The sequence below is a fragment of the Crystallibacter degradans genome (assembly GCF_012952295.1).
Classification (GTDB): domain Bacteria; phylum Actinomycetota; class Actinomycetes; order Actinomycetales; family Micrococcaceae; genus Crystallibacter; species Crystallibacter degradans.
Window position 1 is genome coordinate 57,672 of sequence record NZ_JABBCH010000005.1, and the last position, 57,671, is coordinate 115,342.

General features: G+C 63.4%; 50 protein-coding genes (2 of these 50 cut by a window edge). 32 read left to right on the plus strand and 18 right to left on the minus strand.

Annotated elements, in window-relative coordinates:
• The 17 genes from HGO92_RS10505 to dnaE form a co-directional block, all read left to right on the plus strand.
• Positions 1–214 carry the final stretch of a UDP-N-acetylmuramoyl-L-alanyl-D-glutamate--2,6-diaminopimelate ligase gene (locus HGO92_RS10505; protein ID WP_169994537.1) on the plus strand. The gene continues 1,433 nt to the left of window position 1, outside the view, so 214 of the gene's 1,647 nt are visible here — the last part of the coding sequence; its start codon lies off the left edge, out of view; it ends in the stop codon at positions 212–214.
• A 6-nt stretch (positions 215–220) separates the two neighbouring features.
• A complete protein-coding gene (locus tag HGO92_RS10510) occupies positions 221–1,747 on the plus strand; it encodes a UDP-N-acetylmuramoyl-tripeptide--D-alanyl-D-alanine ligase (protein ID WP_169994539.1) in 1,527 nt (508 codons plus the stop codon).
• A complete protein-coding gene (mraY, locus tag HGO92_RS10515; protein WP_169994541.1) occupies positions 1,744–2,853 on the plus strand; it encodes a phospho-N-acetylmuramoyl-pentapeptide-transferase in 1,110 nt (369 codons plus the stop codon). Before HGO92_RS10510 ends, mraY begins: the two co-directional genes overlap by 4 nt.
• 2 nt (positions 2,854–2,855) lie before the next feature.
• On the plus strand, positions 2,856–4,379 hold the full coding sequence (gene murD, locus HGO92_RS10520; protein WP_240974559.1) for a UDP-N-acetylmuramoyl-L-alanine--D-glutamate ligase: 1,524 nt from the start codon (positions 2,856–2,858) through the stop codon (positions 4,377–4,379).
• 18 nt (positions 4,380–4,397) lie between these two features.
• Positions 4,398–5,753: a putative lipid II flippase FtsW gene (ftsW, locus tag HGO92_RS10525; protein ID WP_169994545.1), complete on the plus strand. Its 1,356-nt coding sequence runs from the start codon at positions 4,398–4,400 to the stop codon at positions 5,751–5,753.
• A 29-nt stretch (positions 5,754–5,782) separates the two neighbouring features.
• Entirely contained in the window at positions 5,783–6,889 is a 1,107-nt protein-coding gene (gene murG / locus HGO92_RS10530; protein ID WP_169994860.1) for an undecaprenyldiphospho-muramoylpentapeptide beta-N-acetylglucosaminyltransferase, read from the plus strand.
• Complete coding sequence (murC, locus tag HGO92_RS10535; RefSeq protein ID WP_169994547.1) at positions 6,886–8,316, plus strand: UDP-N-acetylmuramate--L-alanine ligase; 1,431 nt, start codon at positions 6,886–6,888, stop codon at positions 8,314–8,316. Before murG ends, murC begins: the two co-directional genes overlap by 4 nt.
• A 413-nt stretch (positions 8,317–8,729) precedes the next feature.
• Positions 8,730–9,368, plus strand: a complete 639-nt coding sequence (locus tag HGO92_RS10540; protein ID WP_169994549.1) for a cell division protein FtsQ/DivIB — start codon at positions 8,730–8,732, stop codon at positions 9,366–9,368.
• Between the two features lie 206 nt (positions 9,369–9,574).
• Positions 9,575–10,780: a cell division protein FtsZ gene (gene ftsZ, locus HGO92_RS10545; RefSeq protein WP_169994551.1), complete on the plus strand. Its 1,206-nt coding sequence runs from the start codon at positions 9,575–9,577 to the stop codon at positions 10,778–10,780.
• A 35-nt stretch (positions 10,781–10,815) separates the two neighbouring features.
• Complete coding sequence (locus HGO92_RS10550; protein ID WP_169994553.1) at positions 10,816–11,526, plus strand: laccase domain-containing protein; 711 nt, start codon at positions 10,816–10,818, stop codon at positions 11,524–11,526.
• Positions 11,523–12,293 carry a YggS family pyridoxal phosphate-dependent enzyme gene (locus HGO92_RS10555; protein ID WP_169994555.1) on the plus strand — a complete coding sequence of 257 codons (771 nt, stop codon included), beginning with the start codon at positions 11,523–11,525 and terminating at the stop codon, positions 12,291–12,293. Before HGO92_RS10550 ends, HGO92_RS10555 begins: the two co-directional genes overlap by 4 nt.
• 44 nt (positions 12,294–12,337) lie before the next feature.
• Positions 12,338–12,871 (plus strand): cell division protein SepF, encoded by a 534-nt coding sequence (locus HGO92_RS10560; RefSeq protein WP_169994557.1) that lies wholly within the window; start codon positions 12,338–12,340, stop codon positions 12,869–12,871.
• A 71-nt stretch (positions 12,872–12,942) separates the two neighbouring features.
• Positions 12,943–13,230, plus strand: coding sequence for a YggT family protein (locus HGO92_RS10565; protein ID WP_074702604.1), 288 nt, complete (start codon positions 12,943–12,945; stop codon positions 13,228–13,230).
• Between the two features lie 164 nt (positions 13,231–13,394).
• Entirely contained in the window at positions 13,395–14,087 is a 693-nt protein-coding gene (locus HGO92_RS10570; protein ID WP_169994559.1) for a DivIVA domain-containing protein, read from the plus strand.
• A gap of 132 nt (positions 14,088–14,219) precedes the next feature.
• Positions 14,220–14,828, plus strand: coding sequence for a signal peptidase II (lspA, locus tag HGO92_RS10575; RefSeq protein ID WP_169994561.1), 609 nt, complete (start codon positions 14,220–14,222; stop codon positions 14,826–14,828).
• Positions 14,821–15,756: an RluA family pseudouridine synthase gene (locus HGO92_RS10580; RefSeq protein ID WP_169994563.1), complete on the plus strand. Its 936-nt coding sequence runs from the start codon at positions 14,821–14,823 to the stop codon at positions 15,754–15,756. The genes lspA and HGO92_RS10580 overlap by 8 nt, the downstream gene beginning before the upstream one ends.
• Before the next feature lie 62 nt (positions 15,757–15,818).
• Positions 15,819–19,361 carry a DNA polymerase III subunit alpha gene (gene dnaE, locus HGO92_RS10585; RefSeq protein ID WP_169994862.1) on the plus strand — a complete coding sequence of 1,181 codons (3,543 nt, stop codon included), beginning with the start codon at positions 15,819–15,821 and terminating at the stop codon, positions 19,359–19,361.
• Positions 19,362–19,373: 12 nt separating this feature from the next.
• Here the strand turns inward: dnaE and HGO92_RS10590 are convergent, their stop codons facing one another.
• Entirely contained in the window at positions 19,374–19,904 is a 531-nt protein-coding gene (locus HGO92_RS10590; protein ID WP_346768919.1) for a flavin reductase family protein, read from the minus strand.
• Positions 19,905–20,084: 180 nt separating this feature from the next.
• Between HGO92_RS10590 and hisD the strand changes: the two genes are divergently transcribed.
• Positions 20,085–21,437: a histidinol dehydrogenase gene (gene hisD, locus HGO92_RS10595; RefSeq protein WP_346768920.1), complete on the plus strand. Its 1,353-nt coding sequence runs from the start codon at positions 20,085–20,087 to the stop codon at positions 21,435–21,437.
• Positions 21,438–21,554: 117 nt separating this feature from the next.
• Complete coding sequence (gene nrdR / locus HGO92_RS10600) at positions 21,555–22,055, plus strand: transcriptional regulator NrdR (protein ID WP_169994565.1); 501 nt, start codon at positions 21,555–21,557, stop codon at positions 22,053–22,055.
• 58 nt (positions 22,056–22,113) lie between these two features.
• Here nrdR and ppgK read toward each other — a convergent pair whose 3' ends face one another.
• Positions 22,114–22,926 carry a polyphosphate--glucose phosphotransferase gene (gene ppgK, locus HGO92_RS10605; RefSeq protein ID WP_169994567.1) on the minus strand — a complete coding sequence of 271 codons (813 nt, stop codon included), beginning with the start codon at positions 22,924–22,926 and terminating at the stop codon, positions 22,114–22,116.
• A gap of 52 nt (positions 22,927–22,978) precedes the next feature.
• Positions 22,979–23,857, minus strand: a complete 879-nt coding sequence (map, locus tag HGO92_RS10610; protein WP_169994569.1) for a type I methionyl aminopeptidase — start codon at positions 23,855–23,857, stop codon at positions 22,979–22,981.
• An 80-nt stretch (positions 23,858–23,937) separates the two neighbouring features.
• On the opposite strand from map, the gene HGO92_RS10615 reads away from it, so the two are divergent.
• On the plus strand, positions 23,938–24,102 hold the full coding sequence (locus tag HGO92_RS10615) for an SPOR domain-containing protein (protein WP_169994571.1): 165 nt from the start codon (positions 23,938–23,940) through the stop codon (positions 24,100–24,102).
• A 35-nt stretch (positions 24,103–24,137) separates the two neighbouring features.
• Here the strand turns inward: HGO92_RS10615 and panB are convergent, their stop codons facing one another.
• A complete protein-coding gene (gene panB / locus HGO92_RS10620) occupies positions 24,138–25,019 on the minus strand; it encodes a 3-methyl-2-oxobutanoate hydroxymethyltransferase (RefSeq protein WP_169994573.1) in 882 nt (293 codons plus the stop codon).
• 147 nt (positions 25,020–25,166) lie between these two features.
• Between panB and glnA (HGO92_RS10625) the strand changes: the two genes are divergently transcribed.
• The 3 genes from glnA (HGO92_RS10625) (at position 25,167) to HGO92_RS10635 (ending at position 29,944) form a co-directional block, all read left to right on the plus strand.
• Positions 25,167–26,507, plus strand: a complete 1,341-nt coding sequence (glnA, locus tag HGO92_RS10625; RefSeq protein ID WP_169994575.1) for a type I glutamate--ammonia ligase — start codon at positions 25,167–25,169, stop codon at positions 26,505–26,507.
• A 9-nt stretch (positions 26,508–26,516) separates the two neighbouring features.
• A complete protein-coding gene (locus HGO92_RS10630; RefSeq protein WP_169994577.1) occupies positions 26,517–29,534 on the plus strand; it encodes a bifunctional [glutamine synthetase] adenylyltransferase/[glutamine synthetase]-adenylyl-L-tyrosine phosphorylase in 3,018 nt (1,005 codons plus the stop codon).
• 62 nt (positions 29,535–29,596) lie between these two features.
• Positions 29,597–29,944, plus strand: coding sequence for a cupin domain-containing protein (locus HGO92_RS10635; protein WP_169994579.1), 348 nt, complete (start codon positions 29,597–29,599; stop codon positions 29,942–29,944).
• Positions 29,945–30,015: 71 nt separating this feature from the next.
• Here the strand turns inward: HGO92_RS10635 and HGO92_RS10640 are convergent, their stop codons facing one another.
• Positions 30,016–30,177: a DUF7455 domain-containing protein gene (locus HGO92_RS10640; protein ID WP_169994581.1), complete on the minus strand. Its 162-nt coding sequence runs from the start codon at positions 30,175–30,177 to the stop codon at positions 30,016–30,018.
• A 181-nt stretch (positions 30,178–30,358) separates the two neighbouring features.
• Entirely contained in the window at positions 30,359–31,783 is a 1,425-nt protein-coding gene (gene glnA / locus HGO92_RS10645) for a type I glutamate--ammonia ligase (RefSeq protein ID WP_169994583.1), read from the minus strand.
• Between the two features lie 243 nt (positions 31,784–32,026).
• On the opposite strand from glnA (HGO92_RS10645), the gene HGO92_RS10650 reads away from it, so the two are divergent.
• A complete protein-coding gene (locus HGO92_RS10650) occupies positions 32,027–32,464 on the plus strand; it encodes an RDD family protein (protein ID WP_169994584.1) in 438 nt (145 codons plus the stop codon).
• A gap of 78 nt (positions 32,465–32,542) precedes the next feature.
• Here the strand turns inward: HGO92_RS10650 and HGO92_RS10655 are convergent, their stop codons facing one another.
• From HGO92_RS10655 to lipB, 3 genes are all read right to left on the minus strand, one after another.
• Positions 32,543–33,301 carry a DUF4191 domain-containing protein gene (locus HGO92_RS10655; RefSeq protein ID WP_169994586.1) on the minus strand — a complete coding sequence of 253 codons (759 nt, stop codon included), beginning with the start codon at positions 33,299–33,301 and terminating at the stop codon, positions 32,543–32,545.
• A 118-nt stretch (positions 33,302–33,419) separates the two neighbouring features.
• Positions 33,420–34,433, minus strand: coding sequence for a lipoyl synthase (lipA, locus tag HGO92_RS10660; protein WP_169994588.1), 1,014 nt, complete (start codon positions 34,431–34,433; stop codon positions 33,420–33,422).
• Positions 34,430–35,143, minus strand: coding sequence for a lipoyl(octanoyl) transferase LipB (gene lipB, locus HGO92_RS10665; RefSeq protein WP_169994590.1), 714 nt, complete (start codon positions 35,141–35,143; stop codon positions 34,430–34,432). The genes lipA and lipB overlap by 4 nt, the downstream gene beginning before the upstream one ends.
• Before the next feature lie 104 nt (positions 35,144–35,247).
• Between lipB and HGO92_RS10670 the strand changes: the two genes are divergently transcribed.
• Entirely contained in the window at positions 35,248–36,861 is a 1,614-nt protein-coding gene (locus HGO92_RS10670) for a protein kinase domain-containing protein (RefSeq protein ID WP_169994592.1), read from the plus strand.
• Positions 36,862–36,881: 20 nt separating this feature from the next.
• On the opposite strand, the gene HGO92_RS10675 is transcribed toward HGO92_RS10670, so the two are convergent.
• Positions 36,882–37,784: a TIGR01777 family oxidoreductase gene (locus tag HGO92_RS10675; RefSeq protein WP_169994594.1), complete on the minus strand. Its 903-nt coding sequence runs from the start codon at positions 37,782–37,784 to the stop codon at positions 36,882–36,884.
• Positions 37,785–37,875: 91 nt separating this feature from the next.
• On the opposite strand from HGO92_RS10675, the gene HGO92_RS10680 reads away from it, so the two are divergent.
• Entirely contained in the window at positions 37,876–41,334 is a 3,459-nt protein-coding gene (locus HGO92_RS10680; RefSeq protein WP_169994595.1) for a S41 family peptidase, read from the plus strand.
• Positions 41,335–41,428: 94 nt separating this feature from the next.
• Here the strand turns inward: HGO92_RS10680 and HGO92_RS10685 are convergent, their stop codons facing one another.
• The 5 genes from HGO92_RS10685 to HGO92_RS10705 form a co-directional block, all read right to left on the minus strand.
• Entirely contained in the window at positions 41,429–41,860 is a 432-nt protein-coding gene (locus HGO92_RS10685) for an OsmC family peroxiredoxin (protein WP_169994597.1), read from the minus strand.
• 217 nt (positions 41,861–42,077) lie between these two features.
• Positions 42,078–42,437, minus strand: a complete 360-nt coding sequence (locus HGO92_RS10690) for a hypothetical protein (protein ID WP_169994598.1) — start codon at positions 42,435–42,437, stop codon at positions 42,078–42,080.
• Between the two features lie 173 nt (positions 42,438–42,610).
• Positions 42,611–44,383: a 2-oxoglutarate dehydrogenase, E2 component, dihydrolipoamide succinyltransferase gene (gene sucB / locus HGO92_RS10695; RefSeq protein WP_169994600.1), complete on the minus strand. Its 1,773-nt coding sequence runs from the start codon at positions 44,381–44,383 to the stop codon at positions 42,611–42,613.
• 119 nt (positions 44,384–44,502) lie between these two features.
• Positions 44,503–45,885, minus strand: coding sequence for a dihydrolipoyl dehydrogenase (gene lpdA, locus HGO92_RS10700; protein WP_169994602.1), 1,383 nt, complete (start codon positions 45,883–45,885; stop codon positions 44,503–44,505).
• Between the two features lie 212 nt (positions 45,886–46,097).
• Positions 46,098–47,627, minus strand: a complete 1,530-nt coding sequence (locus HGO92_RS10705; protein ID WP_169994603.1) for a leucyl aminopeptidase — start codon at positions 47,625–47,627, stop codon at positions 46,098–46,100.
• A gap of 263 nt (positions 47,628–47,890) precedes the next feature.
• On the opposite strand from HGO92_RS10705, the gene HGO92_RS10710 reads away from it, so the two are divergent.
• The 4 genes from HGO92_RS10710 to HGO92_RS10725 all read left to right on the plus strand — a co-directional run bounded on the left by HGO92_RS10710 (position 47,891) and on the right by HGO92_RS10725 (position 53,159).
• On the plus strand, positions 47,891–48,838 hold the full coding sequence (locus tag HGO92_RS10710; RefSeq protein ID WP_169994605.1) for a proteasome assembly chaperone family protein: 948 nt from the start codon (positions 47,891–47,893) through the stop codon (positions 48,836–48,838).
• A 51-nt stretch (positions 48,839–48,889) separates the two neighbouring features.
• Positions 48,890–50,242, plus strand: a complete 1,353-nt coding sequence (locus HGO92_RS10715; protein ID WP_169994606.1) for an MFS transporter — start codon at positions 48,890–48,892, stop codon at positions 50,240–50,242.
• A 155-nt stretch (positions 50,243–50,397) separates the two neighbouring features.
• The gene (locus tag HGO92_RS10720) at positions 50,398–51,603 is read left to right on the plus strand and encodes a DUF4192 domain-containing protein (RefSeq protein WP_169994608.1); all 1,206 of its coding nucleotides are present in this window, start codon (positions 50,398–50,400) and stop codon (positions 51,601–51,603) included.
• A gap of 317 nt (positions 51,604–51,920) precedes the next feature.
• Complete coding sequence (locus HGO92_RS10725; RefSeq protein ID WP_169994610.1) at positions 51,921–53,159, plus strand: RNA polymerase sigma factor; 1,239 nt, start codon at positions 51,921–51,923, stop codon at positions 53,157–53,159.
• 99 nt (positions 53,160–53,258) lie between these two features.
• Here HGO92_RS10725 and HGO92_RS10730 read toward each other — a convergent pair whose 3' ends face one another.
• Positions 53,259–53,480: a DUF7455 domain-containing protein gene (locus HGO92_RS10730; RefSeq protein ID WP_074702574.1), complete on the minus strand. Its 222-nt coding sequence runs from the start codon at positions 53,478–53,480 to the stop codon at positions 53,259–53,261.
• Between the two features lie 267 nt (positions 53,481–53,747).
• Between HGO92_RS10730 and HGO92_RS10735 the strand changes: the two genes are divergently transcribed.
• Positions 53,748–55,859 (plus strand): DNA gyrase subunit B, encoded by a 2,112-nt coding sequence (locus tag HGO92_RS10735; RefSeq protein ID WP_169994612.1) that lies wholly within the window; start codon positions 53,748–53,750, stop codon positions 55,857–55,859.
• Between the two features lie 67 nt (positions 55,860–55,926).
• Here HGO92_RS10735 and HGO92_RS10740 read toward each other — a convergent pair whose 3' ends face one another.
• Together HGO92_RS10740 and HGO92_RS10745 are read right to left on the minus strand one after the other, a co-directional pair.
• Positions 55,927–56,880 (minus strand): M48 family metalloprotease, encoded by a 954-nt coding sequence (locus HGO92_RS10740; protein ID WP_169994613.1) that lies wholly within the window; start codon positions 56,878–56,880, stop codon positions 55,927–55,929.
• Between the two features lie 6 nt (positions 56,881–56,886).
• A complete protein-coding gene (locus tag HGO92_RS10745) occupies positions 56,887–57,273 on the minus strand; it encodes a BlaI/MecI/CopY family transcriptional regulator (protein ID WP_074702571.1) in 387 nt (128 codons plus the stop codon).
• A gap of 194 nt (positions 57,274–57,467) precedes the next feature.
• On the opposite strand from HGO92_RS10745, the gene HGO92_RS10750 reads away from it, so the two are divergent.
• Positions 57,468–57,671: the beginning of a cytochrome ubiquinol oxidase subunit I gene (locus HGO92_RS10750; RefSeq protein ID WP_169994615.1), read on the plus strand. The gene runs 1,383 nt beyond the window's last position; only the first 204 of its 1,587 coding nucleotides appear in the window; it begins with the start codon at positions 57,468–57,470; the stop codon falls past the right edge of the window.

Here is a 57,671-nt window from a genome sequence, read left to right on the forward strand (position 1 = left end):
CGTGATCGAGGAAGTCTTTCCGCGCGGCGCGGCGATTGACCGCGCCGTGGAAATGGCCACGGAGGCAGATACCGTCCTCGTTGCCGGCCGCGGACACGAGGTCTGGCAGGAGGTCAAAGGCGTGAACCTGGCCCTTGATGACCGGGTGGAGCTGCGGCTGGCGTTGCGCCGGCATGGATTCTATGCCCTTGGTGCTGACGCGGTAGAGTCCTAGATCGTCATGATTGAACTTACTGCAGCCGAAATTGCGGCAATTACACGCGGGCGCATCATTGGGGAACCGACAGATGGTTCGGCGGACACCGCCGCTGTGACGGTTAATTCCGCCGCAACGGATTCGCGGGAAGTGATTCCCGGATCACTGTTCGTGGCGAAGCCCGGCGAGAAGACCGATGGCCACCTGTTCGTTCCCCGGTCCTTTGCCGCCGGCGCAGTGCTGGCGCTGACCGAACGCGAAATAACCGACGACGCCTGCCGTCTGCTGCCGCAGGTCATCGTGCCTGACGCAGTGGAGGCCATGGGGGCCATTGCCGCTGACGTCGTGGCGCGGCTGCGTGCCCACGGACCGCTGTCGGTTGTCGGGATCACCGGCAGCGCGGGCAAGACCACCACCAAGGATCTGCTCGCGGGCATTCTGGCCCAGGCCGGTCCCACCGTGGCCCCGGTGGGCTCCTACAACGGCGAGGTCGGCGTGCCGCTGACCATTTTCAACGCCGACTTCGACACCCGTTACCTGGTGGTGGAAATGGGAGCCACCGGGCTGGGACACATCACGTACCTGACCGACATGGTGAAGCCTGACACCGGCGTCGTACTTGGTGTGGGTACCGCCCATGCCGGCGAGTTCGGCGGCGTAGACAACATCGCCCGCACCAAGGGCGAACTGGTTGAAGCGCTCGGGGCCGATGGGACGGCCATCATCAATGCCGACGACCCGCGGGTACGCCAGATGGACACCCGTACCACCGCGAAGCTGCTGTATTTCACCGCAGACGCCGGGTTCTCGCCGGCCGCTGCGGACGCTGAAGTTTTGCGTGCCACCGAGGTGCGCACCAATGCCGCCGGGCACCCGGAACTGACGGTCCGCTTCCCGGATGGAACCGAAAGCCGGATTGTTTCCGGGCTGATCGGCATCCACCATGCCACCAACCTGCTGGCAGCGGCCTCCGCAGCCTGGTCGCTCGGCATCAGCGCCGAACTGATCACCAGCGGCCTGAACGGCCGTGGCCCGGCCTCCCGTTGGAGGATGGAACGCACCGAGCGGCCGGACGGTGTGACGATCATTAACGACGCCTACAACGCCAACCCCGAATCGATGCGTGCCGCCCTGCGGACCCTGGCCGAACTTGGCCGCGGCGAGGGGCGGCGTACCTGGGCGGTACTCGGCGAGATGCTGGAGCTGGGCGAGGATTCCATCCACGAGCACGATGCCATCGGACGGACTCTGGTCCGCTTGAACATCTCCAAGCTGATTGTGGTGGGCACCGGGGCCCGTGCCATGCACACCGGAGCCGTCATGGAGGGCTCCTGGGGCGATGAGTCCATGTTCGTCGAGACGCCGGAAGACGCCTACAAGGTGCTCCAACGGGACCTGCAACCGGGCGACCTGGTGTTGTTCAAGTCTTCCAACGGCGCCGGGTTACGGCACCTGGGAGACCGGGTAGCCCTGCGTGAGCCATCCCCAACTGCCCCGCCATCCGGCGTGGCAGAAACACCGATTCCTGCAGAGGGAGGTATCCAGTCGTGATTTCCCTGCTTATCGGCTCGGCAATGGCTCTGGTGCTTGCCCTCGTTGGCACGCCGCTGTTCATCAGGCTGCTTGTCAAAAGGGGCTATGGCCAGTTCATCCGCGATGATGGTCCGACCTCCCACCACACCAAGCGCGGCACGCCGACTATGGGCGGTACAGTCATTGTCGGCTCCGTCGCCATCGCCTATTTCGGCACGCACTTGCTCGAATGGATGATGAACCAGAACCATCCCGGTCCGACCGTTTCGGGCGGCGTACTGCTGCTGCTGATGGCCGGTATGGGCCTGATCGGTTTCCTGGATGACTTCCTGAAAATCTCGAAACAGCGCAGCCTGGGGCTCCGGGCCTGGTCCAAAATTGTGCTCCAGGGCATCGTCGGCGTCCTGTTCGCCATCCTGGCACTGAACTTTCCGGATGAGGCCGGACGCACTCCGGCGTCGATGAACATCTCCGTGGTCCGGGACATACCGTGGCTGGACCTGGCCGCAGGCGGCACCGTGCTCGGCACCATTCTGTTCATTATCTGGTCCAACCTGATCGTGACCGGAGCCACCAACGGCGTGAACCTGACCGATGGACTCGACGGCCTGGCGGCCGGCGCCTCCGTCATGGTGTTCAGCGCCTACATGCTCATGGGTATCTGGCAGTTCAATCAGGCCTGCGGTTCGATCAAGGTGGCGGGGGAGGTTTGCTACGAGGTCCGGGACCCGATGGATCTTGCCCTGCTGGCCGGGTCCCTCTGCGGCGCCCTGATCGGATTCCTGTGGTGGAACACCTCGCCTGCCAAGATCTTCATGGGCGACACCGGATCGCTGGCCCTTGGCGGCGCCATCGCCGGTTTCGCCATCCTCTCGCGCACTCAGTTGCTGCTGGTTGTACTGGCAGGCCTGTTTGTCCTGATTGCCCTCTCGGTCATCATCCAGGTTGCGTTCTTCAAACTCAGCGGCGGCAAACGCGTCTTCAAGATGGCACCGCTGCAGCACCATTTCGAACTCAAAGGCTGGGCCGAGGTGACGGTGGTGGTCCGGTTCTGGATCATCGCTGGCCTGTGCGTGGCTGCAGGACTGGGAATCTTCTACGCTGAATGGGTTGTTGGGCTGTGACCATGAACGAACGGCTGGATTCGCTGACGTCCTGGGACGCCGACTGGTCCGGACTGCGGGTGGTAGTCACCGGCATCGGCCTGTCCGGCTTCTCCGCGGCAGACACGCTGATTGAACTCGGTGCCAAGGTGGTGCTGGTCGATGCCCGGGACACCGAGGAAAACCGCGCGAAGGCGGACACGCTGAACATTGTCGGTGCGCATCAGGTACTGCTGGGGCCCGGGCACACCCAATCGCTTCCGCTGGTTGACGGCGAAGCGGCCGAGCTCGTGGTTACTTCGCCCGGCTGGAGTCCGCAGCAGCCCCTGTTGGCCGCTGCCGCAGCAGCAGGGATCGCCATCTGGGGCGATGTGGAGCTTGCCTGGCGGGTACGCGAGCGAGCCGGGCGGCGGACGGCCGAATGGCTTGTCATTACCGGGACCAACGGAAAGACTACGACGGTGGGCCTGGCAGCTTCGATGCTGCAGGCAGCCGGGCTGCGGGCCATCGCTGCCGGCAACGTGGGCACCCCTGTGCTGGACGCCATCCGGGACCCGCTGGGCTACGACGTGCTTGCCGTCGAACTCTCCAGCTTCCAGTTGCACTGGTCCCATTCGCTCTCTCCGCTGGCCAGCGTCTGCCTCAACGTTGCCCAGGACCATGTGGACTGGCACGGCTCGTACGAGAACTACCTCGCGGACAAAGCCAAAATTTACGCGAATACCAAGATTGCCTGTGTCTACAACGCTGAACAGCGTGAGACCGAGGCGATGGTGGAAGAGGCCGACGTCGTGGAAGGCTGCCGTGCCATCGGCTTCACCACCGGTATGCCAGCCGTGAGCATGGTCGGCGTGGTGGAAAATCTGCTCGTTGACCGCGCCTTTATCGAAGCACGCAAGGACTCGGCCGCCGAACTGGCGGCCTTGACGGACCTGGGCGAGCTGGCCCCACGACATCTGGTTGCCAACGCGCTGGCGGCCGCAGCACTGGTCCGTGCCTACGGGGTGGAACCGGCCGCGGTCCGCGACGGCATCCGCAACTACAACCCCGGCGCGCACCGAATCCAGAAAATCGCCGAAATCGAGGGAGTGCTCTGGGTCAACGACTCCAAAGCAACCAACCCACACGCGGCGGCGGCTTCGCTGGCGGCGTTCTCCTCGGTGGTATGGATCGCCGGCGGATTGTCCAAGGGCGTGGACTACAGCGAACTCGTCGCTGCACACAGCAAACGGCTGAAGGCCGTCGTCGTTATTGGCCATGACAGCACTGATCTACTGGCCGCGTTGGAGCGACACGCACCGGATGTTCCGGTGATCACGGTCCCGGCGCGAGACACTGATAACGGACAGCCCGTGGGCGGAGGCGAACATGTCACCGGCGGGAAGATCATGGCTTCAGCTGTGGCCGCGGCAGCAGGGATTGCCGTAGATGGGGATACCGTGCTGATGGCTCCGGCGGCTGCCTCCATGGACCAGTTCACGTCCTACGCCCATCGCGGCGATGCCTTCATCGAAGCGGTCGATGGCATCCAGGAAGGTCAGGCGTAGAGCCCGTAAGGAGCAGTAATGGTCAACACGCCCAACCGGGGAACTTCCCGGAAACCGGCGTCGAAGGCGTCTGTCCGGTCGGCCGGTTCCGCTGCCGGGAAACTCCGGAGTCCGGAGGAAGGCCCCGAGGGCAGCAAAACCGGGCTGCGGGTCAAAACCAAGGCACTGCTCGACAGGATTGAAGGAACCGGTCAGGAGCCGACGGGTTTCAGCTACTACCTCATCCTGGGTTCGGCTTTTGCCTTGACCGCCATCGGCCTGCTGATGGTGCTTTCATCCTCCGCGGTGGAGTCAATTGCCGACGGCGAATCCCCGTTCGAATTGTTCGTCAAGCAGGGAATTTTCGCCGTGATCGGCCTGGTGCTGATGCTGCTGCTGTCCAGGTTGAACGTGCCTACATTCAAGAAACTCGGCTGGCCTGCCCTGGCGCTGGCGCTGGCGCTGCTGGTACTGGTGTTCACGCCCCTGGGCATCGACGTCAATGGTAACCGGAACTGGATTCAGCTCGGACCTGGCGTCACGGCACAGCCATCGGAGGCCGCCAAACTCGCACTGGGTCTTTGGATGGCCTGCGTACTGGTCCGCAAGGGCCCGTTGCTCGGCGAATGGAAGCATGCGGTGGTGCCCGTACTGCCGGTCGGAGGCCTTGTGATTCTGCTGGTGCTTCTTGGTAACGACCTGGGCACGGCCATGATCATCATGCTCATTATTGCCGGTGCCCTTTACTTCGCCGGCGCCCGGATGAAACTCTTCCTCGTGGCCGGCGGCGCTGCCGTGGTGGGCGTGCTGCTCCTGGCAATCACCAGTCCCAACCGCGTGGCGCGCATTACCATGTGGCTGGACCAGAGCTGCGAGGTCACCACGGGTCTTAATATGCAGTCATGCAACGGGCTGTTCGCGCTGGCGTCGGGCGGCTGGTGGGGCGTGGGCCTCGGACAGAGCCGGCAGAAGTACAGCTGGATTCCCGAGGCGCACAACGACTACATTTTCGCCATCATCGGTGAGGAACTGGGCTTGCTGGGCACCCTCGTTGTGGTGGCCCTCTTCGGCATTCTGTCGGTAGCGATCGTGCGCACCGTCATGCGCCATGACGATCCCTTCGTCCGCATTTTCGGCGGCTCCATCATGGTCTGGATCATCGGCCAGGCGTTCCTGAACATGGGCGTGGTGACAGGTCTGCTGCCCGTCGTCGGTGTTCCGCTGCCGTTCATTTCCTACGGTGGCTCGGCACTGACCATCACACTTGCCGCGGTCGGGGTACTGTTGTCTTTTGCCCGGCCTGATGCCCGGGCGGGCAGGAACCGTGCCAGGAAACGTGCCAGGAACGTGGCACAGCGGAAGGCCCCGGAGCCGGCCGGAAACATCAGCAAGTAATGACCGAAGCAGAAGGTACCAGTACTTTTATGAAGACCCATGAACCGTCCGTGGTTCTCGCCGGCGGCGGCACCGCCGGGCACATCAGCCCTCTGCTGTCCATCGCGGGAGCCATCCGGGAGCTCGCGCCGGACGCCGGAATTCTGGCCGTCGGCACGGCTGCAGGCATGGAAACCAGGCTGGTTCCCGCTGCCGGCTACGAGCTGGCCACGATCGAGCGGGTTCCATTCCCCCGGCGCCCTTCGCTGGACCTGCTGAAGCTGCCGTTCCGGTTCGGCACGGCGGTGAAGCAGGCCCGCCGCATCATCGAACGCGCGGGAGCCGATGTTGTCGTCGGTGTTGGCGGGTACGTCAGTACGCCCATGTACATCGCAGCCAGGCTGGCCAAGGTGCCGCTGGTCATCCATGAGGCGAACGCCCGCCCGGGGCTGGCCAACCGGGTCGGGGCCCGGCTAACCGATGACGTGGCGGTGGCGTTCCGGAGTACCAAGCTGCCTGACGCCACTTGGGTTGGGATGCCCATGCGCCGGGAGATTTCAAGCCTGGACCGGTCGGCGGCGCGTGCTGCGGCGAGGGACCGGCTGGGCCTGGAACAGGATAAGCCGACGCTGATCGTGACTGGCGGTTCCTCCGGCGCCGCCAGCATCAACCGCACTATCCGGGCGTCGTTGGAGAAGTTTGCTGCGGCGGGCATCCAGACCCTGCATATAACGGGCAAGGGGAAAGAGCTTCGCGAGCCCGACGGCAGCTTGGTCAGCGTCCCCGGTTATCACCAAGTCGAATTCGTGGACGGCATGGAAAACGTCTACGCCGCAGCGGACCTGCTGCTGGCCCGGGCCGGCGCAGCGACAGTCTGCGAAATCGCCGCCGTCGGCCTGCCGGCCGTTCTTGTCCCGCTGCCGCATGGCAACGGCGAGCAGGCACTGAACGCCGCGGACCTCGTCGGGGCCGGGGGAGCGGTGATGGTCAAGGACGCCGACTTCACGCCTGACTGGGCAACGGCAGAGCTGCCTGCGCTGCTGCAGGACCATAACAAGCTGCAGGCCATGGCAACGGCGGCTGCCGGGCTGGGCATCAGGGACGCAGATACACGCATGGCGGAAATGGTTTTCCGAGCCATAGGGAGGCAGCAGTGAAAGCGGTTGATTTCCATACAACCCGGGAGCTTCCCTTTGAGGATCTGGGCAGCGTCCACTTTGTCGGACTGGGCGGTGCGGGCATGTCCGCGATCGCCCGTATCCTGCTGGCCCGGGGCGTTAATGTCTCCGGTTCCGACAGCCGCGACTCCAAGGTTCTGGGCCAGTTGAAGCAGCTGGGGGCGAAGGTCTACATCGGACACGACGCAGCCAATGTAGCGGACGCGGACACCCTGGTCGTCTCAACGGCCATCCGTCCCGATAACCCCGAGCTGCAGGCGGCGGTCTCCGCGGGGCTCAACATCATCCATCGTTCAGTCGCGTTGGCCGCTTCGATTGGGTCGCAGGAGCTGATCGCCATTGCCGGCACGCACGGCAAAACAACGACGACGGCGATGGTCACCGTCATGCTGCGGGCCGCGGGCAAAGATCCGTCGTTCGCCATCGGCGGGGACGTGGCCGCGCTCGGGGTCAATGCCGCCTACGGTGCCGGCGAACTGTTCGTGGCCGAGGCTGATGAATCGGATGGTTCTTTCCTGAACTACCGCCCGAAAGTCATTGTGGTCACAAATGTGGAAGCCGACCATCTGGACCACTACGGTTCTGCCGAATCCGTATACGAATCCTTCGACAGGTTCGCTGCCCTCCTGCCGGAGGACGGAACACTTATTGTCTGCGTAGACGACCAGGGGGCGCGCGATCTGGCGGACAGGGTCCGGGAAGCCGGTGCCCGGCACCGGATCCTCGGCTACGGGTATTCGCCTGACGCGGATGTGCGGATTGAAGAAAGCGGTTTTTCCGCCGGGACCAGCAGCAGTTGGATTGTCGTCGACGGGCAGCGGCACGAACTCCGGCTCCAGGTGCCCGGCGCACACAATATCCGCAATGCGACGGCCGCCTTCGCCGTCGGGCTTTGCATCGGGGTTGAACCGGTCGCGGCGGCGGACGGGCTGGCAGGCTTCACCGGAGCCGCACGCCGTTTCGAGGCGAAGGGCGAGGCAGACGGTGTCCGGGTATTTGACGACTATGCCCACCATCCGACGGAAGTGCATGCGGCGTTATCGGCGGCGAAAAAGGTTGCCGGCGGCCATGGAGTCCATGTGCTTTTCCAACCGCACCTTTTCTCCCGGACGCGGGAATTTGCCGCAGAGTTCGCGGAGGCCTTGTCGCTGGCGGACTCGGTGACTGTGCTCGATATTTATCCGGCACGTGAGGATCCCATTCCCGGCGTGACCAGTGAGCTGATTACGTCCCGGCTCCAGCGGCCCGGCGGGTATGAGCAAGACCCGGACCGGGCGCTGAGATCCGTGGTCGACCGGGCCCGGAAGGGCGACATCATCATGACCGTGGGTGCCGGGGACATCACTCAATTCGGCCCACAGTTGGTCGACCGCCTCACACAGCGGACTGCGGACGGCGCGGCTTGATGGTTAGCAGGAAGCCGCGCAGACCCGTGACTCCTGCTGGTTCCCGGAAAGAGGCTCCGCTGTCCCCTCCGGTCGAGTCCGTCAGACGGGAGGACGAGGCGCTTCAACGCCCGGTTTCCGGTGCTGCCGAACGGCAGGCGGCTACCCAAATAGAGCGCGGAAACGTGCGGGTCAATTCGGGCAAAGTCGGTGTTCTGCCGGCGGAAACGGGCACGAAGGCAGCCCCAGCGGCAAAACCGGCACTACCGAAGGGGCGCAAGAAGAGCCGTGCCACGTCCGGCGCGGCTGGATCCAAATCCCTTCCGGAACCGAAGGATGGGCCTGCTCGCAGTACAACAGTCGTAGCATTTCCGGAACCTCCTGGCAGGAAACTGCGCCGCCGGATCTGGATCGGTGCCGCAGCAGCAGTGGTAATGGTGGTGGCCCTGATCCTGGTACTGGTGTTCTCGCCGGTCCTGGCGATCAAAACCATTACGGTCACCGGCACAGATCTGACGTCGGAGAAAACGGTTGACGAGGCACTTGCGCCGCTGAAAGAGCAACCGTTGCCGCAGGTCGGCGACGACGACGTGCGGCCGCTGCTCGAGGGGCTGCCTGCCGTTTTGGACGTTACTGTCGAAGCTCGGCCGCCGTCGGAACTTGCCGTGGAAATCACGGAACGAATTCCTGTAGCCGTCCTGGAAACGGGTAAGACGTTCGCTTTGATCGATGCAGAAGGCAAACGGATCGGCTCGGTGAAAGAGCGCAAGTCCGCCGAACTGCCCTTGATTGACGAAAGCGCTGCCAGCAAGGACCAGGAGATATTCAGGACCATCACGGCTGTTCTCAGTGCGCTTCCGGCGGATGTATTGGCCCAGCTGGAACATGCTTCGGCCAAGTCAATCGACTCTGTTGAACTGCAGCTGACCAACGGACAAAAGGTGTTATGGGGCAATGACAGCCAGCTTGAGTTGAAGGCCAAGGTTTTCGAAGCCCTACTCAACGCGCCCAAACCAGAGGTTGAGGTAGAGGTTTATGACGTTTCGACACCTACCATGCCCGTCACGCGTTGAGACAACGATCCAGACAGATAAGCGACACGCGGCAACGGTCGTTGCATGAGACCGGGGATGCGCCTAGCGTCTCGGAATAGAAGTTACTTGACATAACTCTAACCCTCAAGTTGAGGGTTAAGGTTTCCAAGTGAACCATTGGGCCGGTGTCCGATCCGGCCTGGCGGAATTGATCAGTGCACAGATTCGAACAAGGGACACAGGACGTGGCAGCACCGCAAAATTACTTGGCCGTCATTAAAGTCGTCGGCATCGGCGGCGGTGGAGTTAACGCCGTCAACCGAATGATCGAGGTAGGGCTCCGCGGCGTGGAGTTCATTGCCATCAATACTGATGCGCAGGCTCTGCTCATGAGCGATGCGGACGTCAAGCTTGACGTGGGGCGTGAACTTACGCGTGGACTGGGCGCAGGCGCTGATCCGGAAGTTGGGCGTAAGGCCGCCGAAGACCACGCTGAGGAAATCGAAGAAGTGCTTCGCGGCGCCGACATGGTTTTCGTAACTGCCGGTGAGGGCGGTGGTACCGGTACCGGTGGCGCTCCGGTGGTGGCACGTATCGCGCGTTCTTTGGGCGCGCTGACCATCGGTGTCGTTACCCGTCCGTTCACATTCGAGGGCCGCCGGCGGTCGAACCAGGCCGAGAGCGGTATCGAGACGCTGCGTGATGAAGTGGACACGCTGATCGTGATTCCCAACGACAGGCTGCTGTCCATCAGTGACCGCAACGTGTCGATGCTCGACGCATTCCGCTCGGCCGACCAGGTCCTGCTTTCCGGCGTCCAAGGCATCACCGATCTGATCACGACACCGGGCCTGATCAACCTGGACTTCGCAGACGTGAAGTCCGTCATGCAGGGTGCGGGGTCGGCCCTGATGGGTATCGGTTCGGCCCGCGGTGAGGACCGTGCAGTCAAAGCCGCCGAACTGGCGATCGCGTCGCCGCTGCTGGAAGCATCCATCGACGGCGCGCACGGCGTGCTGCTGTCCATCCAGGGCGGCTCGGACCTTGGCCTGTTCGAAATCAACGAGGCCGCCCGCCTCGTGCAGGAAGTGGCCCACCCGGAGGCGAACATCATCTTCGGTGCGGTCATCGACGATGCCCTCGGCGACGAGGCCCGCGTGACTGTGATCGCCGCGGGTTTTGACCAGGTGGATGTCACGTCCGCAGCGCAGCCTGCGCAGAAGCCCGCGAACGCCCCGGCAGCGCCGGCAGTCCCGCCGTCGCAGCCAGCAGAACACGCACAGGTCCCGGCAGCCGCACCTGCGGCTTCCAGCGGCAGCTGGGGGCAGATGCCGCAGCGTTACGACGTCCCGGCGGATGCAGGTTTCGACGTAGACCTGCCAGCCGTCGTCGAGCCGGACCTGAGTGCCGGCCGGACTGATGACTTGGACGTTCCGGATTTCCTCAAATAGAACCGACAACGCGACAACAGACAGGATTGCCGGCAGTGTTTTGGTGGCGTGAACAGGTCAGCGACGGCTTGTGGATAGCGTTCACTGACAACGCTGCCGGCAATCTTGCTTTGCACGTGGGCGATTCACCGGCGGCAGTCCAGTCCAGACGCAGCTCGATGGAGACTGAACTGGGTGTGGCACCTGGCTCGCTGCGCTTCATGAACCAGGTCCATTCCGCCAACGTGGGCGTGGCATCGACAGCACAGCCGGCGCCTCCGCCGGAGACAGAAATTGATGCCCTCGTATCACCCCAGGCGGACGTGCCGCTTGCGGTGATGGTGGCCGACTGCCTGCCGGTCGTCTTCGCTGGTTCCACTGCTGGCGGAGGGCAGGCGTCCGCTGTTGCGCATGCGGGCAGGCGGGGATTGCTGGATGGGGTTCTGGTGAACACCGTGTCGGCACTGCGGGCCGTAGGAGCGTCGGACATCCGGGCGTGGGTAGGGCCCTCGATCTGCGGACGGTGCTACGAGGTCCCCGAGAAAATGAGGACAGCATCCTGTGAGCAACTGCCGCGGTTATACTCTGAAACCTCTTGGGGAACGCCGGCTTTGGATCTGCCGGCCGGTGCGGAAGCCCAACTGGAAACGCTGGGAGTGGAAACGCGGCGGCTGGGCGGATGCACTCTTGAGGATTCCCGACTGTTCTCGTACCGGCGCAATCCGCAGACAGGCCGCTTCGCCGGCCTCGTATGGAGGGAACAATGACTGATATGGACAGGACTGAGGAGCTTCGCCGGAACCTGGCGAAGGTGCGGACGAGGATTGAGGACGCTGCTGCCCAACGCACCGGTCCTGCTCCCGAATTGATTGTGGTGACAAAATTCTTTCCCGCCGCCGACGTGGCCGCGCTAGCGGCACTCGGTGTTGCGGACGTGGGGGAGAACCGTGACCAGGAAGCTTCGCAAAAGGCTGCGGAACTGGCGGACACGGCGGCGGGCGAGTCCCTTCGCTGGCACTTCATCGGGCAGTTGCAGAAAAACAAGGCCAAGTCTGTAGTGCGGTACGCGCACGCCGTACATTCGGTGGACCGTTCCTCGTTAATCGGCGCGCTGACGAAAGCGATGGCGGCTGAGCAGGAGCGCCGCAAGGGTGCTAATCAGCCTCCGCGGTCGGAACTGCTGTGCTTGATCCAGGTCGACCTGGATGAGCGCACCGAGGTTCCCGAAGCCGGCGAGGTGGCCGGTCCTCGGGGAGGCGCGAAACCCGAGCAGATCGAGGAACTCGCACGAGCCATTGATGCAGCAAGTGGGTTGCGGCTGGGCGGTTTGATGGCCGTCGCACCACTAGGAACGGATCCGGTTCCGGCCTTTGATCGGTTAATGGATTATTCGGCCAAGTTGTGCGGAATTTTTCCGGACGCGTCGATGGTCTCCGCTGGCATGAGCCAGGATCTGGAAGCGGCCATAGCGGCCGGTGCGACACACCTGCGTGTCGGCTCAGATGTCCTCGGACCGAGACCCCCTTTGAGGTAGCGTTTTTGGCGAGAGCAGTGTTGAAGACACGATAGGAGCTAACCATGGCCGGCGCTTTGCGCAAGACAATGATCTATCTTGGGCTCGCCGACGGTGACGAGCACTACGAGTCCGAAGAAAACGAGACGCTGAGCAGGGAACCCCAGAACCGGGACGAGGACCAGCGTGTGGAACAGAGCCGTGAGGAGCGTCGGGTGGAGAGCACGCCGACGCCCGTGAAGCCCGTGGCGGAGGAATATCGTGCTCCCGTTACGCCGATCAAGCGTGCCCCGTCGTCCCGTGAGGAGTCATCTGTGCTGCGTCAGATCACCACAGTCCATCCCCGTTCCTACAATGACGCGAAGATCATTGGTGAAAGCTTTCGCGATGGGATTCCCGTGATTATGAACGTAACCGACATGGGTGAGGCGGACGCCAAACGCCTGGTTGACTTCTCCGCCGGGCTGGTTTTTGGACTGCACGGCAGCATTGAACGGGTCACCAACAAGGTGTTCCTGCTCTCACCGTCGACGATGGAAGTGCTCGGCGAGGATAAGCAGGCCAGCGACCACCAAGCGACATTCTTCAACCAGAGCTAGCGGAGCATCCTGCCCATACGGCAGTATGCTCATTTAACTGCTCGTCTACCGCTAGGAATCGTGGAACCCGCGTGTCCATTATTTTCGCTCTGCTGTATTTAGTGCTCATGCTGTTCCAGCTGGCGCTGATTATCCGCATTGTTTTTGATGTTGTCCAGACTTTTGCCCGGCAGTGGCGTCCGCGTGGCGTCGCTTTGGTGGCTGCATCGGCGATCTATGCTGTCACTGATCCGCCGTTAAGGGCACTGCGTCGGATGATTCCGCCGCTGCGCATCGGCGGCTTCGCCTTGGACCTGGCATTCCTGGTCCTCTTCATTCTGACCAGCATTGCGTTGTTTATCGTTGCAGGCCTTGCCTAGGGACTGACCTGCTCCAGACGCGGTTAGTTTTCAAGATCGAAAAGATATACTCTGATTCAGATATCCCTAGTGAATGTAAATCGTCATGGCGATTATTCGCTACCGTTGTCATGAGTGCATTGGCACGAATTCATGATCCACAAGAACCAGTATGAGGTGACCACATGGCTCTGACGCCCGAAGACGTTGTCAACAAGCGGTTCCAACCGACGAAGTTCCGTGAAGGATACGACCAGGACGAGGTCGATGACTTCCTTGATGAAATCGTCGTAGAACTGCGCAGGCTGAACCAGGAAAACGACGAGCTCCGTAAGAAGCTCGGCGAAGCCACCTCGGGCCAGTCATCCGCTGGCAACGTCCCGGCCCCTGTTGCAGCCGCTCCGAAGGCCGAGCCGGCCAAGGAAGAGGCCCCGCAGCAGGAGGTCAAGGAAGAGCCTAAGCGCGAGAAGCCTGCGGCTGTTCCCGCTACCGCCGCCGCTCCGGTGGTCAGTGCTCCGGCTCCCGCCGCTCCAGCAGTCGGTGGCGGCCACACAGCCACTGCCGAGTCCGCTGCGGGTGTTCTGGCCATGGCGCAGAAGCTTCACGACGAATATGTCAACGCCGGTGTCGAGCAGCGCGACAAGATCATTGCCGAAGCACAGATGGAAGCAAGCACGCTCGTCAACGATGCGCAGGAGAAGAGCCGCAAGACGCTGGGCTCCCTGGAGCAGCAGAAGGCTGTATTGGAGCGCAAGCTCGAGCAGCTGCGCGGCTTCGAACGGGACTACCGTTCACGTCTCAAGGCCTACATCGAAGGCCAGCTGCGCGATCTGGAAGCCCGTGGATCTTTCGCGACTCCGGACGTCAAGGAGAGTTAGAGTCCTTAGCTTGACCCAGTTTTGAGCCCTTGTTCAAGGGTAAGGATGGCCGGTGCCGGGAATTCCCTGACACCGGCCATTTCTCTAGCCGGCTTCCGTGCCGCCATCCGCTATTGCCGTTAGAAAAGAATCATGTCTGAACCATCTTCCGCGGACCAGCCCGCGGACAGCAGCATTGAAAGCCAGCACACCGGTGTCCACGGTCGGCGCGCCTCTGGTTTTGTCCTGATCCTGGCGGGCTGCGCCGTATTTGCCTACCTCTTCGATCAGCTGACCAAATGGTGGGTCGTCAGCACCATGACGGAGGGCGATATCATTCCCGTGCTGCCCCCGCTGCTGCACTGGCACTTCATCCGAAATTCCGGCGCGGCGTTTTCGATCGGCCAGGACTACACGTGGGTCTTTACGATAGTGATGGTCCTGGTGTCCGGTGCCATCATCTTCTATGCGCGCAAGGTCCGTTCGGCCTGGTGGTCCGTCGCCCTGGGCCTTCTGCTTGGCGGTGCGTTGGGGAACCTGACGGACAGGCTCTTCCGGGAGCCGTCTTTCGGTGTCGGCCATGTGGTGGATTTCATCGCGTTCCCCAATTTCGCCATCTTCAATATTGCGGACTCTGCTGTGGTCGGCGGCGTGATTCTCTGGTGCATTCTGACCTTCAGGGGCATTGGTATTGACGGAGAACGCATACCGTCCGGTAAACAACCGCCGAAAGACGGCAGCCCGGAGCAACGCGGTGCCTGATCAGCTCCACCAGCTCTCGCTGGACTCGGAGACGGCGGGCAAACGTGCCGACGCTGCCATAGCGGGTCTGCTGGATATTTCGCGCTCGGCGGCTGCGGCGTTGTGCACCGCGGGCCATGTCACGCTTAACGGCAAGGTCGTGGGCAAATCAGACCGGCTGCCGGACGTTGGAGAACTTGAAATCCGCAGACCCGAAGAGCGGGATCCGTTGGAGATCGTCGTCGAAGAGGTGGAAGATTTGAAGGTTCTCGGTGACGATGATGACTTCGTCGTGATTGACAAGCCTGTGGGAGTGGCTGCCCACCCCTCGCCCGGCTGGGTCGGCCCCACCGTGGTGGGTGCATTGGCCGCACTGGGATACAGGATTTCCACGTCCGGGTCGGCGGAGCGCGCGGGCATTGTGCATCGGCTCGATGTCGGTACGTCTGGCGTCATGGTGGTGGCAAAGACGGAGCACGCGTACACGCTGCTGAAACGGGCCTTCAAGGAACGTACGGTCGAGAAGGTCTACCACGCACTGGTGCAGGGCCTGCCGGATCCGCTCGAAGGAACCATCGACGCTCCCATCGGCAGGCACCCGGGCTACGACTGGCGCTTTGCCGTCGTGGAGGACGGACGGAACTCGGTCACCCACTACAAGGTGATTGAAGCGTTCGGAAAGGCCTCGTTGGTCGAAGTTCACCTGGAAACGGGCCGGACGCACCAAATCCGCGTTCATTTCGCCGCACTCCGGCACCCGTGCGCAGGCGACCTGACGTACGGGGCAGACCCGAAGCTCGCGGCCGAACTGGGCCTGACCAGACAATGGCTCCACGCCAAAAAACTCGGTTTCGACCATCCGGTCACCGGCAAATGGGTGGAGTACGAAAGCGAATATCCCCAGGATCTGGCCTATGCACTGGAAGCACTGGCCGAACACCGGGTCTGATCTGTACGACGGCGGGACCGCGGCATAAGACGCGGCCCGCCTAGAATGAAGTGGTGGCAACTGTGACTAGCTCGATTTCCGGTACCGATTCGTTTGTACATCTCCACAACCACACCGAATACTCCATGCTGGACGGCGCAGCCCGCCTGACGGACCTCTTCGAACATGCCCATGAACTCGGCATGGACTCGGTGGCCACCACGGACCACGGGTTCGTCTTCGGGGCCTTCGATTTCTGGAACAAGGCCAATAACGCCGGTATTAAGCCGATCGTCGGAGTGGAAGCCTATTTGACCCCCGGCACGGCTAGGTCGGACAAGACCCGTGTCCGCTGGGGCGACGGCGGACGCGGCGACGTCTCGGGCGCCGGTGCGTACACGCACATGACTATGTGGGCCGAGACGACCGAGGGCATGCACAATCTGTTCCGCATGTCGTCCCTGGCGTCACTGGAAGGTTACCTGTACAAGCCTCGCATGGACCGGGACCTGCTGCAGACTTACGGCAAGGGCCTGATCACCACCACGGGCTGCCCGTCGGGCGAGGTGCAGACGAAGCTGCGGCTGGGCCTCTACAAGGAAGCGATGCAGGCCGCCTCGGATTTCCGGGACATCCTTGGGCCGGAGAACTTTTACTGCGAACTGATGGACCACGGCCTGGACATCGAGCGCAATGTCCAGGCGGATCTGCTCAAGCTGGCCCGCGAGCTGCAGCTGCCATTGGTGGCAACCAACGATCTGCACTACACGCATGCCGAGGACGCGAAGTCCCACGCGGCACTGCTGTGCGTCCAGTCCGGCTCGACGCTCGCCGATCCCAAGCGCTTCAAGTTCGACGCCGATGAGTTCTACCTGAAATCTCCGGCCGAGATGCGGGCCATTTTCCGCGACTACCCGGAGGCCTGTGACAACACCCTGCTGATCGCCGAACGGTGCAACGTCGAGTTCAACACCCAGGCCAACTACATGCCGCGGTTCCCCGTTCCGGAAGGCGAGAACGAGGAGTCCTGGTTCATCAAGGAGGTCGAGAAGGGCCTTCATTACCGCTACCCGGGGGGTATTCCCGACGACGTCCGCAAGCAGGCGGATTACGAAGTCGGTGTCATCCTCCAGATGGGCTTCCCCGGATACTTCCTGGTCGTGGCCGACTTCATCAACTGGGCCAAGAATAACGGTATCCGGGTCGGACCGGGCCGTGGTTCGGGTGCCGGTTCGATGGCGGCTTATGCCATGCGCATTACGGACCTGGATCCGCTCAAGCACGGTCTGATCTTCGAACGGTTCCTCAACCCGGACCGCGTGTCCATGCCTGACTTCGACGTCGATTTCGATGATCGGCGCCGCTCGGAAGTCATCAAGTACGTTACGGAGAAGTACGGGGACGAGCGGGTGGCCATGATTGTCACCTACGGCACCATCAAGGGCAAGCAAGCGCTGAAGGACTCCTCGCGCGTCATGGGTTATCCCTTCTCGACGGGAGAGCGGCTGACCAAGGCGATGCCGCCGGACGTCATGGGCAAGGGCATTTCGCTGCAGGACGTGCACAATCCGGAGGCCAAACGCTATAGCGAGGCCGAAGAGCTGCGGGAACTGCTCAAGTCGGATCCGGATTCAGCCAAGGTCTTTGAAACGGCACTCGGACTCGAGGGCCTGAAGCGGCAGTGGGGTGTCCACGCGGCCGGTGTGATCATGTCCTCGGATCCGCTGATCGACATCATTCCGATCATGCGCCGTGAACAGGACGGCCAGGTCATCACGCAGTTCGACTATCCGACTTGTGAGGGCCTCGGCCTGATCAAGATGGACTTCCTCGGTCTGCGGAACCTGACGATAATCACGGATGCCCTGGAAAACATCCAGATGAACCGGGACTTCGAGTTGGTGCTCGAGGACCTGGCTCTGGATGATCCGGACTCGTACGCCCTGCTGGCCCGCGGCGACACTCTGGGTGTTTTCCAGCTCGACGGCGGTCCGATGCGGTCCCTGCTGAAGCTGATGCGGCCGGATAACTTCGAAGACATTTCCGCGGTCCTTGCGCTGTACCGTCCCGGGCCGATGGGCGCTAACGCGCACAATAACTACGCGCTGCGCAAGAACGGGCTGCAGGAGATCACTCCGATCCACCCGGAGCTTGAAGAGCCGCTGGCCGAAATCCTCGGCGGCACCTATGGCCTGATCGTCTACCAGGAACAGGTTATGGCGATCGCGCAGAAACTGGCCGGGTATTCGCTCGGCCAGGCAGATATTCTGCGCCGCGCCATGGGCAAGAAGAAGAAGTCGGAGCTGGACAAGCAGTACGCCGGCTTCGAAAAGGGCATGCAGGACAACGGTTATTCCGCCGCAGCCATCAAGACGCTGTGGGATATCCTGCTGCCGTTCTCTGACTACGCCTTCAACAAGGCACACTCGGCCGCGTACGGGGTCGTGTCCTATTGGACGGCGTACCTCAAGGCGCATTATCCGGGCGAATACATGGCTGCGCTGCTGACCTCCGTCGGTGACGACAAGGACAAGCTGGCCATGTACCTGAACGAGTGCCGCCACATGGGCATTACGGTGCTTCCGCCGGACGTCAACGAATCCAGCCTGAACTTCACCCCGGTGGGCAAGGACATCCGGTTCGGTATGGGCGCCATCCGCAACGTCGGCGCCAACGTGGTCCATGCTATGGTCGCCGCCCGCGAGGAGAAGGGGAACTTCAGCTCGTTCAGCGATTTCCTGCAGAAGGTTCCCGCGGTTGTCTGCAACAAGCGGACCATCGAATCACTGATCAAGGCCGGCGCGTTCGACTCGCTCGGCGATCCGCGCCGTGCCCTGGCCATGATCCATGAAGAAGCGGTTGACTCCGTCATTGTGCTCAAGCGCAACGAGGCAGCCAACCAGTTCGACCTCTTCAGTGCCTTTGACGACGGCGGTGAAACCTCCGGTGGACTGGCCGTGGAAGTTCCGGATCTGCCGGAGTGGGACAAGAAGGACAAACTGGCGTTCGAGCGCGACATGCTCGGCCTGTATGTCTCGGACCATCCGCTTCAGGGCTTGGAAGGTCTACTGAGCCAGCATGCTGACCTGACCATAACCTCCGTCATCGGCGAAGACGGTCCGGCGGACGGCGCCATCGTCACGATTGCCGGAATGATTACCTCCTTGCAGCGCCGGATCGCCAAGAACAGCGGCAACGCGTATGCCCGTGCCGAGGTGGAAGACCTGGGCGGCTCCATGGAAGTGATGTTCTTCGGCCAGGTTTACGGACCGATTTCGACGATCCTGGCCGAAGACCTGATCGTCGTGGTCCGAGGCCGGTTGCAGCGCCGTGATGACGGCGCGGTAACGCTGAATGCCCAGGAGCTGACGGTTCCTGACCTCAGCGATGGCCATTCCGGGCCGGTGGTGATTTCCATGGCCAGCTTCAAGGCGACCGAGACCGTCGTGTCGTCCCTTGGCGACGTGCTGCGGACACACCCGGGAACTACCGAAGTCCAGGTGCGGCTGAACAGTTCACGGAAAGTCGAAGTGATGAAGCTTGGCGTCGATCTCCGGGTTAACCCCACGCCGTCGCTCTTTGGGGATCTTAAGGTGCTGCTGGGCCCAGCCTGCCTCGACGTCTAACGCCTCCGGGACTTAGATCTGGTATTCGAGGGGGCTCGGGCGAACGTAGGAGCCGCTGTGATACAGCAGCGGCGTCGCCTCGTCACCGAGCGAACCTTCCACTACCTCGACGATCACCACAGCGTTGTTTTCGAAGGACACGCGCATCTGGATCTTGCCGACCAGATAGGCATGTACATCCTTCAGAAGAGGCACCCCGTAGGGACCTGCTTCCCAATGGTCTCCGCTGAAGCGGTCCTTCGTGCGGGCGAAACGGTCGGCGAGCCCCCGGTTGTCCTGGCCGAGGATGTGGACGCCAATGTAGTTCGAGTTTGCGACGGCGGGCCAGGAAGAGCTGGAGCGGGCCATGTTGAAGGTGAAGCGCGGTGGCTCCGCCGACAGGGACGCCACCGAGGTAGCCGTGAAGCCAAAAGGCTTGCCCTCGTGTTCAACGGTGAGAATTGCCACTCCGGCAGCGTGCCGCCGAAAGACCTCCCGGAAGGTGGTTCCCAGCAGCTGCTCGGCAGGCGTGACAGATTGTGCTGCTACGGACTCGGCACTCACAACAATGTTTCTCCAGAACTACTCGGTGGGGACAGAAGACAGCCTGACCCATTCATGTTCAGCGTATTCCGGCATCTGGCGGCGCGGGGCATTGTGTTAAGTTGTGCTAAATTTCCCGCCTGCCCAGCCATCGCCGTCGTCAACGGGAAACGACGGGGCCGGGCTCAGTAGAATGGAAACGTGAATCCTGCTTCGAACCTCGAATCCTTTTCCCAGTTTCCCCTCCTGGACCTGCGCGGGCGCCATTTGGATACTGCCGAGCTGAAGGCCGCCATGCCCAGGGCAGAGACGACTTTTGACGTTGCCTCGCATGCGGTGGAGGAAATTATCAACAAGGTGCGAAGCGACGGGTTCACCGCCCTGGCAGAACTGGCTTCGCGGTTTGACGGCGTACAGCAGCAGCACCCCCTCGTGCCGCAGGAAGAGCTGGTACGCGCGCTGGAGGCACTCGATCCGGCGGTCCGTGCCGCTCTGGAAGAGTCCATCGCAAGGGCGCGGGTCTTTGCCGACGCGCAGAAGCCGACCGATGCCACGGTGCAGATTGCCGCAGGCGCCACGGTCACGCACAAGTGGGTACCGGTTTCGCGGGTGGGCCTGTATGTTCCCGGCGGGCTGGCGGTCTATCCTTCGTCTGTGGTGATGAACGTCGTTCCGGCGATGGCCGCCGGCGTTGGATCGATCGCCTTGGCCTCGCCGCCGCAGAAAGACTTCGGAGGCCTGCCGCACCCCACCATTCTGGCCGCGGCCCGTCTGCTCGGTATCGACGAGGTCTATGCCATCGGCGGCGCGCAGGCGGTGGCGGCGTTTGCCTATGGTGTTCCCGCCAACGACTTCGGCCCCGCGCTTGCCCCGGTCGATGTGGTCACAGGTCCCGGCAATGTTTTTGTTGCCACGGCCAAGCGCCTGGTCAAGAGCGTGGTGGGTATTGACGCGGAGGCGGGTACGACCGAAATTGCGATCCTTGCCGACGACAGTGCAGAGCCGGCTTTCGTCGCGGCGGACCTGATCAGCCAAGCGGAGCATGATCCCCATGCCGCATCCGTGCTGGTGACGCCTTCGGCGGAACTGGCGGAGGCTGTCCGTCGGGAACTTGCTGTCCGAATTGGCGGCACCAAGCACGCGGACAGGGTTCGCGAGGCTCTTTCCGGACCGCAGTCCGGGGTAATTATGGTCGACGACGTCGAACACGGCATTGCGGTTTGTGACGCCTACGCGGCGGAGCACCTCGAGATCCACACCGAGAATGCTTCCGGTATTGCCGCGCGCATCCGCAACGCCGGCGCCGTGTTTGTCGGCAACTATTCACCGGTGAGCCTGGGGGATTACTGTGCCGGCTCCAACCATGTCCTGCCGACCAGTGGAACCGCTACATTCGCGTCCGGCCTCAACGTCACCACGTTCCTGAAAGCAGTCCAGATTATCTACTACGACGAGCGCGCGCTGCGCGAAGTGGGCGGGCACATCGTTTCGCTCGCAACGGCGGAAGACCTGCCTGCTCATGGAGATGCCGTCACGGTCCGGCTCCCCTCGTAACCTTTACCGCCGGTGCGCCGCGGTGTAGACACAAGATGTAGTAACCACATGCTTGTAATTCGCAAGATGTAGTTTTATGATTGTCCAGTTGCTGTCTGGACGACGAAAGGATCCGGTATGTACTGTCCGTTCTGCCGTAATCCTGATTCCAGAGTCGTGGATAGCCGCCTGACCGATGATGGCTCCGCGATCCGCAGGCGGCGGCTGTGTCCTGAGTGCGGCCGTCGCTTCACCACCCTCGAAACCACCAGTCTGAGCGTCCTGAAGCGTTCCGGGGTGGCGGAGCCGTTCTCCCGGGCGAAGGTCATCAACGGCGTCCGCAAGGCCTGCCAGGGCCGCCCCGTGACGGAGGACGACCTGGCCATGCTGGCGCAGGAGGTGGAGGAATCCATCCGGTCCAGCGGGGCAGCGGAAATTGATGCCCACGAGGTCGGTCTTGCCATTCTGCGGCCGCTGAAGAATCTGGATGTGGTGGCCTACCTGAGATTCGCCAGTGTGTACCGGGCCTTCGATACCCTTGAGGATTTCGAGGCAGAGATAGACCGGCTGCGGCTTGAAGGGGAGGCCGCGAAGAAACAGGGCCCGTCAGGAACCCAGCGGCCGTTGACCGCACAGTAACAACGCCACAGTTTCCGGTGGCGGCCACGGAGGGGGAGCCGAGGCTGCCACCGGCTCCTTACTTGAAGTAGTTGAAACTGAGCGCTGCCTGCAGGGCTCCGCCCACTATGCCGGCGTTGTTCTTCAATTCGGCGGGAATGATCTTGGTCTTGAGGTCGAGCTTGGGCAGGAAGTCCTGGCTGCGCTTGGAAATGCCGCCGCCGACAATGAACAGTTCGGGCGAGAACAGGAACTCAACATGGGAGAAATAGCGTTGCAGACGCACCGCATAGGCGTCCCAGTCCAATCCATCGCGTTCGCGCGCGGTAGCTGATGCCTTGGACTCGGCATCGAAACCGTCGATCTCCAGATGCCCGAGTTCTGCATTGGGCACGAGTTTGCCATCGTGGATGAACGCCGAACCGATGCCGGTCCCCAGGGTAATGACCAGTACGGTCCCGTCAACGCCTTCACCCGCTCCGTAACGTGCTTCCGCCAGCCCGGCGGCGTCGGCATCGTTAATGACCTGGACTTCCCGCCCCAGCTTTCGCGTGAGCAGCGCATCGACGTCTGTGTCCACCCAGCTGGGATCCACGTTCGCGGCGGATTTAGCAACCCCGTGGCGGATGATGGCGGGGAACGTGACGCCCACTGGGCTGCCCGCCGCCGGGGCTTCCTCCCGGGAGGAGAGTTCTTCCACGATCTTCGCCACGACGTCGGCCACTGCTTCAGGGGTGGAGGGACGGGGTGTGTCAATGCGGAAACGTTCGCCCAGCAATTTGCCCTTTTTCAGGTCGACGATGCCGCCTTTGATGCCGGTTCCGCCGATGTCAATGCCGATGACGGACCGGGCAGCCTTTTTGGCGACCTTCTCGTCGGCGCTGCTGGGCATGGGATCTCCGCACTGTCGTTCGAATACGTTTGTCCAACAGCCTACTGGCGTCTTAGGGCAAAGTCAGGACTTCCGCTCCGGAGTCGGTGACCACGAGGGTGTGTTCGAACTGCGCGGTCCGCTTACGGTCCTTGGTCACGACGGTCCAGTCGTCGTTCCACATGTCCCACTCGATGGTTCCGAGCGTCAGCATGGGCTCGATGGTGAACACCATGCCTGGCTCCATGGCCGTGCTGTAGGCGGGGGCGGCGTCATAGTGCGGGATGATCAGGCCGGAGTGGAAGGCTTCGCCGACGCCGTGGCCGGTAAAGTCCCGGACCACGCCGTAGCCGAAGCGCTTGGCATAGGACTGGATGCTCCGGCCGATGACATTGATCTGCCGGCCCGGGGCAACCGCTTTGATGGCGCGGTTCAGCGATTCCTGGGTCCGTTCAACCAGGAGCCGGGACTCCTCGTCAACGTCACCGACGAGGAAGGTGTAGTTGGTATCGCCGTGGACGCCGTTGATGTAAGCGGTGATGTCGATATTAATAATGTCCCCGTCCTGCAGCACGGTGGTATCCGGTATGCCGTGGCAGATGACTTCATTCAGGGAAGAACACAGGGACTTAGGGAACCCGCGGTAGCCAAGGCATGATGGGTAGGCCTTGTGGTCAAGCAGGAATTCGTGACCCACCTTGTCCAGCTCGTCGGTGGTGACGCCGGGACGAATATGCTTGCCCACTTCGACGATCGCCTGCGCGGCAATCTTGCTCGCCACCCGGATTCGCTCGATCGTCTCGGCGTCCTTGATTTCCGAGCCAGTGAACTTGGCCGGGGCGGGTTTCCAAACGTACTCGGGCCGGGGAATCGACGTCGGAACGGGCCGGACTGGACTGACGGTTCCCTGGACAAGGGTGCCCAGGGGTGCTGTTGCTACGTTGTGGGGCATACCATCGATCTTATAACCCGGTCCGCTATCGGGCGCTAATCCGAACGGGCCGAGCAACCGCAACGCAAGGGAGTAGCCAAATGCCGGAGTTCTGGTACAACGTCGTCACCCATGAAGTCGAAGTGGGGGCACAGTCCGACTGGACGCAGCTCATCGGTCCCTATGAAACCCGCGAGGAAGCGGAAAAGGCGCTCGAAAAAGTGCAGCGGCGCAACGAGGCCTGGGACGCTGACGACGACGAATAGCGCCTTCCAGCGCGTGGAACCGCTGGTCCGCGCGGCTAGAAGGAGTGCTCCGGGCCGGGAAAGGAACCGTTGCGGACGTCGTCAGCGTAGGCCCTGACCGCATCCGAGAGCGTTGCCCGTATGTCGGCGTACTGCTTGACGAACTTCGCGAGTTTGCCGCCCCGCAGCCCGGCCATGTCCTGCCACACCAGCACCTGGCCCGTCGTGGAAGCGCCGGCGCCGATGCCGATGGTGGGAACGCGTAGCGCCTTGTCCACCTCCGCGGCCGCCAGGGCCGGGACCATTTCCATCAGTACCGCAAACGCGCCGGCGGCTTCGAGTGCCACGGCGTCGTCAACGACCCGCTGCGCGTCCTCGCCCCGGCCCTGCACCCGGTAGCCGCCCAGCGAATGTTCGCTTTGCGGGGTGAAGCCGACGTGGGCCATGACGGGGATGCCGGCCTGGACCATGGCGCGGACATAGTCCGCGTAGAAGGCGCCGCCTTCCATCTTGACGGCGTGGGCGCCGGCTTCCTTCATGAACCGTACGGAGGTTTCGATCGCCTGGGCAGGGGAGACCTCGTAGCTGCCGAACGGCAGGTCAACCACGACGAGCGCACGTCTGGCAGAACGGCTGACTGCGCGGCAGAGCGGGATCAGCTCATCGACGGTCACCGGCAGCGATGTTTCGTTGCCGTACACGTTGTTGGAGGCGGAGTCGCCGACAAGCAGGACTTCGATACCTGCTTCATCGAAAATTTCGGCGGTGTACTGTTCGTATGCGGTGAGCATGGCAAAGCGCTGGCCGTTGTCCTTGGCCTGCTGCAGGTGATGGGTGCGGACACGGGACACCGGTTTGGAGCCGGACTGCCGATTGGCGCCGGCGGCACCAGCTCCGTACGGGGCAGGCTGTTCGGCACCAGAAGTCTGTGAGGTCATGGGTAGAGCCTAATGCCGTGGCCTTTGTTCACTCCAGCCGCACCCGTCACTGTTGCACTTCACAAGAGCCCGGGCGCATTAGGCTAAGTACAGTAGTAAGCAGGCAGGCCGGAGGCTTTGCCGTGGCCAGGGCGCGGAAGGATATCCATGGACCGTCAGCAGGAATTTGTCCTGAGAACCATCGAAGAGCGGGACGTGCGCTTCGTCCGTCTCTGGTTCACCGACGTCGTCGGTTCGCTTAAATCCGTTGCGCTGGCTCCTGCGGAAGTCGAGGGCGCCTTCGAGGAGGGACTTGGCTTCGACGGCTCGTCCATCGAGGGGCTGGCCCGGGTCTTCGAGTCCGACATGCTGGTCCAGCCGGACCCTTCGACTTTCCAGATCCTGCCCTGGCGCGGCGAGGAGGAACAGACATCGCGGATGTTCTGCGACGTTCTCACGCCCGACGGCGAACCGTCCGTCGCGGATCCTCGTAACGTGCTCAAGCGGGCCCTGCGCAAGGCCGGCGACATGGGCTTCACCTGCTACACCCATCCGGAAATCGAGTTCTACCTGCTCAAATCGCAGGAACTCGGCCCTGACGGTGTGCCGGTTCCGGTAGACCGCGCAGGATATTTCGACCATGTGCCCGGCGGCGTGGCCCAGGATTTCCGCCGCACCGCGGTGACCATGCTGGAGAACGTCGGCATCTCCGTGGAGTTCAGCCATCATGAAGACGGTCCCGGGCAGAACGAGATCGATCTTAGGTACGCGGATGCCCTGCAGACCGCCGACAACATCATGACGTTCCGGACCGTGGTCAAAGAAGTAGCGCTGATGGAAGGCATTTACGCAACATTCATGCCCAAGCCCTTCTCCGACCACCCCGGTTCGGGGATGCATACGCACTTTTCCCTCTTCGAAGGCGATTCCAACGCCTTTTTCGAGGCCGGAGCCGAATACCAGCTCTCCAAGACCGGGCGCCAATTCATGGCGGGCATCCTGAAGCACGCACCCGAATTCACCGCGGTGACGAACCAGTTCGTGAATTCCTACAAGCGACTCTGGGGCGGCGGCGAAGCTCCCAGTTACATCTCCTGGGGGCACAATAACCGCTCCGCACTGGTCCGCATCCCGTTGTACAAGCCGAACAAGGGCCAGTCCGCCCGGATGGAATACCGCGGGATCGATTCGGCGGCGAACCCCTACCTCGCCTACGCTGTGTTGCTGGGCGCCGGCTTGAAGGGCATCGAGGAAGGCTACGAGCTGCCGCCTGCCGCGGAGGAAGACATCTGGAGCCTCAGCTCCGCCGAACGCCGGGCGCTCGGCCACGACCCGCTTCCCTCGAGCCTGCACGACGCCATCCGCGCGATGGAAGAGTCTGAGCTGGTCGCTGAAATCCTCGGTGAACAGGTCTATGAGATCTTCCTGCGCAACAAGCGTGCCGAATGGCATGACTACCGCATCCAGGTGACGCCGCACGAGCTCAAGCGGAACATCGACATCCTCTAAGGTGAGGCCATGAGTCTGAACCGGCGGCTGATCTCCAACGGCTTCAACGATTTGGAGAAGAGCACACGCTTTCTCGAATCGTCCGAACTCGATGGGGTGGACCAGCAACGGCTTTTTTCCGGGTTTGCTTACGCCGCCGATCCGGACCTGGCCCTCGTATCCTTGGTCCGGCTGCTGGAGCGGCATCCTCAGCTGGCCGAACTGGTCAACGCCGGGGAAGACGAGAGCGAGGCGCTGTTCCGGCTGCTCGGCTCCTCGGAGGCATTGGCCGAATTTTTGCTGCGCCGGCCGGAGCATCTGGACGTTCTTTCGGCCAAGGTCAGCCCTGAACCGGGAGCGGTGCCGGCAGACAAGCTGCGCGCCTCACTGCTGAAGTCAGTCGGGGCCGATCCTTCCGCCGAGCAGCCGCTGGCCGCCCTGAGCGGCAAGGAGGCCTACAGCCTGCTGCGGTCCACCTACCGGCGGCACCTGGCCGAACTGGCCATCCGCGATCTCGGCGCGGCCTCTCCGGTGGACTATATGCCCTCCGTGGGACGCGAGCTGGCGGATCTCGCGGCGGCGGCGATTGAGGCCGGGCTGGCTGTCTCCCGCGCTGAACTGGCCGCGCGGTTCGACCCCGAGGAGATTGCGGTCGTGCGCCTGGCCGTGATCGGCATGGGCAAATGCGGCGCGCGCGAACTCAATTACATTTCCGACGTCGACGTGGTCTACGTGATCGAAGCCGATGGCATGGACGAGGCGCACGCCTCCACCATCGGCACGGCCTTGGCCGCCGGGATGAGCAGGGCCGTCTTTTCCGCCGGACCGGAGCCCGGCCTGTGGGAAGTGGACGCCAATCTCCGTCCTGAGGGCAAGGAAGGCCGGCTGGTCCGTACGCTCGAATCCCACCTGACTTACTACAAACGGTGGGCCCAGAGCTGGGAGTTCCAGGCGCTGCTGAAGGCGCGCGCCATCGCCGGGGACCCAGACCTGGGCCGGCGGTACGAGGAGGCCGTAGCACCGTTGATCTGGAACTCATCGGAACGGGATGGCTTCGTCGAGTCCGTGCAGGCAATGCGCGGACGGGTGACGGAGAACATTCCGGTGCATGAGCGCGGCCGCCAGCTCAAACTCGGCCGCGGCGGGCTGCGTGACGTGGAATTTACCGTCCAGTTGCTCCAGCTCGTTCATGCCCGGGTGGACGAAACGCTCCGGGTCCGGGACACCACTACCGCCATCGCGGCCTTGAGCGCGGCTGGCTACATTGGCCGCTCCGATGCACGGGAGTTCGACGAAGCCTACCGCTATTTGCGGGTGCTGGAACACCGCATCCAGCTGGTCCAGCTGCGCCGGACGCATTTGATGCCCGAGGGCGACAATGCCTTGCGTGCGCTGGCCAAATCCTCGCTCGGCTCGCTGGAAACGCAGCGGCCCGGCCCCGAAGCCCTGCTCCAGAGGTGGCAGCGGACCAAGCGCCGGGTACGCGAACTTCACGAACGGATCTTCTACCGCCCGCTGCTGGTCTCCGCCGCCAACCTGAGCGCGGACGAAGTCCGGCTCACGCCCGAAGCTGCCCAGGCCCGGCTCGCCGCATTAGGGTACGTAGATCCCCGCGGAGCGATGCGCCACATCGAGGCATTGACCGGCGGAATCAGCCGGCGGTCCCAGCTGCAGCGCCAGTTGCTTCCCGTCCTGCTGGAATGGATCGCCGACGGTGTCGACCCGGACTCCGGCCTGCTCGGATTCCGGCGGCTCAGCGAGGCGCTGGGGGAGTCGCACTGGTATCTGGGCATGCTCCGTGACTCCAGTTCGGCAGCGGAGCGGCTTTGCCACATCCTTTCCAGCAGCCGCTTCATTACTGACCTGCTGGAAGTCTCGCCGGAGTCTGCGGCCTGGCTGGGCTCCGACAAGGACCTCGTTCCGTGGTCGTTCGACGCGCAGTGGTACGAGATCCGGCACAAGCTGGCCCGCCATCAGGACCCCAAGGCGGCTATGCGCCTGATCCGGCTGATCCGCCGTCGCGAAACGCTGCGGATAGCCATCGCGGACAGCTCAGGCCTGCTGGATCAGCGGCAGGTCGGCATTGCGCTCTCCGATACGGACCGGGCGGCCGTTCTCGGTGCCCTGCACGTTGCCGAGGCAGCTGTCTTCGCGGAGGAGGACCAGCTGACCAACCTCCTCGTCGTCGCCATGGGACGACAAGGCGGCAGGGAGATCGGTTACGGCTCGGACGCCGATGTCATGTACGTGCACAAGCCGCTGCCCGGCGCTGACAACGATGCGGCCCAGCAGCAAGCTATGAAGATTGTTTCGCAGATTTCCGCCCTGCTCCAGCAGCCATGCAGCCCGCCTGTGCTCGCCGAGCGCACCCTGGAACTGGATGTGTCGCTGCGTCCGGAGGGGAAGAACGGCCCGATCGTGCGTTCGCTCGACTCGTACCGGGAGTACTACCAGCGGTGGTCCCTGATCTGGGAGGCGCAGGCCCTGTTGCGTGCCCGGCCCATCGCCGGCGACGACGACCTCGCGGCCGAGTACATCGCACTGATCGATCCCATCCGTTACCCGGCAGACGCCGGCCCGGACGACGTCCGCGAGATCCGACGGATAAAAGCCAGAGTGGAATCCGAGCGCCTGCCACGCGGCGCGGATCCATCCCGGCACCTCAAGCTGGGCCGCGGCGCGCTGAGCGATGTGGAGTGGCTGGTGCAACTGCTCCAGCTGGAACACGCGCACCGGATACCCGCACTACGGACAACCGGCACCATGGAGGCGCTGGAAGCGATCGGCGAGGCAGACCTGCTCCCGGCTGCCGATGTGCTCACGCTGCACCAGAGCTGGTCCCTGGCGAGCCGGATCCGTTCGGCAAACATGATCTGGAGTGGAAAGAACGCGGACCTGCTGCCCTTTTCGCGGCGGGATCTGGAAGCCGTTGCCCGCTGGTGCGGCTACAGCCCGGGACACGCCGGAGCCATCGAGGAAGACTATCTGCGGATTACCCGGCGCACCCGCGGCATCTTCGAACGCTACTTCTACGGCTATGGGACCTAACTGGCAGAGTTTCCGGTGCGAGGGACTAGGCTGGTGCACAACTGCGACTACAGGAGTATTCGATGACCGAAATTGACGTCCTTGCCAAGGAACACCTTGCCGCAGCGATGGAAGCAACGCACGGCCGCAGTGCCGCGATGGTGGCCCAGGACGGTCCTCTGCGCCAAACGGTGCTGGCCCTGCGGGCGGGAGCGGCCCTGGGCGAGCACAATGCGCCGCTGGCCGCCAGTATCTATGTCCTGGAGGGCTCGGTCACCGTAGTCTCGGCCGGCGGGCGGCTCGTCGTTAATGAGAACCAGCTTGAAATCATCCCGCAGGAACGCCACTCGGTCGAAGCCAACGAGGACTCCGTCTTCCTGCTCACCGCTGTTACCGAAACCCACGTGGACTCCGGCTCGAACAAGGCTTAACGACGACGGCGGCGCCCACCTTCCGATGGAACACCGCCGGGCGCAACTTGCCCGTGTGCAGCGGCGGCCTACTACTTCGCCTCAAGTAGGTGCCGTTCGTCTTGAACGCTGATGGCGTAGGCAAAGAGCGCTTCTTGGTGTTCGCGGTAGTGGTGGGCACACCAGGAGAGCATGCCGCCGGTGTCGAGCATGACCTGGACGTAGGCGGGGGCACCGCATCGATCGCACAACATTTCGCCCTCCTGGGAGTGATGCAACTGGCGTGGATCTCCAGTGTGCCCCTCTGTGCTTGGGGTGGGCTTGGGATGAATGTTCGGTGAACAAAGCAGAGTCCGCACGCGCTGCCGCCACCGAAGTGTTGGCCGCTCGTGCGGACTCTCTGCAAATTAACCGTGTTTCTGCCGCGAAACCTAGTTAGCAGCCGTAGTAGAGCTCGAACTCGTAGGGGTTTGGGCGCGCGGCGAGCGGGGCGATCTCGTACTCGCGCTTGTAGGCGATCCAGGTGTCGATCAGGTCCTGGGTGAACACACCGCCGGCCTGCAGGAACTCGTTGTCGGCTTCGAGGGCTTCGAGTGCTTCCTCCAAGGATCCCGGAGCCTTCTGGATGTCCTTGGCCTCTTCGGCAGGCAGCTCGTAGAGGTCCTTGTCGATCGGGTCGGCCGGCTCAATCCGGTTCCGGATACCGTCCAGGCCTGCCATCAGCTGCGCGGCGAAGGCCAGATACGGGTTGGAGCTGGGATCCGGGGCGCGGAATTCGAGACGCTTGGCCTTCGGGTTGGAACCGGTGATCGGGATGCGGATTCCGGCGGAGCGGTTGCCCTGCGAGTAGACCATGTTTACCGGCGCTTCGAAGCCCTTGACCAGGCGGCGGTAGGAGTTCACCGTCGGGTTGGTGAAGGCCAGCACGGCCGAAGCGTGCTTGAGCAGGCCGCCGATGTACCAGCGGGCGGTGTCGGACAGGCCGGCGTAGCCCTTTTCGTCGTAGAAGAGCGGCTCGGAGCCGTTCCAGAGCGACTGGTGGCAGTGCATGCCCGAGCCGTTGTCGCCGAACACGGGCTTCGGCATGAAGGTGGCGGACTTCCCCCAGGCGTCGGCGACGTTCTTGACGATGTACTTGAACTTCAGCAGATCATCGGCGGCATGGGTCAGCGTGGTGAACTTGTAGTTGATTTCCGCCTGGCCGGCAGCGCCGACCTCGTGGTGGGAGCGCTCAACTTCGATGCCTACCTCGTCCAGCTCGACGCAGATGGCGTCGCGCAGGTCCGCCTGCTTATCGGTCGGGGCGACGGGGAAGTAGCCGCCCTTGACCGGGGTCTTGTAGCCCTGGTTGCCGCCATCTTCCTTGCGGCCGCTGTTCCAGTGGGCCTCGACGGAATCCACCTTGTAGAAGGAGTGCTCCGGGCTGGACTGGTAACGTACGTCGTCGAAAATGAAGAATTCGGCTTCGGACGCAAAGTAAGCGGTGTCCGCGATACCGGTCGACGCCAGGTATGCTTCGGCGCGCTCGGCAACGCCGCGGGGGTCGCGGTGGTACGGATCCCCGGTACGCGGGTTCACGATCGAGAAGTTCAGCGCAAGGGTCTTCTCCACGCGGAAAGGATCGATGAACGCGGTGGTGACGTCGGGGATGAGCTGCATGTCGGACTCGGCGATGCCCTGGAACCCCCGGATGGAGGAACCGTCGAACAGCTGGCCGTTGACAAAGAATTCCGCGTCAACGGTCTTAGCCGGCACGTTGAAGTGCTGCTGGACGCCTGGCAGGTCTGTGAATCGGATGTCGACGAACTTTACTTCTTCGTCGGCGATGTACTTGAGGACCTCGTCCGCATTCTTGAACATCGGGTCATGCTCCTTACGCATTCATGGGGGTACCTGCCGGCTGCAACACAGGCGCCAGCAACAGTTACTAATGTAGAAGCAGGGAATTTCCCTTTGGTGTCGCGATTGTTTCCGGCAGGTTACTTAATCGATGTGCCCCTAAGCCTAGCGCGGTGATAGCGTCCGCACCCAGACGACGTTACACAGGTCACTTCCGGCCGCCGTCACGACCAGGTCCCGCGCGGAGGTCGGTAGGCTAGAGGAGTGGTAAGCAGAAAAGACCTTGGTTCCTGGCTCGAAGGGCCGCCTCCCTCTAAAGAGCAACAGTGGCCCGGCCAGCGGTTGGGACTGCCCCAGAGCGGCCCTGGCTCGATCGCCCGCCTCGGCCGGCGTGTCATTGCCCTGATGATCGACTGGATCCTGTGCTATCTCATCGCCGCCTGGCTGTTCGACGGCAACGAGCTGAGCATTCTGCTGATCTTTGCCATTGAACAACTGCTGCTGGTCAGCACGCTCGGCTACAGCATTGGCCACCGCGCAGTTGGCATCCAGGTGCGCAAGCTGGACGGGTCTGCCGCCGGACCGCTCGTGGCCGTTGTTCGTACCGTGCTGCTCTGTCTGGTTGTTCCCGCCGTAGTCTTCGATGCCGATCAGCGCGGCCTGCACGACCGCGCGATGGGCACCGTCCTGGTCCGTATGTAGTCCAAAAACCTTGACAAACGACGGCGGCGCCCCACCTTGGAAAGGTGAGGCGCCGCCGTCGTTATTGGCTTGGAAGGGTCAGCGGCCGCGCATTGCCTTGCGGTCCGGACGGGCCTTGAACGGGTCAACGCCCTTCGGGATAGGAAGTTTGTTGCTGCCGAGGGCCTGCAGTCGCTTGTCCACGGCATGCACTTCCTGCTTGGTCAGTTCCTTCTTGAGCTTCTGGACCTTCTTGGCTACCTTGCTCAATTCAACCTGGCCCTCGCCGCGGCCGGTTTCGATGACGTGGACCTTCACGTTGGGCAGGATGCGGTTCAGCTTCCGGCGCTCGGAGTCCACCAGGGTCTTGACTCGGTTTGAAGGGCCTTCGGTCACGAGGATGACGCCGGGGCGGCCGATCGCACGGAAGACTGCATCCTGGGTCCGCGGGTTGACTGCCACCGGCTGTTCCTGCAGGATCCAGCCGCGGCGCAGCACGCTCAGGGCGGCACCGGAAGCACCCGGCTGGCCCTCGATCTGGGCGAAGGCGGCGCGTTCGGCACGGCGGGAGAGGATGAAGGTTGCCGCGAGCAGGCCCAGCGGGACGGAGATGATCAACAGGGTGACCCAGTTGTTGATCAGGAACCCGATGAGCAGACCAATGGCTACGATGCCCAGGAAGGCCAGCAGCATGAGCCAGACTACGTTGGGATCGTTGCGCCGGGTCATCTGGAAGACCTGGCCGATCTGCTTCAGGCGCCCGGGGCCCTTTTTCGCCTTGGCAGGCTTCTCGGCTTTGGGCTTGCGTGAGAAGAGACCACGCTTGGTATTTGCGTCGGAATCGGTGCTATTGGCCATAATGACTCAATTCTATCGTGAAGCCGGCCGGAATTTTGGCCGTGGCGCGGGCACAGCGAGAGGGCCCGGCACTGCGGCGTCCGGACCCCCTCGGGTGAAAAGTTGCAGCCGGGCGGCGCTACCGGGAAATAAGGCTGGCGGCTTCCTGCCGGGTGGCGCCGGAATCTTCGATGCCTTCGGCGATGTGGGCGAGTTCCGGGGGCAGTTCCCGTCCCTTCTTGCGCATCGCGGTGGCCCAGAGCCGGCCGGCCCGGTAGGACGAACGCACCAGCGGGCCGCTCATGACGCCGAGGAAGCCGAGTTCGAGGGCTTCTTCCTGCAGCTCCACGAACTCCTGGGGCTTGACCCAGCGCTCCACCGGGTGGTGGCGTTCGGTGGGCCGCAGGTACTGGGTGATGGTGATCAGGTCGCAGCCGGCCTGGTGCAGATCTCCCAGCGCTTCGGAGATTTCCTCGCGGGTTTCGCCCATGCCCAGGATCAGGTTGGACTTGGTGACCATGCCGTGCTGCTGGCCCTGGGTGATGACGTCCAGGGAGCGTTCATAGCGGAACGCCGGGCGGATGCGCTTGAAGATGCGCGGCACGGTCTCGACGTTGTGGGCGAACACCTCGGGTTTGGTCTCGCAGATGGCGCTGATGTGCTCGGGCTTGCCGGAGAAGTCCGGGATCAGGATTTCGACGCCGGTGCCCGGGTTCAGCTCGTGGATCTTGCGGATGGTTTCCGCGTAGAGCCAGACGCCTTCGTCGGCCAGGTCGTCGCGGGCTACGCCGGTGACGGTGGCGTAGCGCAGGTTCATCTGCTGGACCGACTGGGCCACCTTGGTGGGCTCCAGGATGTCGATGGGGGAGGGCTTGCCCGTGTCGATCTGGCAGAAGTCGCAGCGGCGGGTGCATTCGGAACCGCCGATGAGGAAGGTGGCCTCGCGGTCTTCCCAGCACTCGAAGATGTTCGGGCAGCCGGCTTCCTCGCAGACCGTGTGCAGCCCTTCCTTCTTGACCAGGTTCTTCATGCTGACATATTCGGGGCCGATGTTGACCTTGGCCTTGATCCAGTCCGGCTTGCGCTCGACCGGGGTGGCCGCGTTCCGGGCTTCGACGCGCAGCAGACGCCGTCCTTCGGGGGCGAGAGTCACTTCAGGGCTCCTTCGGGCTGGCTGATGCCAGCTGTGTTGGCGGTGTTCTCGGGCAGTCCGGCCGGTTTGACCAGCGATGCCTCGTACTTGTTCAGTTCCTCTTCGACCCGGCCGGCAACATCGGCGGGGGAGATGTTGCGTCCCGCTTCCACACTCATGCTGGTGGTTCCGGCGTCGGTGATGCCACAGGCAATGATCTGCGCATAAGGGGCCAAGTCATTATTGCAGTTCAGGGCGAAGCCGTGCATCGTCACACGGTGGTTGACGCGGATGCCGATGGCGGCGATCTTGCGGTCCTGTCGGTCGCCGTCACCCTTGATCCAGACACCGGAACGGCCTTCGATCCTGCATCCGTCGATGCCAAAGTCGGCGAGCACGTTGATCAGGACCTGCTCCAGAATGTCCACATAGTCGGCAACCTTGGTGGGGTCCGGCAAGGCGAGGATCGGATAACCGACCAGCTGCCCGGGGCCGTGCCAGGTCAGCTTGCCGCCGCGGTCCACATTGATGATGGGCGTGCCATCGAACGGCTTCTCATGTTCTTCGGTCCGCTTGCCGGCCGTGTAAACAGGGCTGTGTTCCAGCAGGAGGACTTGGCCCTCAGCGGTGCCGGCAACCACATCACTGTGGATTCGACGCTGCAGGTCCCACCCTTCCTGGTAGTCGACGAAGTCGGGGGCAAACCCTATTCGGGAAAACTCAAGGCTCATGGCGACAGCCTACGCCTTGTGCCCGTGGTGGCTCCATTTGTGTGAAGGGCCCCTGGGTGTGGATAACTTCTGCAGCGGAACGGCGGCTGTAGTAAATCTGGACCATGATGCTTCAGCACCCGGCACATGCCGGCGACAGCAGCCCCGCAGATGAGCCGGCCCGGCCGCAGGTACCCGGATTCCGGGTGCAACGCTGGCTCGGCAGCGGCTCTTCGGCCGCCGTGTGGTTGGTGGCGGAAGAATCCGGCGGTCACGAATACGCGCTGAAGGTCTTTAATCCCCACGGCGATGCCCGTCCGGAGGCGGATCGGGAGCGCCTGCTGACCGACGGACTGCGGCACGACCATCTGCTGCAGGTCTTCCGTAACGTGGAGACGGACGCCGGGCCGGGCTTGCTGCTCGAATACGCCGCGGGTGGATCGGTGTCGTCGGTCATTGCCGCCCGGGGCCCCTTGTCCGTGGCCGAAACAGTTACGGTGCTGACGCCGATCGCACAGGCCCTGGCGTTTCTGCATGCGGGCGGCCGGACCCATGGCGACGTTTCGCCCGGCAATGTCCTCTTTACCTCGATGGGCAAACCGCTGCTGGCGGACTTCGGCATCGGCCGGGCTCTGGGTAGCCGCCGGGCCGACGACGGCGGGACGCCGGGATTCCGTCCATCGTCGCCGAGGCGGGGGGATGCCGGGCAACGGCTGGAGCCGGAGGCGGACATCTACGCGCTGGCCGCGCTGGGCTGGTTTATGCTCACCGGACGGGTACCGGCAGCCACTGCCCAGCGCCCGCCACTGAATGTCATGGTGCCGGAAGTGCCGCTGCCGTTGGTTGAGTTGCTGGAAGCGGCACTGGCGGATGCTGCCGCACAGCGGCCGGAGGCGGAAGAGTTCGCCCGCCGGGTTTACCGGACCGCGGACTCGGCGCCGGTGGACCTGTCCGCCGCCGTACACCCGTCGGTGGCCCCGCAGTTGCTGACCCGGCGGATTGCCCGGGACAGCAAGAAACGGAAAGCCTTCGGAGCCAAGCTGCGCAAGCCGCTGGCGGTAATAAAGCCGGGCAGCCTCCGGAAGCCGCAGGTAGTCCGGCGTGCCACTGCCGTGTCGACCCGCGGGGGCAAAGCTCCCCTTGGCCGCGTCCTTGTAGCTGTTGCTTCCTTGGCGATTGCCCTGGCGCTGGCCGTTTTTTCGGGAAACCTTCTCGTCGGGTCCGAGGCAACAGACATTCCCGGAGATCCGGCTGCGCAGGCCGCAGCAGCGTCGGCCCCGGGCGGGGCCACAGCCGACGCAACCGGGCCGCCGGCCGCTCGTCCGCTGCCCGAAGAGCTGGTGCAGGCAGCTACAGCGGATGATCCAGCCGTTGCCGTTGCTGCCTTGGCCTGGTTGCGCACGGAAGCACTGCGGAGCAGGGATGTGTCCCTTCTGGACGACGTCAACGTCGCCGGGTCCGCTCCCATGGCGGCGGACACGGAGATCATTTCCACGCTGGCCTCGCTGGAGCATTGGTTCAGCGGACTCGCAGCCAAAGCGGAGGACATCCGGACGGTGTCCGTTACCGGAACTTCAGCGGTGGTCGAAGCCACGATCAGCACCTCTGCTTTTGAGCAGCGCGACGCCGGCGGCGGCCTCGTCCGGTCCGTGACGGAGGCGAAGAGGCAGCCGCTGCTGCTGGTGCTGGAACGCCAGGACGGCAGGTGGCTGATTGATGAAGTCCGCGACGGCGACTGACACGGCAGGGACCAGCCGACTCAGCCGCGGCGGCCCAACTCGTCGTGGATCCAACGGACGGCGCCCCGCAGGTTTGCCTGGCCGAACTCAAACCCTGCGGCCTCAAGACGTTCCGGGAGCATGCGTTGGCTCGCCAGGATAATGTTCTCAGCCAGGCCGGGCAGAACCGTGGTCAACACCTTCTGCGGGACGCGGACCATCGAGGGACGGTGCAGTTCGGCCGCCAGGACGGACACCAACTGGTCCACCTGGGCCGGAGCCGGCGCGCACACATTGACGGGGCCGGACAGCCCCGATTCGAGCAGGAAAGCCAGGGCGCGTACTTCATCGGCCAGCGTGATCCACGGCCACCATTGCCGTCCGGAACCGAGCGGGCCGCCCAGGCCCAATCTGAGCGGCAGGAGCAACCGTGGGAGGGCTCCACCGTGGGGTGTCAGCACCACGCCGGTACGGGTCACGATGGTGCGACACGAGGCCTGCAGTGCTGCCTCTTCCCAACGCCGGCAAACATCCGCCATCACGGGCGAACTGCCAGCAGCGGATTCTTCCGTGAGGACCTCATCGCCGCGGTCCCCATAGATTCCGGAACCGGACTGGCTGATAAAGACCTTCGGTGGGTTCTCCAGTCGGTTGATGGCTCCGGCGAGGGTGCGGGTGCTGGCAATGCGGGAGGAATACAACTGCTCGCGGGATGACCTGGTCCAGGGCCGCGCCCGCAACGGTGAACCGGACAAGTTGACCACAGCATCGTGGCCGGCGACGACCCTCGGATCAAGACGGCCGGCGGCCGGATCCCATTCGAACTCGCCCTCACCGCGCGGCGGGCGACGGACCAGCCGGCCAACTCGGTGTCCGGAGGAAACCAGGTGCCCGGCCAGCGCCTTGCCGATCAGTCCGGACGCGCCGGAAATGAGGATCTTCATCTGCCCATCACATCATCGAATAACCAGTTGGGGAACGGCCTGCGGCAAGTCACCGACCTGACTGCCGCAGCGGGATGGTTAAGATCGAAGCATGACTTCATCGAGTTACTTCCGCTATCCGCACGTCCACGCCGAGCTGGTCACCTTCGTGGCAGAGGACGATGTGTGGGTGGCACCGCTTCAGGGCGGCCGGGCCTGGCGGATCTCGTCGCTGGGGCTTCCTGCCCGGAACCCGCGTTTCTCGCCCGATGGCGGGCATATTGCGTGGAGCGTGGTGCAGGGCAGCGCGCCAGAGGCTGTCGTAGCTGCCGTGGACGGCGGCGGCTTCCGGCAGCTGACGTACTGGGGCCACGCCTCCACCCGGGTCAAGGGCTTTACCTCGGGCGGCGACGTCATCGTCACTAGTGCCCACCAGCGTGAAGAATCCCGCCATACCTGGGCGCACGCGGTGCCGCTGGACGGCTCCGTCGCCGAGGTGCTGAAATTCGGTCCGGTCGATTCGATTGCTTTTGGACCCGTTGTCGGTGATGAGCGTCCCGTGGTGATCGGCAGCGTGCTGTCCCGGGAGCCTGCCTGGTGGAAGCGCTACCGCGGCGGGACCGCCGGAAAACTCTGGATCGACCGGGACGGATCCGGCGAATTCCAGCGTCTGGCGGTGGAACTGGACGGCAGCCTGACGGACCCCATGTGGATCGGCGGCCGCATTGCCTTCCTCAGCGACCATGAAGGCTACGGCAACCTCTACTCCGTCGCGCCGGATGGTTCCGGCCTCCGCCGGCATACCGATCACGAGGAGTTCTACGTCCGGCACGCCTCCACCGACGGACAACGGATTGTGTATGAATCCGCCGGCGAACTCTGGCTGGTGGAGTCGCTCGGTGATGAACCCAAGAAGCTGGACATCAGCCTCGGTTCGGCATCGACCTCGCGCCGTCCGCGGCCGCTGGACGTTGCCCGGCACCTTGCCGCCGCCGTTCCCAACCAGGACGGTATGGCCTCGGTGGTGGAAAGCCATGGAACCATCCACTGGCTCACCCACCGCGACGGACCCTCGCGCGTAGTCGAAGCTACCCCCGGCGTCCGCGCCAGGCTGGCCCGCCCGCTCGGTACGGACACGGTGATTTACGCCGCAGACCACGACGGCGTGGAGGCGCTCTGCCTCCGCCGCGTATTCGAGGATCTCCCGGTCGCCAATCCGGGGGAGTCCGCGCAGCCCAAAACGCCCGAACCGGAAGCGGACGCAGCCCTGCCCCGGCCGGTCTCCGCCTCAGACGTGGTGGCGAACCCCCAGCCAGCAGCGCCGTCGTCCATTTCTACGGATGAAACAGCGAACGACGGCGGAACGCCGCCGAAGCAGGCAGCCAGCCGCCTCAGCGGCACTCGGCGCATCGACTTTGCCGACCCCACACGCGTGAGCACCATTTCCGCAAGCCCCGATGGCAAGCTGGCGGCCGTGGCGACCGAATTCGGACAGCTCCTGGTGCTCGAGGCAGAGTCCGGCGAGCTGCGCGAAGTAGCTTCTACCGGCCATGGCGCGATCAATGAGGTGGTTTTTTCGCCCGATTCGCGGTGGCTCATGTGGACCGAACCGGTGTCGTCCGAGGGCAGCCGGACCAAACTCAGGCTGGCGGAGGTCACCGCCTCCGGTGGCGACGGCGTCCTGGACATCACCGACGGCCGCTTCCGGGACCACGGACCGGCCTTCAGCCCGGACGGCAAGTTTGCGGCGTTCCTCTCGGAGCGCAGCTTCGACCCGGTTTACGACACGCACAGCTTCGACTTGAGCTTTCCGCAGTCCACCAAACCCTTCCTGGTGGCGCTGGACTCCGTGACCCCCTCGCCGTTCGGCCCGGCGGTCCACGGCACTGTCCCCGAGCCTGCGCCGGAGGTCGGCGCAGAGCCTGACGGGCCGGCCGGAGTTCCGGCGGTTGTTGTCGACCCGCTGCAGCTGCCGGCGAGGATCATTCCCATCCCGGTGCCGCAAGGCCGCTACAGCAGCCTGGCCGCGGTTGACGGAGCACTGCTGTGGCTGGCCACGGACGCGGCGGGGGTCACAGGTGAAGGCCGGGCATCCACGGAAGATCCCGACCAGCCAAACAGGCTGGAGCGGTTCGACATCTCACGCCGGGAGGTGAGCGTTTTAGTACCGGCGCTGGAATCCTACGCCGTGTCCGGGGACCGCAAGCACCTGGTGTACCTGAACAAAAAGCAGGTCCGGGCCGTGCCGGTAGCCGCCAAGGTCGAGGACGACGCGCCGGACAGCGTCGAGGTGGACCTGAGCCGCATCCGACTGCTGCTGGATCCGCTGAAGGTGTGGGGCCAGGCCTTCGACGAAGCCTGGCGGCTGCAGCGGGACTTCTTCTGGGCCGAGGACATGGCGGGCCTCGACTGGGACGGGGTCTACCAGCAGTACCGTCCGCTGGTGGAACGCCTCGGCTCGCACGACGACCTGGTGGACCTGCTGTGGGAGCTCCACGGCGAACTGGGTACGTCGCACGCCTACGTCACTCCCGCACCCGTGACCGAGCCCGGGGCCGGCAAGCAAGGGCTCCTCGGCGCAGATATCGTCAGCACGGACGCCGGGTGGAGCGTACAGAACATTCTGGCAGGCGAGTCATCGGACCCGCTGGCACGTTCCCCGCTGAATGCACCCGGTGCCGGGGTCAGGAACGGCGACATTATCGCCGCCGTGGACGGCATCCCGGTGGACCGGCGCAGCGGTCCGGGACCGCTGCTGGTGGGAGCCGCGGGCAAGACCGTGGAGCTGACCATCATCAACGGACCCGAGACGCAGGAACCTGGCAAACAACGCCGGATCGCCGTGGTGCCCGTAGCGGATGAAGAACGGTTGCGGTACCAGAACTGGGTGGCCGGAAACCGGCGGACCGTGCGTGAGGCTTCCAGCGGGGGCTTCGGCTACCTGCACATCCCCGACATGGTGGCCCGCGGCTGGTCGCAGCTACACCGGGACCTGGATGTGGAGACCACCAGGGACGCGCTGATCATCGATGTGCGCAGCAACCGGGGCGGACATACCTCCCAGCTCGTGGCGGAGCTGATCGGACGCAAGGTCACCGCCTGGAACCTGGCCCGGGGTGAGCAGCCGGGAACGTATCCGGCCCACGCCCCGCGAGGCCCCGTCGTCGTACTCACGGATGAATATGCCGGTTCGGACGGGGACATCATTACGCAGGTCGCCAAGCTTCGGGGCATCGGCCCGGTGGTCGGCACACGGACGTGGGGCGGCGTAGTGGGAATCGACGGCCGGTTCTCGCTGGCCGATGGCACCGGCGTTACCCAGCCGCGGTATGCCTTCTGGTTCACGCAGGATGTGGGCTGGACCGTGGAGAATTACGGTGTGGAACCGGACATCGAGGTGCCGTATCCGCCGCACGCCTACGCCGCGAGGGAGGACCCGCAACTGGAGCACGGCGTGGGTATCCTCAAGGAGATGCTGAAAGAACTGTCGACCGACCGGCCGCCGGCACTGTCCGGGTACCGTTCGCTCCGGCCCGGCAAGCTGCCGCGGCGCCCGCAGGACGTCGGCTGAAAGCCGCTCTGAACAGTGAAGGACCCCGGTGCAGATTACGCACCGGGGTCCTTCAGTTAATGCGCTAAAGCAGTTGATGCGCTAAAGCAGCAAGCTAGCTGGCCAGCGTTGCTTCGACGGTGATGCTGGGAACCGAAGCCAGCGCACCCGATACCGGGCAGGTGTCCTTGGCGCCGGTCGCCAGGCGCTGGAAATCATCGTTGCTGATGCCCGGGACGGTTGCGTCCACGGTCAGGCGGATTTCGGTAATCCCGGTGCCCGGCACGAAATCCACTGCAGCCGAGGTCTTGATGCTCTCGGCGGTGGTGCCGTTTTCCTTGAGCATGTTGCTGAACTGCATCGAGTAGCAGGTGGCGTGGGCCGCGGCCAGGAGTTCCTCAGGGCTGGTCTTGCCTTCGGCCTTTTCCGCGCGGGCGTCCCACGTCACGTCGTAGGTGCCGAGGCCGGAGGTGTCCAGGGACGTCTGGCCGGATCCGGTGAAAAGGTCGCCCTTCCATACGGTGTGGGCCGAGCGGGTTGTAGCCATGTGCACTCCTTGGGTCGGAACTGATTCGGATGATCCTACTGGGCGGGCAGCGGCCACTGGCCGGTGCCGTCGTCTTCATCCTAGGGTGCGGCAGAATCGTTTGCCACCACATTGCGTCCGGGGTGGAACGCAGCGACGGACAACGGAAAAGTTACGGCCGGCATGCCAACGGCCGGCATCCGCAGAGGGATGCTGGCCGTTGGATAAAGCCCGTGGATCAGTTCCAGAGGGTGGCGAGGGCTATGTTGAGCAGGGCCAGACCGCCTACTGCATGTGCCAGGCCGGTTGAGATGGGTTCATTGGCCTTGTACTTGCGGCGGCCGATGAAGGCCAGCACGCCGACAACGAGGGCGATGACGAGCTTGATGCCGAGCTTGACGTAGTTGGGGTCAGTGAAGTCATCGGGCATGGCCGGGATAAGTCCCATCATGATGACGCCGGTGATCAGTTGGAGCATGGCGCCGTCGAACTGGCGCGGGTGGACGGTCGGCTTCTTCATGTTGCCGATCCAAATGCCCACGATCATGGCCGCACCTACGATGTGCAGAAAGACAAAAATGCTGTAAAGGATCTCCATGGCATTTAGCTTATCGGCTCTGAGCTGGGATTACGCCGCGCCACGGAGCAGCAGCAGCCAAACTTTCTACGAACTGTAGTAAGAACCCATCAGGACCATGGCCGTTAAGCCGACGACGGCGGCGGGTGACGTTCGCTGGAACGCTACCCGCCGCCGTCGTTGTCCAGATCCGGCTAGAGACCGAGGTCAGCTTCGAAGGCTCCCTCTTCCAGACGGGTGCGCAGCGTCTGCAGGAAGCGTCCTGCATCGGCGCCGTCGACCAGGCGGTGATCGTAGGTCAGCGACAGGTACATCATGGAGCGGATGGCGATCGAGTCGTCGCCGTTCGCGTCGGAGACCACCACCGGGCGCTTGACGATCGCACCGGTGCCGAGGATTCCTACCTGCGGCTGGTTGATGATCGGGGTGTCGAACAGGGCACCCACGCTGCCGATGTTGGTGATGCTGAACGTGCCGCCGGACAGCTCGTCCGGGCCGATCTTGTTGGTCCGCGTGCGGTCCGCAACATCGGCAATCTTGCCGGCAAGACCGGCCAGGTTCAGGTTTCCGGCGTCGCTGATGACCGGCACGAGCAGGCCCTTGTCCGTGTCCACTGCAATCGCCAGATGCTCGGCGTTGTGGTAGGTGATTTCCTGCTTCTCTTCGTCGTAAGAAGCGTTCAGCTTGGGGTGCTGCTTGAGCGCTTCCGCGACTGCCTTGGCGATGAACGGCAGGAAGGTCAGCTTGGCGCCGTTCTGCTCCTGGAAGGAGTTCTTGGCCTTGGCACGAAGCTTGGCAACCTTGGTCATGTCCACTTCGTGGACCTGCGTGAGCTGCGTGGAAACATCCAGCGACTCGCGCATGCGGCGGGCAATGACTTGGCGGATGCGCGGGGCCTTCTCCACCGTGCCGCGCTTGCCGGCACCGGCAGCACCCGGAGCGGACGCCGCGGCCTTGCCTGCCGACGGGGCGGCCTGGGCTTCAGGGGCCTTGGACGACTCGGCAGCGGAGAGCACGTCCTGCTTGCGGATACGCCCGCCGACACCCGTGCCCTTCACGGAGGACAGGTCGATGCTGTGCTGGTTGGCCAGCTTACGCACCAGCGGAGTCACGTACCCGGCGTCGGAACCGCCGGCAGCTTCGGCAGGCTCGGCCTGGGCGGGGGCTGCCGGTGCTTTCTCAGGAGCGGGGGGCGCTGCCTGCTTGGCGGGAGCTTCTTCCTTGGCCGGAGCGGGTTGTTCGACCGGCTCTTCGCGCTGCTGCGCAGGTGCGGCGGCAACGGGCTCGGCCTCTGCCGGAGCTGCCTGGGCGGGGGCGCCTGCGCCGGAGCCGATGACGGCCAGGACGGAGCCGACCTCGGCGGTCTCGTCCTCGTTCACCCGGATCTCCTGCAGCGTACCGGCTACCGGGGAGGGAATTTCGGTATCGACCTTGTCCGTGGAGACCTCAAGCAGCGGCTCGTCGACGGCTACCTCATCGCCGACCTGCTTCAGCCAACGGGTGACGGTGCCTTCGGTGACGCTTTCCCCCAGCGCGGGGAGCGTGACCTCGGTGCCCTCGCCCGAGCCGGACGCGCCCTTTGCGCCGGACTCGGCAGCCGGAGCAGCCTCCTGCTTCGGAGCCTCTTCGGCGGGAGCTTCCTGGGCCGGTGCCTCCTGAGCCGGAGCTTCCTGAGCCGGAGCTTCCTGAGCCGGAGCGGCCTCGGCCGGGGCAGCATCGCCGGAACCTGAACCGTCGCCGATGCGGACCAGCGCGGCGCCGACGTCCGCAGTTTCGTCTTCGGCGACGAGGATTTCCTCGATGACACCCGCAACCGGGGACGGGATCTCGGTATCGACCTTGTCGGTGGAAACTTCGAGCAGGGGCTCGTCTACTTCTACCCGGTCACCGACCTGCTTCAGCCAGCGGGTAACGGTACCTTCGGTGACACTTTCACCGAGGGCGGGCAAGTTCACGGTTTCAGACATTTCGTCCCCGTTCTCCTTAAATCTGTTTTCTCCGGTCCAGCTCTGGTCGGGCTGGGGAATCTGGTTTTGAGCTTAGTGCACCCCGCCTCAGGACGGAGCGCACTAAACCGGGGGTATGGCTAACCGTGAAGCGGCCGGCCGGCGAGGGCCATGGCGGCCTCGCCGAGGGCTTCGTTCTGGGTCGGGTGTGCGTGGATCAGGGCAGCGACGTCCTCGGGGTAGGCTTCCCAGCTCACGATCAGCTGCGCTTCACCGATCTGCTCGCCGATGCGGCCGCCGATCATGTGCATGCCGACGATGGGGCCATCCTTCTGGCGGACCATCTTGATGATGCCGCTGGTGCCGAGGATGGAGCTCTTGCCGTTGCCGGCCAGGTTGTACTCGGCGGTTTCGACGTTCTCCTTGCCGAACTTCTCTTCAGCCTGCGGCTGGTTGAGCCCAACGGAGGCGATCTCGGGCTCGCAGAAAGTGACCTTCGGGATATTGATGTCTTCAACGATGGCCGGGTTGTTGCCGGCGATTTCCTCGGCGACGAAGATGCCCTGCTGGAACCCGCGGTGGGCCAGCTGGACACCGGGAACGATGTCGCCGACGGCGTAGATGTTGCCGACGCCGGTGTGGCAGCGCTCATCGGTGATGACGAATCCGCGGTCCACGGTGAGGCCGGCTTCCTCGAAGCCCAGGCCCGACGTGGTCGCACCGCGGCCAACGGCCACGAGCAGCAGGTCGCCGTCGAAAGTCTTGCCGTCGGCGAGGGTGACGACAACGCCGTCGTCGTTCTGCTCTACCTTTTCGAAGAAGACGCCGGTGTTGGACTTGATGCCGCGCTTCTTGAAGGAACGCTCCAGGACCTTGATGATCGACGGGTCCTCGTTCGGAACCAGCGAGGGCAGCCCTTCGACGATGGTGACATCCACGCCGAACGACTTCCAGACGGAGGCAAATTCGACCCCGATGACGCCGCCGCCGAGGATGACTGCCTTCTTCGGCAGCTCCGTCATTTCCAGCGCTTCGTCGGAGGTGATGACCTTGCCGCCGATCTCAAGGCCGGGCAAGGTCTTCGAGTAGGAACCGGTGGCCAGAATGATGTTCTTGCCCGTGTAGGTGGTGCCGTTGACCTCGACGGTGTCTTTACCGGTGAGCTTGCCCTCACCCTCGATGACGGTGATGCCCTTCATCTTGATCAGACCGCTCAGACCCTTGAACTTGCCGGCGACGATGCCGTCCTTGTAGGCCTTTACAGCGTTCATGTCGATCGAATCCAAGGTCACGTTCACGCCGTACTTGGCGGAATCGCGCGCGTGGTCGGCCAACTCAGCGGAGTGCAGCAGCGCCTTCGTGGGAATGCAGCCGTTGTGCAGACAGGTGCCACCCAGCTTGCCCTTTTCAACCAGGCCTACGGTGAAACCCAGCTGTACGGCACGCAAAGCGGCGGCATATCCACCGCTGCCGCCGCCGAGTACCAGGATGTCGAATTCTTGCGCAGTTGCCGAATCGGCCACGTGAACGCTCCCTCGGGGTGTCAGGACGTGCGTCCGCACGTCGACTTTGATTGGGTGAAGTGAATTTCTAGGTGTTTTCTGATCACCTTAGCGTCACCCAGCTACCATCATCTACTTGGTGAAGGTGAATCCGGACCGCAATGTGCGCGGATTCACTCCACCGTGTGATTGACGGCTAGATGCGGGGTGACGCCTGCAAAAGGTGACCCGCTTTAACGGGCTCTTGCCACCACGTCTTCCGCATAAGCTACCAGCGTCCGGACGGCGACGCCGGTACCTTCCTTCGGCGTGTAGCCGTACGCCGCGCCCTCGTTGAATGCGGGGCCGGCAATGTCCAGGTGCGCCCACGGGATCTTTTCCCCATTGACTTCGCCGACGAATTCGCGCAGGAAGATGGCCGCCGTGAGCATGCCGCCGAACTTTTCGCCCATATTGGCCAGATCGGCCACCGGCGAATCCAGGCTGGAGCGCAATTCCTCGGGCAGGGGCATCGGCCAAAACAACTCGCCCGCCCGGTCCGCTGCAGCCTTGACTGCATCCCGCACACCGTCCTCGCCCATCACGGCGGAAACCCGGCTGCCGAGCGCAACCATCTGGGCACCGGTCAGCGTGGCGACGTCGATCAGCGCATCCGGCGCCTCCTCGCTCGCCGCAGCGAGGCCGTCGGCCATCACGAGCCGCCCTTCGGCGTCGGTATTGAGGATTTCGACCGTCTTGCCGCCGTACACCGTCATGACGTCCGATGGCCGCTGGGCGTGCCCCGACGGCATGTTCTCGGCCAGGCACAGCCAGGCGGTGACCTTGACCGGCAGGCCCAGTTCGGCAATGGCCAGCAAAGCATTAAGTACGACGGCGGCCCCCGCCATATCGCACTTCATCGTCACCATCCCGTTGGCCGGCTTAAGCGACAGACCGCCGGAGTCGAAGGTGATGCCTTTGCCGACGAAGGCGAGTTTGATCTTCGCCCGGGCAGGGGAGTACTCCACCTTGACCATGCGCGGCGGACGGGCAGAGCCCTTGCCGACGCCCACGAGTCCGCCGAAGCCTTCGCTTTCCAGCTTTTTCTCATCCATCACGGTCACCTTTACCGGCAGATCCTTCGCCAGCGCCGTGGCGGCATCGGCGAACGTTTCCGGATAGAGGTGGCTCGGCGGCTGGTTGACCAGGGTGCGGGTGGCATTGACTGCACGGCCGATGATCTGCGCACGTTTGACGGCTGCAGTCACGGTCTTTTCGCCTGCCGCAGGGCTCAGCACGGTGACCGTCTCGATGTGTTCGGGCCGTTTCCCGGAGTGGGAGCCGCTGCGGTGTTCGTTGTATGAGTAGGCGCCCAGCGCCGCGCCTTCTGCCACGGCAGCCGCGGCGGCCGGTGTCTCGGCAGGCAGGGCCAGGGCCACACTGGAGATCCCGCCGAGCTGGCGCACCGCCGATCCGGCGGCCCGGCGAAGGGTTTCCTCGGACGGGGGGAGACCATCTTCCATCTTCCCCAGACCGGTCAAGACCAGGATTTCGGCATTGAGCTCCGGCAGGCCAGGCAGTCTGCGGACTTCATCGGTGGCGCCGGTGATGCCCAGTACCGCCAAGGAGTCGTTCAGTGCCTGGGCTGCTTTGCCATGGAGCGGACTGCCCACCAGGACTGGCCCGGATGAATCTTGGGCCACCCCCACCACCAGTGCATCGCACTGGATCTTTCGGACGTCCTTGGCCGTGGCATTGATCCTGGGCTCGGTGGTTCTGATCACGAAGTGCTGACCTCACTTGTCTTGAGTAGGAGTCCGGCGGGCCAACCCCGGCCGATGCGTCCATTCGTAGCGTTGTGTCTACAGTAGTCCGTAGAGGCTTTGATGCGCCGGAACCTGACGGAACGGCGCTGATTCCGATGCGGGCAGCTCCGGTTCCGGCCGCTTCGGCAGAGCCACGGAATTATTTCGCCAGCGGCTGCGCTGATACAAAAGATAGTTGCGCCAGTGTGCGCCCAATCCGACCAATCAGAACGGAGGACAGGATGCTCGATGCTAATTCATTGTTCAGCACAAATGCCGAACTGATTGGTTCGCCGGAATTGCGTGGTCTCAACCTGGTCATGGGGTTTACCGGAATTGCCGAAGCCGGCCATGTGGTGTCCCAACTCGCGGAAGAACTGCTGGAGCAGTTGGATTCCGAACTCATTGCGTCCTTCGATGCGGACCAGCTCATCGACTACCGGAGCCAGCGGCCGCAGATTTCCTTTGTGGGCGACCATTTCACAGACTACGAGCGGCCGAAGATCGAGCTGTACCGGTTGCACGACGGGATGGGCCAGCCGTTTCTCCTCCTGACTGGTGCCGAGCCGGATTTGCAGTGGGAACGCTTCACGCGCGCCGTGATCGCCCTGGTGGAAAGGCTTGAAGTCCGGCTGGTGACGTGGGTGCAGGCGCTCCCCATGCCCGTGCCCCACACCCGTCCGCTCGGTGTGACGGTCCACGGAAACCGGCCGGAGCTCATTGACGGTATTACGGCTTGGAAGCCAACCGCCCAGCTGCAGGCAGCCATCGGTCCCCTGCTGGAGGTGCGCTTGATTGAAGCCGGGCACGATGTCACGGGTTATTCCGTCCACGTCCCGCACTACCTAGCCGAGGCGGAGTATCCGCAGGCTGCCGTGACGGCGATGGAGTATCTGGGCGCAGCTGCTTCGCTGGTCCTGCCCAGCGACCGGTTGCGCGAGACCGGCCGCGAGGTGGAGGCTCAAATAGCGCGGCAGGTTGATGAATCTGTCGAAGTCCAGCACGTGGTTAGCAAACTGGAAAAGCGCTACGACAAGTACGCCGAACACGAGACGCGTCGCTCACTGCTGACCAAGGATAATGACGAGCTTCCGGATGCCGAAGAGCTCGGTGCCGAAGTAGAAGCCTTCCTCGCCGGCCTTCCGGATACGCACCGCGGTCCTGAACCGGGCGCTGACTCCACCGACTGAGGCGCGTTCGGTAATTAGTCTTCTGCCCGGAGCGCATCAATAATAAGAGGCATGGATACGCGGCGCGCCTGGTGGATATGGGGAACAGGCGTCTTCGCCTACCTCGTCGCCATCACCCAGCGCACCTCCTTTGGGGTCGCTGGCTTGCACGCCACTGAACGCTTTGATGCCACCGCCGCGGCGCTGTCCACGTTCACCGTGGTGCAGCTCCTGGTCTACGCAAGCCTGCAGATCCCCGTGGGTCTTATGGTGGACAGGTTCGGACCTCGGTTCATGATTACCGGAGGTGCAGTTCTGATGTGCGCTGGCCAGGTTCAGCTCGCATTTGCTTCCTCCGTTCCGGAAGGGCTGGCCGGCCGACTGCTGGTGGGCGCCGGTGACGCGATGACCTTTGTCTCGGTGCTGCGGCTGCTGCCGATCTGGTTCAGCGGAAAACGTATCCCTTTGCTTACCCAGCTCACCGGGCAGCTGGGGCAACTGGGCCAGCTGCTCAGCGTTATTCCATTCGTGGCCCTGCTGAATCTGCAAGGCTGGCAGACTGCGTTCCTCTCTGTGGCCGCTCTGTCGGTTTTATCCGTCGTCCTAGCGGCTACTGTCATCCGCAATTTCCCCTCCGGGGTGGAGCAGGACCTGCCGCCCACACTTCGGCAGACCGGTGTCTCTCTGGCGCAGGCTTGGAAACAACCGGGGACGCAGCTGGGGCTTTGGTCGCATTTCACGGTGCAGTTTGCCGGGAACGTATTTATCCTGACCTGGGGATTTCCATTCCTGGTTTCCGGTCAGGGACTGGAACCGACTGCAGCTTCGGCCCTGATGACTGTCTTCGTGGCGGTGGCATTATGCAGTGGCCCGTTTTTCGGACGGTGGGTTGCCCGCCATCCGCTCCGCCGTTCCTCGCTCGTACTGCTGATCATTGCCGCGACGGCGGCCGCCTGGCTAGCCGTATTGCTGTATCCCGGGAGGGCGCCTTTCTGGCTGCTGGTCGTGCTGGTTCTCGTCCTGGCGGTAGGCGGCCCGGGGTCGATGATCGCCTTCGACTTCGCCCGGACGTTCAATCCGGTCAGCCGGGCCGGTACCGCAACCGGAATTGTCAACGTCGGCGGTTTTGTCTCCGCGCTGCTCGTGATGTTCTGCGTTGGAGTGGTGCTGGATGCGCTGTATGCCAGCGGTTACTCGCAGGGGGAGCTCTACGCCCTGGACTCGTTCCGTATTGCCTTGAGCGTTCAGTTCCTGTTCCTGGCTGGCGGCACCGCTGCCATCCTGTCCATCCGCAGGAGGGTCAGAGCCAAAATGTCTGCAGAGGGCCAGGATGTGCCGCCGCTGCGGGTAGCACTGGCCCGACAACGCCAGCTGCGCAAACAACGCCGGGACCGCCGCCGCGATGCCGGCGCCGGCCGGCGCTAAAGCACAGACGCACACCGGATGTGACCCAACGGCTCCTGTACGGCGTGCATCCGGTCCGCATGGCCCTTCCTCCACAAGCGGAGCACGATGCCGGCTGCTCCACATCGCGCTGTGGATCTCTGGCTGACGGCATCGGGCCCGGCCAGATTGGGGGAATGAACAAGCAAACAATTCATGTGTCCCGACCAGAAGACATCCTTGGCTACATACCCCACGCACTGGAGTTCCAACCACGGCAAAGCCTGGTGCTGCTGTCCCTGAACGGCAAACGGCTAGGGGCTACCCTTCGCTTGGATCTCCCGACGGACAGCGGCGAGGAGGAACTGGCGCGTTTTGCCGACGCTGCCAGCGCTTACCTGCGCAAGGACAGCCGGGCGGATAGCTCGATGCTGGTGTTGTACACCGATGCCTTGGAAAGGTCGGTGCAGTTTCCCCCATATGAAATCCTTTTGGACTTGCTCCTGACTTCACTCGATGGTGCCGGCCTGCCCGTCCGGGACGGGTGGGTTGTGAGTCCGGAACATTTCCGCTGCCTCCACTGTAAGAGGCCAAGCTGCTGCCCGGCCGGCGGCCACCCGGTGGAGCGTATCGCTGAAAGCACCATCAACGCGGAGATGATTTTCCGGGGGAGCAGCGTCGCCCCGTCCGTGAGCCAGGCCGTCGCTCTCCGCCGCTCGGGAGCGGTCGTCACGGAGTCTGCAACTGCAGTGTGCAACGAAAGCAGCGAAATCCTCCGGATGCTTGAGGGAAGCTGGAATTCACCTGAGGTGTTCCGGCGGACCCTGCTCTGCTGGGACGCAGCCATCCGCACCGGGCCCGGACCGGAGCGGATTCCCTTCCTGCTAGCGAGCCTGACTTCGTTTCATGTCCGCGACGCGGTGATCGTGCTGATCTGCCGCGGGCTGGACGCTGCTTACGGAGGCGCAGTGAGCTGCGGCGTGCTGACCGGTACCGAACCGCCCGGCATGGATGTGCCTCCGACGGGCCCGTTTCCTTGTGCGACGTGGAAACCGGGTAAGACTTTGGATGCATATCGGCGCATCTTCGATGCTGTGCTGCTCGGGAATTCCTCGCAGGCGCCGCAATGGACCAGGGTGGACAGGGCCGCGAATCTCCTGGTACGTCTTTATTGCGGGTCGGAGGGACCGTCCAAGGCCGCAGCCGGAACTCTGCTGGCCTGGATTGAATGGGCTCGCGGCCGCGGATCCATGGCGCACGAGGCATTGGAAATGGTTCTGCAGGAGTTTCCGGACTACAGCCTTGCCCGGCTGCTCAATGACTTCGTCGAGACCGGCAACCTGCCTGTTTGGGCTATGGACCGCGATTCATCGTGGTCCGGGTCAGAGGAACGAGCGGCCTGACCGAGGGCCGCGGCCCCGGTGAAAGCCAGTACAGCACCGCCCCCGACATCTCCTTGGGGTCGCGGCAAGACAGGGCGAGGAAGGCAAATGTTCGTTCACGAGCGGGGTGAAAACGTGAGACAATGGGAACCGAGACCCGGTCGGGTTCGTGTTGCAAGTGGGTATGCCCAGTATGGGAATACCTGCGGCGCAGAGCAGGTTATGTATCGCAGACCCTGCATCTGTGGCTTTTGCTTGAAATCAAACACGGACTTGACAGGGTCATAGTGGTGTTACCCACAGGTATCATCACAGACCGCCCGTATGAAAGGTTCTCTGTGTCACCTGAGAAGAAGACTGCTGCAGTTCCCGTGGAGGAGACTGCTACCGCCACGACGACTTCTGCCTCTCCCGCCGCGCCCAAGCGCCGCGGTCGCAAGCCAGGTGCAGCCGCTGCCAAGAAGGGCCCCGCAGCCAAGAAGACCGCAAAAGCCGCTGAGGACCAGACTGACGTAGACGTCGAGGATGAGGACGCCGAGCCGGACGCTGTTGACGAAGCCGACGAAGCTGACGAAACCGCAAAGCCTGCAGGGAAAGAAGGCGGCTTCGTCTACTCCGACGCGGACGATGATGATGCCCCCGCCCAGCAGGTAGTTTCGGCCGGAGCCACTGCGGATCCGGTTAAGGACTATCTGAAGCAGATCGGTAAAGTCGCGCTGCTGAACGCAGAGCAGGAAGTCGATCTCGCGCTGCGCATTGAGGCCGGTCTTTTCGCCGAAGAGAAGCTGGCCAAGGACGACGGCAGCATGGAAACCCGCCTGCGCCGTGACCTGGAGCAGATTGTCCACGACGGCAAGCGAGCGAAGAACCACCTGCTCGAGGCCAACCTTCGTCTGGTCGTTTCGCTGGCCAAGCGTTATACGGGCCGCGGCATGCTTTTCCTGGACCTGATCCAGGAAGGCAACCTGGGCCTGATCCGTGCTGTGGAGAAGTTCGACTACACCAAGGGCTTCAAGTTCTCGACCTACGCCACCTGGTGGATCCGTCAGGCTATTACCCGAGCCATGGCCGACCAGGCCCGTACCATCCGTATTCCCGTTCACATGGTCGAGGTCATCAACAAGCTTGCCCGTGTGCAGCGGCAGATGTTGCAGGACTTGGGCCGCGAGCCTACGCCGGAAGAACTGGCGCTGGAGCTGGACATGACGCCTGAAAAGGTTGTTGAGGTCCAGAAGTACGGCCGCGAGCCGATTTCCCTTCACACGCCCCTGGGCGAGGACGGCGACTCCGAGTTCGGTGACCTGATCGAGGACTCCGAGGCCGTTGTCCCGGCGGACGCGGTCAGCTTCACTCTGCTGCAGGAGCAGCTGCACTCCGTCCTGGACACTCTGTCCGAGCGTGAGGCCGGTGTCGTTGCCATGCGTTTCGGCTTGACCGATGGCCAGCCTAAGACTTTAGACGAAATCGGCAAGGTCTACGGCGTGACGCGGGAACGGATCCGCCAGATCGAATCCAAGACGATGTCCAAGCTGCGCCACCCGTCGCGTTCCCAGGTGCTACGCGATTACCTGGACTGATCTTCACGGCCAATAACAATGGCGCCGTTCCCCGAAAGGAGGACGGCGCCGTTGTTATTTATGCAGTTATCGGCTGTGCGACAGACGAACTGCTGAAGCCTATTCCGCTGCCATGGCAGGCGTCTCGCGAAGCCGGCCGGTTTCGTCCTGCCATTCGGCAGCCTTCGAACGCAACTGCGGTTCGTGCTGGCGGGCGTGGTGTCCGCAGAAAAGCAATTCTCCCCCGGAGGACTCCAACACAACTCGGACGTAGGCCTGGGCCCCGCAGCGATCACAACGATCCATTGCGGTCAGTTCTCGGGTAGCTACTGCTGTTGTCATGACGACCTCCTTACAAATGTGTATGTCCATACAACCACTGCATCGGCTGTTTTCTTCGCACCTTTCGATCACTTTCGCTGACCGCGTATCACATGTACGTAACGGGCAGGATCTGCTGTGATCCCCGACGCGCTGGCCGAAGAGGTGCACATCCGTGCTGCTAAAGGGGACTAGCCTAGTAACGGTCCTTCATTTTGCAAGCGGCCGCCCGGGGAACCCCGGGATGTTTGAGTTCACTTTTCGTATGGCCAAGGAGTTCCTAGTTCAGTGGCGCCACCGAGTTCCGATTACACAGCCCGCCATCTTTCCGTCCTCGAGGGACTGGAAGCTGTCCGCAAGCGCCCAGGCATGTACATCGGGTCCACGGATTCGCGAGGGCTCATGCACTGCCTCTGGGAAATCATTGACAACTCAGTGGATGAGGCCTTGGCCGGGTTCGGCCAGAGCATCACTGTCATCTTGCATCCGGACGGGTCAGTGGAAATCCACGATGACGGCCGCGGCGTTCCTGTTGACGTTGAACCGCGAACCGGCCTGACCGGCGTCGAAGTAGTTTTCACCAAACTGCACGCCGGCGGAAAGTTCGGCGGAGGTTCCTACACAGCATCCGGCGGTCTGCATGGGGTCGGCGCCAGTGTGGTCAACGCCCTCTCAGCACGCTTGGATGTCCAGGTGGACCGCGGCGGCAAGACGTACCAGATGTCCTTCCGCCGGGGTGAGCCCGGGCATTTCGCCGACACGGGCAAGCACCCCAGCCCCGATTCGAAGTTCGAGCCTTTTCTGCAGAGCTCCACGCTCGAAGTGGTGGGCAAAGCCAAGCGGGGCGTCACTGGTACACGGATCCGTTACTGGGCGGACCGTCAGATATTCACAGCTGATGCCAAGTTCTCCTATGAGGAGCTGCAGGCCCGTGTGCGGCAGACGTCCTTCCTGGTTCCCGGACTTCGCGTCACGCTGCGCGACGAACGCCAACTGCCCGGTACGCCGGGAGAAAACGGGCCGATCGAAGAGGTCTTCCAGCACGACGGCGGGATCGCCGAGTTCGTCGATTATCTCTCCAACGACAGCGCGGTCACCGATGTTTGGCGTGTCCACGGCTCCGGCAAATTCAAGGAAAACGTGCCGGTGCTGGACGAAAAGGGCCACAGCCGGATGGCGGAGGTTGAACGGGACTGCGAGGTGGACATCGCCCTTCGCTGGGGCATTGGCTATGACACAAGCGTCCGCAGCTTCGTCAACATCATCGCCACGCCGAAGGGCGGCACGCACCAGACCGGTTTCGAACAGGCCCTGCTGAAAACCTTCCGCAAGGTTATTGAAGCCAATTCGCGCAAGCTCAAGGCCGGCAATGACAAGATCGAAAAGGATGACGTCTTCGCAGGCCTGACTGCCGTGCTGACCGTTCGGCTGGCCGAACCGCAGTTCGAGGGGCAGACCAAGGAAATCCTCGGTACCTCAGCTGTCCGCAATATCGTCTCGCGCGTGGTGGAAAAGGAAATCCAGGCGAAGCTCACCTCCACGGCGAGGGGAGACAAGGCCCAGTCTGCGCTGTTGCTGGAAAAGGTTGTCAGCGAGATGAAGTCGCGCATCTCCGCGCGCGTGCACAAGGAAACGCAGCGGCGCAAGAACGCCTTGGAAACGTCCTCGATGCCAGCGAAACTGTTGGATTGCCGTACGGATGATGTGGCACGCTCCGAGCTCTTCATTGTCGAAGGTGACAGCGCACTGGGGACCGCGCGGCTGGCCCGTTCCTCGGACCATCAAGCGCTGCTGCCGATCCGCGGCAAGATCCTTAACGTCCAGAAAGCCTCGGTGGGTGACATGCTTGCCAACGCCGAGTGCGCCGCGTTGATCCAGGTGGTGGGCGCCGGTTCGGGCCGCAGTTTCCAGCTTGACGCCGCCCGTTACGGCAAGGTCATTCTGATGACCGACGCCGATGTCGACGGCGCGCATATCCGTACGCTGCTGCTGACGCTTTTCTTCCGCTACATGCGCCCGCTGGTTGAAGACGGCCGGGTCTACGCCGCGGTGCCACCGTTGCACCGGGTGGAAGTAATCAATCACGGGTCGAAGGCCAACGAGCTCGTCTATACCTACTCGGAGAATGAACTATTGCGCCTGCTGGCGGAACTGGAGAAGAGCGGCCGGAATTACAAGGAGCCAATCCAGCGGTACAAGGGCCTGGGCGAAATGGACGCCGACCAGTTGGCCGAAACAACCATGGACCCGCGGCACCGGACCTTGCGGCGTGTCGGCATCGAGCATGCCGAGGCCGCCGAGCGCGCTTTTGACCTGCTGATGGGTTCGGACGTGGCGCCGCGCAAGGAGTTCATTGTTGCCGGTGCAGCCATGCTGGACCGCGAGCGGATCGACGCCTAACGACGGTCAGGCCTGCAAACGGGGAAGCCGCCTGCGGGCAACCTGGAGTGGAGCGACCGTTCTGCTGCTACCCGGCCAGCCCCGGGGCCAGGAGCAGGACGGTCGGCACGGCCAGCAGCAAGGCCGAGCAGCCCAGCACCATTGCTTGCGCTGGCTTGCCCAGGGGCGGCGACGGCGACAGCAGCCGGTGCAACCGGTGGGCAGTGCTCAGGGCCTCAGACTCTTCCGGGGTCAGCAACTCTTTGGCCGGAGCGCCGACGCCGGACGGCCTTTCGCCGCTAGCCACCACGGCCACGGCGCGGATCAAGGTTTCCCTGTTCGCGGTTCTGAGTGCCCCGTCATCCGCGAGCATCTCGATCAGTTCGTTGACGGCCTGCTGCGCGAGCTGCGATGTCGGCAGCCAGGGAAGCGCGGAGCGCCAGGCGGCAAAGGCCCACAGCAGGAGGTCGTGGCGCTGGTTCAGATGGGCGCGCTCATGGTTCAGAACCGCCTCGAGCTCTTCGGGCCGGAGCAGCTCCAACAGACCTTCCGAGAGCACTGTAACGGAGCCAGCTCCACCGGGGAGGCAATACGCAACAGGTGCGGGATGGCTGATCACCAGGGTCTTGGGAGAGTTTTTGACCGGAGAACTGAGCAGGTTCAGCAGGTCACGGTGCTTGTTGCGTTGCTTGCGGATCCGGTAATAAGTCAGCAGCAGCGTAAAGACCAGATGTACGCCCAGCAGCAGGGCAGCGCTGAGCGCGAAGACATGGATCAGGTCCAGGCCCGGTGCCGGCGCGTAACTAACCAGCAGCCCTGCCAGCCCTTGAAGCCCGGCCAGGAGGTTCTCGCCCAGCGGTTCCAGCCCCCATGTCAGCATGGCGCCGATCATAGAGAGCCCGCCGGCCAGCGCGATGGCTTGCCACAGCACCAAGGCCGTGACGGGTGCTCGTGCGGTCCACTTTGCCCGGGCGAGCAAAACCGGCACCGGCCACGCCAAAATGACCGCCATGGCGGCCAGGAGGTACGAGGCCCAGAACACTAAGGGCTACGCAGTCAGCAGCTTACGCAGGGTTTCGGCTTCCTGTTCGGAAACGCTGCCGATGAATTTAGCGAGAACGGCCTCGCGGTCCGGCGCCGATCCAAGCACCTCGTTCATCAACTCCACCGTGTGTTCCTCACGGCTGGTCACTGCACGATAGCGGTGCGGACGGATGTCCCGTTCGCGCTGTACCAGGCCCTTCTTCTCCAATCGGGACAACACTGTGAGCACAGTCGTTACTGCCAGTTCCTTGCCATCCGGGCTTGAATCCGTTTTCCGTGCCAGACGGTCGCGCAGGGCGTTTGCGGTAAAAGCGATCTCCGCTGGATCTTCCGAGTCGGCCTGCCACAGCAGGTCCATAACCGCGCGTTCCAGCTCCCCAAGAGTTGCCATCTATTTCCCTCGTCCTACCAAACTAGCTGCTCGACCCGGCGGCTCAGGCTGCCGGGATGTGGTCTCACTCTCTAATTTACCGCGTTTGCAGAAATTGTTCTACACTACGTAGAAACTTGTACTTCTACGGCTTGTAGAAATGTGTCCCGCCGACGCTTTAGCCTGTGCCGGCTCGTCCCGAAGGGGTATTTATCGTGGAAGCCCTGGAAATCGCCCGCTGGCAATTCGGCGTCACCACCGTCTACCACTTCCTGATGGTGCCGTTGACCATCGGCCTCGGCCTGACGGTGGCCGTAATGCAGACAGCTTGGTACCGGACTGGCAAGGACCAGTACCTGCGGATGACCAAGTTCTGGGGCAAACTTTTCCTGATCAACTTTATTATGGGCGTGGCCACC

Bases quoted from the DNA above. Each gene is read 5' to 3' on its own strand.
- HGO92_RS10510 (WP_169994539.1), top strand. From the start codon at position 221: ATGATTGAACTTACTGCAGCCGAAATTGCGGCAATTACACGCGGGCGC.
- murD (WP_240974559.1), top strand. From the start codon at position 2,856: ATGAACGAACGGCTGGATTCGCTGACGTCCTGGGACGCCGACTGGTCC.
- ftsW (WP_169994545.1), top strand. From the start codon at position 4,398: ATGGTCAACACGCCCAACCGGGGAACTTCCCGGAAACCGGCGTCGAAG.
- murG (WP_169994860.1), top strand. From the start codon at position 5,783: ATGAAGACCCATGAACCGTCCGTGGTTCTCGCCGGCGGCGGCACCGCC.
- HGO92_RS10540 (WP_169994549.1), top strand. From the start codon at position 8,730: ATGGTGGTGGCCCTGATCCTGGTACTGGTGTTCTCGCCGGTCCTGGCG.
- HGO92_RS10555 (WP_169994555.1), top strand. From the start codon at position 11,523: ATGACTGATATGGACAGGACTGAGGAGCTTCGCCGGAACCTGGCGAAG.
- HGO92_RS10560 (WP_169994557.1), top strand. From the start codon at position 12,338: ATGGCCGGCGCTTTGCGCAAGACAATGATCTATCTTGGGCTCGCCGAC.
- HGO92_RS10570 (WP_169994559.1), top strand. From the start codon at position 13,395: ATGGCTCTGACGCCCGAAGACGTTGTCAACAAGCGGTTCCAACCGACG.
- lspA (WP_169994561.1), top strand. From the start codon at position 14,220: ATGTCTGAACCATCTTCCGCGGACCAGCCCGCGGACAGCAGCATTGAA.
- nrdR (WP_169994565.1), top strand. From the start codon at position 21,555: ATGTACTGTCCGTTCTGCCGTAATCCTGATTCCAGAGTCGTGGATAGC.
- ppgK (WP_169994567.1), bottom strand. From the start codon at position 22,926: ATGCCCAGCAGCGCCGACGAGAAGGTCGCCAAAAAGGCTGCCCGGTCC.
- map (WP_169994569.1), bottom strand. From the start codon at position 23,857: ATGCCCCACAACGTAGCAACAGCACCCCTGGGCACCCTTGTCCAGGGA.
- HGO92_RS10615 (WP_169994571.1), top strand. From the start codon at position 23,938: ATGCCGGAGTTCTGGTACAACGTCGTCACCCATGAAGTCGAAGTGGGG.
- panB (WP_169994573.1), bottom strand. From the start codon at position 25,019: ATGACCTCACAGACTTCTGGTGCCGAACAGCCTGCCCCGTACGGAGCT.
- glnA (WP_169994575.1), top strand. From the start codon at position 25,167: ATGGACCGTCAGCAGGAATTTGTCCTGAGAACCATCGAAGAGCGGGAC.
- HGO92_RS10630 (WP_169994577.1), top strand. From the start codon at position 26,517: ATGAGTCTGAACCGGCGGCTGATCTCCAACGGCTTCAACGATTTGGAG.
- HGO92_RS10635 (WP_169994579.1), top strand. From the start codon at position 29,597: ATGACCGAAATTGACGTCCTTGCCAAGGAACACCTTGCCGCAGCGATG.
- HGO92_RS10640 (WP_169994581.1), bottom strand. From the start codon at position 30,177: ATGTTGTGCGATCGATGCGGTGCCCCCGCCTACGTCCAGGTCATGCTC.
- glnA (WP_169994583.1), bottom strand. From the start codon at position 31,783: ATGTTCAAGAATGCGGACGAGGTCCTCAAGTACATCGCCGACGAAGAA.
- HGO92_RS10655 (WP_169994586.1), bottom strand. From the start codon at position 33,301: ATGGCCAATAGCACCGATTCCGACGCAAATACCAAGCGTGGTCTCTTC.
- lipB (WP_169994590.1), bottom strand. From the start codon at position 35,143: ATGAGCCTTGAGTTTTCCCGAATAGGGTTTGCCCCCGACTTCGTCGAC.
- HGO92_RS10670 (WP_169994592.1), top strand. From the start codon at position 35,248: ATGATGCTTCAGCACCCGGCACATGCCGGCGACAGCAGCCCCGCAGAT.
- HGO92_RS10675 (WP_169994594.1), bottom strand. From the start codon at position 37,784: ATGAAGATCCTCATTTCCGGCGCGTCCGGACTGATCGGCAAGGCGCTG.
- HGO92_RS10680 (WP_169994595.1), top strand. From the start codon at position 37,876: ATGACTTCATCGAGTTACTTCCGCTATCCGCACGTCCACGCCGAGCTG.
- HGO92_RS10685 (WP_169994597.1), bottom strand. From the start codon at position 41,860: ATGGCTACAACCCGCTCGGCCCACACCGTATGGAAGGGCGACCTTTTC.
- HGO92_RS10690 (WP_169994598.1), bottom strand. From the start codon at position 42,437: ATGGAGATCCTTTACAGCATTTTTGTCTTTCTGCACATCGTAGGTGCG.
- sucB (WP_169994600.1), bottom strand. From the start codon at position 44,383: ATGTCTGAAACCGTGAACTTGCCCGCCCTCGGTGAAAGTGTCACCGAA.
- HGO92_RS10710 (WP_169994605.1), top strand. From the start codon at position 47,891: ATGCTCGATGCTAATTCATTGTTCAGCACAAATGCCGAACTGATTGGT.
- HGO92_RS10715 (WP_169994606.1), top strand. From the start codon at position 48,890: ATGGATACGCGGCGCGCCTGGTGGATATGGGGAACAGGCGTCTTCGCC.
- HGO92_RS10720 (WP_169994608.1), top strand. From the start codon at position 50,398: ATGAACAAGCAAACAATTCATGTGTCCCGACCAGAAGACATCCTTGGC.
- HGO92_RS10730 (WP_074702574.1), bottom strand. From the start codon at position 53,480: ATGACAACAGCAGTAGCTACCCGAGAACTGACCGCAATGGATCGTTGT.
- HGO92_RS10745 (WP_074702571.1), bottom strand. From the start codon at position 57,273: ATGGCAACTCTTGGGGAGCTGGAACGCGCGGTTATGGACCTGCTGTGG.